The organism is Kribbella monticola (assembly GCF_003261635.1).
Taxonomy (GTDB): domain Bacteria; phylum Actinomycetota; class Actinomycetes; order Propionibacteriales; family Kribbellaceae; genus Kribbella; species Kribbella monticola.
In genome coordinates this window covers 397,645-453,565 of sequence record NZ_QFXK01000010.1, presented here as the reverse complement: position 1 = coordinate 453,565, position 55,921 = coordinate 397,645, and the positions used below count along the sequence as shown (strand labels likewise).

Here is a 55,921-nt window from a genome sequence, read left to right as displayed (position 1 = left end):
CTCCGCCCGGGTTCTTCGAGGTCGAGGCCGCCGGCCTGCGCTGGCTGGCCGTGCCGGGCGGCGTACCGGTGGTGGAGCCGCTCGAGGTCGCCCCCGGCCGGCTCGTCACCCCACGACTCGAGCCCGTACCGCCTACTGGTGCCGCCGCCGACGAACTCGGCCGGCGGCTGACGATCATCCACGACGCGGGCGCGCGGCACTTCGGCGTACCGCCCGACGGCTGGGAGACGGACGGCTTCATCGGCACGATCGAGTTGCCGCACGCGCTGGAGCCCGTGGAGTCGTGGGGCGCGTTCTATTCGGCGTACCGGATCCGGCCGTACGTGCGGACGGCGTACGACCGGGGCACGATCGACGGGCCACGGTTGGCGGCCTTCGAGAGGTTGTGCAGCAGGCTGGAGGCGGGCGCGTACGACGATCCGGCGGAGCGGCCGTCGCGGATTCACGGTGATCTGTGGTCGGGCAATGTGTTCTGGACAGCCGACGGCGTTCACCTGATCGACCCGGCGGCCCACGGCGGCCACCGTGAGACTGACCTGGCCATGCTCGGCCTTTTCGGCATGCCGCAGCTGGAGCGCGTACTACGGGCATACGACGAGGCGCACCCGTTGACGGAAGGTTGGCGCGATCGGGTCGGCCTGCATCGGCTTCACCCGCTGCTGACGCATGTGGTGATGTTCGGATCGGCCTACGTCGCGCCCGCGGTGGCGATGGCGCGGAAGTACGGCTGAGTAAGGCAAGGAGTTTGCTGAAAGATCTTGACTCCGGCAGTGAGCGGACGAACACTTCCGGTCATGGACCGACATCTTCGCCCCAGCCGTCGGGTCTCGCTCACCGGTCTCGTCACGACCGCCCTGCTAGCGACTCCCCTGATCGCCACCACGCCCGCCAGCGCCCAGCCCCAGAGCCACACTCAGACTGAGAGCCACAGCCAGGCGGTGCCCGCATTGATCCCACAGCCCACGTCGCAGCACACCCTGCCCAACCAGACCTTCACCCTGAAGCCCTGGAGCATCGTCGGCGTCGATTCGTCCGCCACGGAGAGCCGCGCTGCCAGGAAAGTTGCTGACCAGCTCACTGCACAGCTGCGACGCTCCACTGGCTACCGCCTTCCGGTGCTCCCGGTGCTGCCCGGCTTCGCCGACATCCGGCTGTCGACCAAGGGGCCGGCCTCGCTCGGCACTGAGGGCTACCAGCTGCGCGTCGAGCGCTCGACCATCACTGTCACCGCCGCTAGCCCAGAAGGCTTGTACCGCGGCGTCACCACGCTCCGGCAGCTCTTGCCCGCCAAGGCCGACGCGAGCACGCGGCAGGCCGGTCCCTGGCGCATTGCCGGTACGGCGATCGCCGACTCGCCGCGGTACGCCTACCGCGGCACAATGCTCGACGTCTCGCGGCACTTCTTCTCGGTCGCCGAGGTGAAGCGCTATATCGACCTGGCGTCGCTCTACAAGCTGAACAAGCTGCACTTGCACCTGTCGGACGACCAGGGCTGGCGGATCCAGATCGACAGCTGGCCGAGGCTCACGACGTACGGCGGCAGCCTGGAGGTCAACGGGACGCCCGGCGGCTCGTACACGAAGGCGCAGTACGCCGAGATCGTGCGGTACGCCGCTGACCACTACATGACCGTGATCCCCGAGATCGACACGCCTGGGCACACCAACGCGGCCCTGGCGTCGTACGCGGAACTCAACTGCGACGGGGTGGCGCCGCCGCTCTACACCGGCACCGACGTGGGCTTCAGCTCGCTGTGCGTCGGCAAGGACCTCACCTACAAGTTCCTCGACGACGTGTTCCGCGAGGTCTCCCAGCAGAACCCCGGCGACGTCGTCCACCTCGGCGGCGACGAGGCGCACTCGACACCGCACTCGGACTACCTGACCTTCGTACCGAAGGCAGCGGCTCTCGTCACCAAACAGCACAAGCGAGTGATGGGCTGGCAGGAGATCGCCGACACACCGCTGCCGGCCGGAAGCATCGCGCAGTACTGGGGTACTGACGACGAGCGGTCGCAGGAGCTCGCGCGGAAGGCCGCTGCTCAAGGCGCCAAGGTGGTGATGTCTCCGGCCAACCGGGCGTACCTGGACATGAAGTACGACGAGAGCACGCCGTACGGGCAGGACTGGGCCGGCCTGGTCGACGTGCGGACGGCGTACGACTGGAATCCGTCGACGCTCGTTCCGAACCTGCCGGCCAGCGCGGTGGCGGGTGTGGAGGCGCCGATCTGGACCGAGACGCTGGACGACCTCGACAAGCTCGAGTACATGGCGTTCCCGCGGCTGCCGGGCATCGCCGAGCTGGGCTGGTCGCAGGCGTCCGCGCTCGACTGGACGGCCTACAAGGCCCGCTTGGGCGGTCAGGGCTCACGGTGGGACGCGCTCAGCGTGAACTTCTACCGGGCCCCTGAGATCGACTGGCACTGAGTAGATGGGGAGTCCCGGGATCCGTCCGGGACTCCCTTGCTAGTTCCGCTGGAGGACGCGGTCGACGAGCCAGGCGGTCTCCTGGTCGAGGTCCTGCTCGGCGACAGTGAACACCGTCGGCTCGGCATCAGCGTTGTCGCGCAGCTCAAGGCGGAAGACGTAGCGATCGGGTTGCGGACGACCGGAGCCGAGTTGCTTCTGCTGCAGCCCGTGGGCGGCCTGTTCGAGCCGCTCGCGGTCCGGTTCGGCGGCGGCGTCGAGCTCGTTCTGTGCGACCAGCCCGGCGAATCCGCCGGTGCGTACCACTTTGAGGATCAAGTTCTGTCTCCGTCTCGGCTCGGATCCCCACTTTTGCCTGCCGCCGATCGGTTGTCCAGGCATCCGCGACACGCCGATGAAATCAAGGTGGGCCGACCCGCAATTACCCGGCGTACAGAGCGGGTTGTCCTTCCTTGTCGGCGAACGGAATCGCTTGCGGGAGCGGGGCGGATGGGAAAACAGCAGGTCGGCGTGGGTTTCGTTGTCTTCCGGCAGGGGCGGCCAGGGCCTGCCGCTGCCCGCCCGCGCTGCCACGAGCCGGACACGCAGCGTGGCGGGCGGCGACTTTCCGCGACACGTGTTCGCGGTCACCCCCCACACAGCGCCCGAGATCGGCTACAGTTATCGCGTTGCAGTTTTGGACTCCCACTGACTTTTGCTGTGCTGTACGGCCGGTTTCGTCGTCTGGGGCCTTTCGGCGACACGCGGTTCATGAGGTGTGGATCGCGTCTTGTTACAAGCCATCAAGGAGATAGACAACAATGGCTGTCGGTACTGTCAAGTGGTTCAACGCTGACAAGGGCTTCGGCTTCATCACCCCGGATGACGGTGGCGCGGACGTGTTCGCGCACTACTCGGCCATCCAGACCTCGGGCTTCCGCTCGCTGGACGAGAACCAGCGCGTCGAGTTCGAGATCACCCAGGGCCAGAAGGGCCTTCAGGCGGAGAACATCCGCCCGATCTGATCTCCGGATCAGCCTTCTAAGAACTGATTGAGGGAAGGGCCGCACACCGATCGGTGTGCGGCCCTTTCTGTTGCCCTGCGCATGCTTGTCCCGTGAACGCATAGCCGGTGGCCGATCCTGGGTACCGGCCCCGCGACAGCGAGGAGACCGATGACTGACGACCCCCACGCCCGCTACCTGCGCGAGGACGAAGACGCCGGCGAGCGGCTCGACCGCCAGTGGAACGAACTGCTGCAGGAACTGCGGCTGGCCCAGACCGGCACCCAGATCCTGTTCGCCTTCTTGCTCAGCATTCCGTTCAGCAACCGGTTCCAGGAAGCGGACGCGTTCACCCACGACGTCTTCGCCGGCACCCTGATCACCAGCGCGCTCGCGGTGGGCCTGTTCCTGGCGCCGGTGTCGTTCCACCGGATCCTGTTCCAGAAGAAGATGCGCGACAGGATGATCCCGATCGCGGGCCGGATGGCCGCCGGCGGTCTGTTCTTCCTCATCCTCGCGATCGCCAGCGGCGTCCTGCTGGCGATCGACGTCGTGCTGTCCAGGACGGCGGCCTTCATCGTCGTCGGGATCGTGCTCGCCTGGTTCGTCCTGTTCTGGTACGTCGTACCGCTCTGGGTCCGCCGCTCTACCCGCGCAAGCGGGGAATGACGTCCGCGGCCACCTCTTCCAGGACGGCCTCCGAACCGCCGTACACCCCTTCGGCCCGCGGCCAGTGCGTGATGACGTCGGTGAAGCCGAGCTCCGCTGCCCGGCCCACCGCATCCTCGAACGCGGCAGCGCTGCTGAGCGCGTACCCGCCGTCGTCCAGCGAGAGGTAGCGATCGAGCGACTTCCCGGCCAGTACGTCGTCGAGCCGCCGGCTGAGCTCGGCGACACCGGCGTACCAGTCGTCGACACCCTTCTTGCCGGTGGTGACCCAGCCGGCGCCGTACTTCGCGGCCAGGCGGAGCGAACGTGGTCCGTTAGCGGCCATCACGAACGGGACCCGTGGTTGCTGGATGCAGCCCGGCAACGTGCGGCCGTTGCGCGTCTCGAAGTACTCGCCCTTGTAGTCGACGCCGTCGGTGGTGAGCAGCTTGTCCAGCAGTTCGACGAACTCGGTCAGCCGGTCGACCTTCTGCCGCGGGCTCAGGTCGTCGCCACCGAGGATGGTCGTGTCGATGCCGCCGCCGGCACCGATCCCGCAGAGGAAGCGGCCGTCCGAGATGTCGTCCAGCGCGAGGATGTCGCGCGTGAGCGTCAGCGGGTGCCGGAAGTTCGGCGAGGTGACGAAGGTGCCGAGCTTGATCGTCGACGTGACCATCGCGCCCGCCGTGAGCGTCGGCATCGTCCCGTACCACGGTGAGTCCTGCAGGCCGCCCCAGGTGAGATGGTCGTAGGTCCACGCGTGATCGAAGCCCAGTTCCTCGGCCCGCCGCCACTTCGGTGCCGCCGTCGACCAGCGGTACTCCGGCAGGATCGTGATTCCGAATCGCATGTGTCGCACCCTAACCGGTGGCGGCCGGGCGCTGAGCTCTGGGAATAGATTGAGTGTTCAACTATATTGGAAGGAGTAAGACTTCTTCGAGAGGCAGGACCGCCATGACTGTCGAGATCAGCCGGACGCCGGTGCTTTACCTGAGTCACGGCGCGCCACCGCTGGCGGACGACCGCGTCTGGACCGCGGAACTCGCCACGGTCTCGGCAGCGATCACCAAGCCCACGGCGATCCTCATCGTGTCGGCGCACTGGGAGGCGGCCCCGCTCACCCTCGCGGCGACCGAGACCGTGCCGCTGCTCTACGACTTCTACGGCTTCCCGGAGCGGTACTACGAAGTGCAGTACGCCGCGCCTGGTGCTCCGGAGCTGGCCGACCAGGTGCGCAAGCTCCTGCAGGCGCCCGGCAGGCCTGTGTACGACGATCCGTCGCGCGGGCTCGACCACGGCGCCTATGTACCGCTGAAGGAGATGTACCCCGACGCCGACATTCCTGTGCTTCAGGTGTCGATGCCGACCCTCGATCCGGCCGAACTGTTCGCGATCGGGCGGAAACTGGCGCCGCTGCGAGACCAGGGCGTGCTGATCATCGGCAGCGGGTTCACGACACACAACCTGCGGGCGATCAACCTGAGCGGCCGGCCCGACGGTCCTGCGCCGACGTGGTCGGTCGAGTTCGACGACTGGACCCGGCGAGCGCTGGCCGCGCAGGACGTCGACGCGCTGATCGACTTCCTGCACAAGGGGCCGGCGGCCGAGATCGCACATCCTCGAACGGAACACTTCGCACCGCTGTTCGTATCGCTGGGCGCCGCTGAGGATTCACTCGGCACGGCAGAGACCGTGGTAGACGGCTTCTGGTACGGCCTCTCCAAACGGTCCTGGCAGCTGGGCTGAGCCATCGTCCGGCCGCCGTTCGTGATCTTGTACTGCGCATCGAGCGGCACAGCCTCACGCTGCAGCGCCAAGAGTTCATCCGGCAAGTCCGCGCCCTCCCGGCGCTCGCTGCGGGTTGTAGCGTCCGCCGGGCGCTGTCGTGTGCGGGTGGCGGTTGTTCAGCGTGGTGGGGTTGGGAAGGTGGCGAGGGTTGTGGTGCCGATGCTGCTGATCCAGACCTTGCCGTCGCGCTCACGGACGCCGGTCGGCATGTGGAACTCGGGGTGCTTGCCGCGCAGATCGTGGACCAGCCTGCCGTCGTCGTCGTACGCCTGGATCTCGATGATGTCGGCGGCCTTCGGCTTGACCGCCTCGGGGAGGGCCCACACGAGCTTACGTAGTACGGGCGGTTTGGGCAGCAGGAAGTCTAGGAGCGCGTTGCGAGGGGAGCCGATGGCGACCCAGATCAGACCGTCGGAACCGCGGGCGATGTTGTCGGGCAGGCCAGGGATCCGCGCGACGAGAGTCGGCTCGGCGTCAGGCTTGGTCAGGTCGAGCTTGTAGAGCCCGTAGCTCGCTGTCTCGGCGAAGAACAGTGTCTTGCCGTCGCCGCTCAACGCGACGCCGTTCGGAAACGGGCGACCGGTGACGAGTCTGGTCAGCTCGCCGTCGGGCCTGAGTCGATAGACACTGCCGGTGCTGGAGTGCTCGAGCAGATCGGCCATCCACTCGGCGACACCGAAGCGCGTGGACGAGTCGGTGAAGAAGATCGTGCCATCGGGCAGTACGTCGGCGTTGTTGCAGAACTTCATCGGCCGACCATCGACCTCGCCGAGCAACGTCGCGATCCGGTTGTCCTTGTCGAGCGTGAGCAGCCCACGATTGGCGTCACAGATCAACATCTTGCCGTCCGGCAACCACTCGATCCCCAGCGGCCGCCCACCCGTATCGGCAAGCGTCGTGATCGTCCGCCCGTCCGCACTGACCCTGAGAATCCGCCCGTCCAGCAGCCCGGTGATCACACTCCCGTCCTCGTCGATCAACACATCCTCAGGTCCCTCCCCCGGCAACGCGACAACCTCCACGTCCAGCCCCCGCGGCCGCCGCGCCGCATCCACAGCCGGCGGATCCCAACGAACAGGCGCAATCCTCGACTTCAAGCTCATGCCCAGACAGTAACCACCCCCCACCAATCCGCAACCGGAACGACCGCCCACCCGTCGCCCCTCCGGCGTCGGGCGCTCCCACCCACCCCAGAACGCGGCTCCTCCGTCGCCGCTCAGCTAAGCAGTCGCCGAGCACATCCGATTCGCGTACATGCTGAGCTGATCAGCCGGGTCGGCGGATAGCTCGCGCGTCTCGCCTACCTCGCCATGAGACTCCCGGTCAGGACCACACCCTCGGGCACCACGAAGTGCTCTCAGGTTCCGTCGTGATGGCGTAGCGCAAACAACCACCTCGGCAGGAGTCCGTCGAGGAACCCGTGCCACCACGACACCCGCCCGAAGGTGTCGCGCCTTGGCAAGAGCGCAGCTCAAGCGGCGACGGAGGAGCGACGTCAAAGGGTGGGTAGGAGCCCCCGACGCAGGAGGGGCGGCGGGGTGGAGGTCACTCTCCGGTGGCGCCATCGAGGTGTTCTCGGAGGAGGTCGGCGTGGCCGTTGTGGCGGGCGTATTCCTCGATCATGTGGGTGAGGACCCAGCGGAGGGTGAAGCGCTGGCCTTCGTCTTCGCCGACGAAGTCGGGGTCGAGGTCGGTGATGGCGGCGCGCGCCCGGTCGACCGCTTCGTCGTAGCGGCGGAGGTCGTCGGCGTACGCGGCTGGGTGGAGGTCGTTCCAGTCGGCGTCGGGGTTGTCGGGTGAGGTGTAGGCGTAGATGACCGGCTCGTCGGTGAAGGTGCCGACGAACCAGCCGACCTCGACCTCGGTGAGGTGCCGGATCAAGCCGTGCAAGGTCAGCGGCGAGGGAGCGAGGACGGCGGTACCGAGTTGCTCAGGCGTCAGACCTTCGCATTTCCAGCGGAGTGTGGCGCGCTGGAAGTCGAGAAACGCGACCAGCGTCTCCTTCTCCCCCGCTTCCGTGGGCGGGTCGGGCCGTCCGTTGAGATCCATGGGCCGCAACCTAGTGCCGACCTCCGACAATTCCCGGCGCCAAGCTCCGTGATCCGCTTAAGAGACGCGCGGAGTGCCACTTGGAGGGGTCGTCAGTAAGACATGGGCGGCGCCAAGCCGGGCGTCGGTTCCGGTGGGGCTGTGTAGGCGACCGGCTCGGTGGCGCCCAGCAGGCGGCGGGTCAGGGCGTCTCGGGTGGACAGCAGGTCTTCGGCGGCCGCTCGTAGTTCTGCGTCGCCGGGTCGCGAGTCGTTCTCGGCGCCCAGGAGCACTGCACGGCGTACGAGCTCCTTGGCGAACGAAGCTGTCGTCCCCTCGGTCATCGCGACCACTTCCTCCACAGCCGCGGGGCTCAGCTCCAAGCCCGGCCCGTAGAGGGACAACAGCCGAGCGCGACCAGGAGCGTCAGGGAGCGGTATCTCGACTGCCAGGTCGACCCGGCCGGGCCGTTGACTCAAGGCCGGCTCCAGCAGATCGGCGCGATTCGTGGTGAGCAGGAAGGCGACATCCGCCTCCTCGGTAAGCCCGTCCATCTCGTTCAGCACCTGGAACAACAGCGGGCCTCCCCCGTACGCGTGGTCCCGTGCCTCGGCCACCAGGTCGCAGTCCTCGAGCACCACCAGCGCCGGCTGCAGCATTCGCGCCAGCCCGCAGGCCTCGGAGATGAACCCGATACTCGTCCCCGCCAGCAGCACCACCGTGAACTCAGGCAGCCGCGACAACAGATACCGCACGGTGTGCGTCTTCCCCGTCCCCGGCGGCCCGTACAGCAGCACGCCGCGACGCAGATGCTGACCGGCGGCGAGCAGCGCCTCGCGGTGCTCCGCAATGCCGATCACCTCGCGCTCGACCCGTTCCAGTACTCCGTCCGGCAGTACTACGTCGTCGCGCGAGATGTCCGGCCGCGCGTGCAGCCGGAACGGCCCGACCCCCCGCTCGAATTGGTGCCCCTCAAAAGACACCACCTGCCCGCGGAACACGTTGTGCTCCAGGATCAGCGCCGGCAGCTCCGCGAGGAAGCGCTCTCCCGCTTCCTTGCTGGTGGCAACGACTTCGAGTTGCACCATGGGCCGCCCGTACTGCGGGTTGGCGGCTCGCAGCAGCGCGACGTACCGGTCGTCGCCCTGACTCGCCAGGTAGAACCCGAACGCGACGCAGTCCATCTCCTGGTCGACCGCGATCGAGATCCGCTGGTAGTCGACCGCGCCGACGCCGTACTGGCGGTGGGCCGAAACCTCCAGCAGCTCGGAGAACGTGTAATGGCCGCGATCGGATCCGGCCAGGCCGACCACCTCGAAGTCGTCGAACCAGGCCTCGACGGCGAGCTGGACGTTCGGCAGATCGAAGGACGGGAACGAGGCGGCCACCACCGGCAGCTCCTCGGGTTCCACGCCGAGATGCGCCAGCAACCGCTCTCTCAGGCTCTCCCGCGCGTTTCCGGACGGAGGATTCTGCATCCGCTCCAGGAACCCGTTGAAAAGCCTGGCGAACTCCGCGACCTCATCCGGCTCGTCCATCGACACCCCTCGCTCGACCCCCGAGTGACCTCCACCCGAAGTCAAGCCTCGCCGCCCGAAGGGTCAGTACCAACGGCTGCAAGGCGGGTCTCAGGCATGATGCAGTCAAGACCGCAGAAGTTGCAGCGTGCTGGGCTTACGCTGAACAACAGGGTCCGGGGGGGACTCGCCGATGGAGGGGATCTGATGCGGCGTGCGGTGGTGACTGGTGGGGCTGGGTTTCTTGGGTCGCATTTGTGTGAGCGGTTGCTGGGCGACGGCTACCAGGTCGTCGCTCTGGACAATTTCGTCACCGGCAGTCCGGCCAATGTGCAGCACCTGCTGGAGTCGCCGGACTTCCGGCTCGTGCGGTGTGATCTGGTCGACTACATCCACGTACCGGGGCCGGTCGACCTGGTCCTCCATTTCGCCTCACCGGCCAGTCCGGTCGACTACCTCCAGTTGCCGATCGAGACGTTGACCGTCGGCGCCATCGGCACCCTGCACGCTCTCGGACTCGCCCGGGAGAAGGGTTCGCGGTTCATCCTCGCGTCCAGTTCCGAGACGTACGGCGACCCGCGCGAGCACCCGCAGCGCGAGGACTACTGGGGTCACGTGAACCCGGTCGGACCGCGGGGCGTGTACGACGAGGCCAAGCGGTACGCCGAGGCGCTGACCATGGCGTACCGGCGTACGCATGGGGTGAACACCGGCATCGCGCGCATCTTCAACACGTACGGCGAACGCATGCGACCCGATGACGGTCGGGCGATCCCGGCCTTCGCCACCCAGGCGATCCAGGGTCGGCCGCTGACGATCGCCGGCGACGGCAGCCAGACCCGGTCCGTCCAGTACGTCAGCGACCTGGTCGAGGGAGTCAGCAGGTTCGCGGCCTCCGATCACCCCGGCCCGATGAATCTGGGCAACCCCGACGAGCTGACCGTCCGGCAGATCGCCACCCGGATCCGCGAACTGGTCGGATCGACGTCCGAGCTCGTCCACATCCCCCGCCCCGAGGACGACCCGATGGTCCGCCGGCCGGACATCAGCCTGGCGACCAAGGTCCTCGACGGCTGGGAACCGCGAGTCAGCTTCGACGAAGGCATCACCCGAACGATCAGCTGGTTCAGGCAAGTGCTAGCCGCGAACAGCGGTGAGGAAGAGGTTGGCCGATCGGAAGAGCGCGCCGTCCACCCGTAGCGGGAGATCGAAGAGAGCGCGTGCCCGCTGCGGCGCCAGCAACGCCGGAATCTGCAGGAAACGCCAGAACAAGTTGGCGCCGTCCCGCGACTGCGGCTGAAACCCGGCCTGGCTCAGCAGTCCGAGCAGTTCCTCCGCCCGGTAGTTCGTGTGCTCGTCGCGCTCCCAAGCCATGTCACCACGCAGCCCGTCCGACGAGTCCTCGAACCGCTGCCGATAGACCTCCCGCCCGAACCGCGCGGCATAGACAGCGCGATGGAGCCGGGGCATCCGCAGCTTGGCGTTGTCCGGATCGAGAAACGAGAACACGTGCCGCGCCGGCACCGTCAGGACCAACAGCCCACCCGGTCGCAGTACGCGGTGAACTTGCGCGAGGGTCGATCGCTCGTCCCGGGTGTGCTCGAGCACGTCCAGCATCGTGACCGAGTCGAAGCACGCGTCCGCGAAGGGCAGCTCTTCACCCACGCGCACGAGGGGCCGGTCGGCTGGGCACGAGGCGAGATAGCCCGGATGCGGGTCCGCACCGACCACCTGCAGCGCAGTACGGTCCGCAAGCGCGGAGAGGAATGTGCCGTCACCGATCCCGAGGTCGAGGTGACGCCCCGTCCGCGACCGCAGCTGCTCGAAAGCCCAGGAATAGCGTGCGGTGGGGTGGTTCCTGAAGACGTTGTCAACAGCAACGGGACGAACAGCCAACGACATAACGGCTTCCATTGCAGTTTCGTCGACCTCGGCAAGTGGTTTCGTTGCTGCCAGCAACTGCTGTTCCTGCTCCGGATGCTCGGCCACCACTCGGCCGAGCTCAGCAAGGTCGCCCCACAAGGCGATGACGCGTCCCCGCGGCTCTTCGGCGCGGAGGTACTCGACCTGGTGATCGTTACGCATCTCGCCGCGCGAAGCCTCCCGGGCAACGGCGATCGGCACCTTGCCCATCCGTTCGACCAGCCGCACCGTGTTGCCCGCATGGCTGATCACCACATCGGCTTCCGCGAGGCGTCGCACCGTCTCCTCGTAGCCGATGAAAGGCGCGTGTGAGCACGGCGGCACCACCGTCGAGGTACCGGTCTGCATGAAGACCTCATGATCGCTGCACAACGATGAACACGCCGCGATCAGCCGGTCGAACGGCCAAGGGCCCATCCCGACCGTGACGAAGACGCTGAGCCGGCTCAATAGAGTTCACCGACGTTCACAGCGCGACGGTGCCGCGCCAGCAACTCAGGATGCTGAACCACCACCTGACTCGCCAACGCCGCGCAAAACCGAGCCGCCAGACCGGGCTTGCCGATCACGTTGAACGTCTCCACCCACACAGCCGGTACTCCGGCCAGCCGCGCGGCCACGAAGTACGGCACGGCCACTCCGCTCCCAGCCGAAACGACGAGCTCGATGCGACAACTGCGCAAGGTCGACCGGGCGCGCAGCACCGATCGCACCAGCGTGCCGAGGTCGCGAGGCCGAAGCTCGGGCTCCCAGCGAACGTCGTACGCGGCAAGCAACTCGGCCGTGTCCGGCGCCTTCACCGCCACCCACGACACCTGGTGATTGCGCCACCACGGGCGCAACGCAAGCACATCGAGCAGCACTCCCCCGCTGCTCGACACCAACAACGTCCGCCGGCCCCCCTGCGTCATCCCGTCATGGTAATCGGGATCGGCAACGGTTACAGTTCCCGGAACGCGGCATCGGGGGGCCGGCCGCGGAGGGGATCCAGGGGGAACCGAGTCATGGCCAGAACCCAGCCGGTGGTGCTAGTCGGTGGATCGGGGTTCGTCGGCTCGGCAGTGCGTGACCACGCCCGTACGTCGGGTCGCCAGGTCGTCGTCGTCGATCGGCGGCCGCCTTCGCACACCAGCGAGTTCTACCAGCTCGAGCTGCTGACCGATCCGCCCGACCTTCCCGGTGGACGCGTGGTTCTCCTGGCCGGCAACAGCGATCCGCGCTCGGCGCATCCGTGGCGGCTCGTGCTCGACAACGCCTTGACCACGGCGAGATTGCTACCCGCCCTGGCGGACAGAGACGTCGCGTTGGTCTCGTCCGCCGAGGTCTACGGGACCGCGCCGCCTCCACTCGCGGAGCACACAGCCGGTGAGCTTCCGCTGGATGACGCCACCCTCGCTGACTGGTGCGAGGAAGCGATCCAGCTCGCCCGCAATCCCTGCCCACCTTGGATCGCCGCGGCGCTGTGTCGCGAACTCGCCGAAGCCGACCCGTCCGGTCGCTGGGTCTACGGCCTGGCGAAACGAGCCCAGGAACTCCTCGTCGCTTCGGTGGTTCCGGCCAACCGGCTGACAATCTTCCGCGCGGCCAACCTGTTCGGCCGAGGTCAGGACCGTGTCGTTGCCCGCATCACCCGACGCGCCCTCGTCGGCCTGCCGATCCGCGTCACCGACAGCGTCCGAACCTTCGTCGCCGCAAGCGACCTGGCCGAGGCCGTACTACGGGAAGACGCGGCCGGGCTGCTCAACGCAGGCACCGGCAAGCTGCGCCTCACCGACCTGGCCAAACTCGTGCTCGACGAGCTCGAACTCGATGTGCCGGTGCAAGTGATGCCTTCACCTGCGGAGGACAGCAACGGCGACCTTGACGTCAAGCCCTTCCTCCGCATGCTCGATGTCGTCGAGGACGAACACCTCGACGCCACGTTACGCACGTTCGTTCGAAACCTCGCCAACGAGACAGAGTCACATCTCCAACCCCTTCCAGTGGTCGTTCCACCGCTCCCGTTCGCCCCCGACGTCGTGGCCGCACGATCCGCCGCAGCGCTGCAAACCGGCGTACTGAAGAGTGGTGGTCCAGTGACCACCAGGCTGACCGAGTTGCTGTCCGATCGACTTGAGCTGACCGACCAGCACACCTTGCTGGCAACGGCATCGGGTACTGCGGCGCTGCGTCTCGCCGTACTGGCCGTAGCGGGACCTGCCTCGCCCCGACAAGTCGCCGTACTGCCCTCCTTCACTTTCGTAGCCACTGCTGAAGCAATAGCGCAACTCGGCTACAAGCTTCGCTTCTGCGACGTCGATCCGTTGACCTGGACGCTGGATCCGGTCTGCCTCGAAACCTCCTTGTCACCAGGCGATGTGAGCCTGGTCGTTGCCGTCGACACCCTTGGCGCACCGGCTGACTACCCAGCACTCCGCACGATCTGCAGCCGGTACGGCGTACAGCTGGTCGCCGACTCGGCCGCTGCCCTCGGCAGCACCTCCAACGGGCGGCCGGTCGGCACGCAGGCCGACGCCCACTCGTTCTCGATGAGCTTTGCGAAGGTGGTCTCGGCTGCCGGAGCCGGCGGCTTCGTCGTCGTCCCCACCGATCGCCTGCACAGGTTGGTCAGGCCGATCGACTGGACCCGCTCCTCGATGCTCGGTGAGGTACATGCCGCCGCCGCGGTGGATCTCGTCGAGCGCCTGGACGTTCTCGTCGAAAGGCGGCAGCGAGTGGCCGAAGCGTATGCCGAGCTATCGCCGCTAGCGGTTCCTCAAGAGGTGAGGCCCGGCGACCAGCACGCGTGGGTTCACTGGGTCGCACGATTCCCCGACCGAGACCGGCTTGCTGAAAAACTCGGCCGTCGAGGCATCGGCACCAAGCCGTACTACGCGCCTGTTCTGCACCGGGAAGACTGGCAAAGCCTCGCTGAACCAGCCGTTGAGCTGCCAGTGACCGAAACACTGGCCGACGAGGTACTCGCACTGCCGATGTCGTCCGAGCTCAACCCGGCCGACGCCGAGCGCGTCGTCTGCGCAGTACTGGGAATCATGCAGTCCGGCGACCGATGACCAGCAACTGTTTGCCGAGATCGGCGAGCTCTCGACAGTTGGCCAACGCGCGCTCTTGCGAGAGTTGGCGGTCGTAGTCGGCAGTCAGAGCAGCCACCAAGTCGTCGCGGCCGATGAGGCTGGCGCCGACCAGCAACCCCGCAGTACTGAGCACTTCCAGGCCTGCCTGTTTGAAGGCGTCGCCCAGCGTGCCGGCGTCGAGTAGGTGGAGATCGGCCTCCTGGTCGTCGATGCGCCAGACACCGAGCCGGGTGTACAGCCTTTGCAGCGCCTCGCTGGTTCGGTCGGCACGCATCAACTCGACCACCAGGCCGAACAGGGAGTCGACCAGCACGCACAGCACACCGCCCGGCTTGAGCCAGGTGGCGCACCGGGCAATGGCCGCCGCCGGATCGGCCGTGTACTGCAAGGAGCCCATGGCAACGACAGCGTCCGCCGCTCCGGTCTCCAGTTCGACGTGCTCGACCCGATCGCGAAGCACGGTGAAGTTTTCGCCTTGCAGGAGTGCGGCCCGGTCGGACATCCCGAGCGCTGGTTCGATCCCGACCACCCGATGCCCCTGGTCGACGAAACGGCGCGACCAACGGCCGACGCCACAGCCGACGTCGATCACCAGACCAGGCGTCGTACCGATGGCCTCGCGGCACGCTTCCCACGCGAGGTCGTCGTACGCCTTGCGATGCGGTGCCATGAAGTGATCCTCGTACGTCGGCGCGAGCGCGTCGTACAGGGAGGCGGACGATCTCATGAAGCCGCGAGGCTGCGCAGGCCCGCGTGCCAGAGCAGGTTGTCGACGTGGCTGCTCGGCCGCCAGGCGAGGTTCAGCGCATAGTTGCTGCCGCACCCTTTGCAGTCCTTGGTGAAGAACCGGTCGTGGTCGTCGCGATAGCGCCGGCTGTCGATGATCTCGGCGATCGACTTCTCCCGGACGTTGTCGTGGGCATCGTGGGCCCAGCAACCACCGACCTCACCGGTGGAATGGATCATCAGCTTGAGCTGCGACTCGGCACACGGCAGGTCCGACTGCAGTACGTCGTCGAAATGCCTTCGCAGGTAGCAGAGTTCGGAGAAGTGCGGCAGATACCGGCCATCGGCTCGAAGCAACTGTTCCACCTCGGCGAGCACGGCGTTGATCTGCTCGGTGCCGATCCTCGTCTCCAGCGTCACTTGGCCGGCACGGAACAGGAAGGTGCGGTCGGTCGCGAGGTTCAGGTAGAGCTGGACCTTCAACCGTTGCGCGAGCCGCATCATGTCCGGCAGCGACTCGATGTTGGAGCGCATCACGGTGAAATTCATCCGGACCCGGAGCTTCAGCCGCGCGCGCTCCTCGACGAGTTCGGTCAGCCGTCCGATCGTCTTGTCGAACGAGCCCTCGACGCCGCGGACCCGCTCGTGGATCTCGGCGTCCGGTCCGTCGACCGAGATGTTGAAACTACGGACGCCGGCGTCGAGCACCGCAGTACGGCGTCTTTCGTCGAGCAGCACCGCGTTGGTGTTGACGTGCAGGTTGCGGATGCCGCGGCTGTAGGCATAGGCCATCAGCTCTGGGGCGTCCCGGCGCAGCAGCGGTTCGCCGCCGGTGAAGTTGGCCTTGACGATGCCGAGCGCGGCGAGCTGGTCGATGACGTCGCGCCACTCCGCGCCGTCGAGCTCCTTGCGGGTGACAGTTCGCCAGCAGGCACAGCTGACACATTTCAAGTTGCAGTTGTCGGTCAGGAACAGCTCGGCCGCCAGTGGCTTGACGTGCAAGGACGGACGGAGATGCTCCTTGACGGCGAGCCTGCTGAAGAACACGGCAAGCCGGGCCCTGTCCGCCCAGGGCCGTACGGGCAGAATTCGCACCGCTACCGCCCACCCAGTCGACTTTTGCGCATGCTGAAGGCCCCTCCCCCTCGCCAGCTACATCGACCGTAGACCAGATCCGTTACGCGCGCCCGGATCGTGGCCGTACCGGAGGATCCTCCGCAACGGCGTATAGGCTTCAGGTCATGACATCGACCGACGCAACGCCCCGTCCGTATAGCGCCTTCCCGGTCCGGATCGGCCTCCAGGTCCAGCCCCAGCACGCCTCGTACGCCGACATCCGGCGCACCGTGGCGGCTGCCGAGGAGATCGGGGTCGACGTGGCGTTCAACTGGGACCACTTCTATCCGTTGTCCGGCGAGCCCGACGGCCTGCACTTCGAGTGCTGGACGATGCTGGCCGCCTGGGCCGAGGCGACCGAGCGGGTCGAGATCGGCGCGCTGGTGACCTGCAACTCGTACCGCAATCCCGATCTGCTCGCCGACATGGCGCGAACTGTCGACCACATCAGCGACGGCCGGCTGATCCTCGGGATCGGATCGGGCTGGTTCGAGCGCGACTACGACGAGTACGGCTACGAGTTCGGTACTGCGGGCGGGCGGCTGGACGCGCTCGGCGAGGCCCTGCCGCGGATCGAGCAGCGCTGGACCAAGCTCAACCCGGCTCCGACCCGCGACATCCCCGTGCTGATCGGTGGTGGCGGTGAGAAGAAGACGCTGAAGCTGGTCGCTCAGCACGCGAACATCTGGCACGGCTTCGGCGACGCCGAGACGATCGCGCACAAGCACGCCGTACTGGACGAGCACTGCAAGACGATCGGCCGCGATCCGGGCGAGATCGAGCGCTCCACCGGCGTCGGGACGAAGACTCCGGATCAGATCGGCAAGTCGCTCCTCGACGTCGGCACCCGGCTGTTCACCGTCAGCGTCTCCGGCCCCGACTACGACCTCGGCCTCCTCCGCGACTGGGTGGCCTGGCGCAACGACGTCAACAAGGCCTGACCAGGGCTCCTCCACCATCGGCGGTGCTGGAACGCACCACCTGCGGTGAGTGGATGTGCTGACCACTCCTCCGCCAGCCTTCGCTTCGGGGTGCTGGCGGAGAGTGGACGGGGTGGCTGGATAGGATTTCGGGCATGTCTACGCTTCCGACGAACGGTTCCGTGCTGCCGATCACCCGGTGGGGTGAAGAGCCGATGCACCATGTGAACAAGCCCGTCACCGAGTTCGGCGAGGAACTGCACCAGCTGGTCGCCGACATGGTCGCGACCATGAACGCCGCCGAGGGTGTCGGACTGGCCGCGAACCAGGTCGGCGTCGACCTGCAGCTGTTCGTCTTCGACTGCCCCGACAAGGACGGCAACCGCCACCAGGGCGTCGTCTGCAACCCGAAGCTCGAGCTGCCCGAGGGCAAGGACCGCAAGCTCGACGAGGGCGAGGAAGGCTGCCTGTCACTGCCCGGCGCCTTCACCAAGTGCGCCCGTCCCGACTGGGCCCGCGTCACCGGCGTCGACGAGAACAACAACCCGGTCTCCTACGAAGGCACCGGCCTGCTCGCCCGTTGCCTGCAGCACGAGACGGACCACACCCAGGGCACGGTCTTCGGCGACCGCCTCTCCCGCAAGTACCGCAAACGCCTCTTCGCCGAAGCCGAGGAACTGGCCCCCGACTACCCCGCCGACTGGCCGGTCTCCCCCATGCTCAACGCCGAAGAACACTCCGACGAGGGCCTCAACGCCTGACTCACCAGCGGGCGGCCTCAAGGCCGTCCGCGAGGATCGCGGCAACCGATTCCTCAGCGGTCTGGCCGGTGGTGTCGACCCAGAGACCTCGCGGCGGGATGTCCTTGAGCCCTTCTTGGAGTGCCTGTACGGCGTCGGCCAGGGTCATTCCAGGGCCTTGCCAACCGCGATAGGAGTTCGAGCCGCGGGCGAGTTCTCGCGCGACGATCGAGTCGACCGACGGAGTCAGTACTACGAGGTGGGGCTCGGCGACGCCTTCGAACGAGTCGAGCCAGCGGGCGACGTACTCGCCGAGGATGATGTCGGAGCAGACGAAATCGAATCCGGCCGCGAGGTAGTGGCGTGCCACGAGCGCGCTGGCGTCGTACCGGAGTTGGAGCTGGCGAAGCGCTTCGGGCGACGGGTCGGGCGTCATCACGGCGGCGCCCGCGACGACCGCGTGGTAGTAGACGTCTCCGTCGACGGTGGCGGCCGGTGGGCCGAGGCGGGCGGCGAGCAGCGGCGCAATGGTGGACTTTCCGGCGGCCTGCATTCCGGTGATCAAGACGACTTTCTGCACGCTGGTCATCCCATCACGCCCGTCCAGCGCATTTCCGCCGACAAGCTGCCGCAATGACCGGTACGCCGAGCGGATCTCCGCCAAGGCGGCCGGTCACGCTCGACGACGTCACTGGCGATCTGTCTGCGCGGCTATTTCGCGCCGGCTGGGCGGGTGGCGTAGAAGGCCACGGCTGCGGAGGAGGCGACGTTGAGGGAGTCGACGCCGCCGGCCATCGGGATGCGAACCGTCACGTCGGCCCGATCGAGCACATGCCGCTTGAGGCCGTGCCCCTCCGTACCGAAGATCAAGGCCAGTCGATCGTGATGAGCAGCCGCCAGCTCGTCCAGGCTGACCGAGTCGTCGGTCAACGCGAAGGCGGCGGCCACGAAACCCCGGTCCTGTAACGCCTGCAGATCCCCCGGCCACGACGACAACCGCGTCCACGGCACCTGGAACACGGTCCCCATCGACACCTTCACGGACCGCCGGTACAGCGGATCGGCGCACGTCGGCGTCACCAGCACCGTGTCGACCCCCATCGCCGCGGCGGCTCGAAAACCCGCGCCCACGTTGGTGTGATCGACGATGTCGTCCAGAATCGCCACCCGCGAAACGGCCGGCAACCCGTCGAGCAAGGTCTCCAACGACTCCGGCGCCCGACGCCGGTACGACGCCAGCGCGCCCCGGTGCACGTGGAATCCGGTGACCTGCTCGGCCAGCTCTTCCGATACGACGTACACGGGTGCGGCGGGCCACTTCTCCAGTACGTCGGACAGCGACTCCAGCCAGCGCGGCGCGAGCAGGAACGACCGCGGCTCGTACCCGGCTTCGGCCGCGCGCCGGATCACCTTGTCGCCCTCGGCGATGAACAGCCCGTGCTCCTCCTCGAGCAACCGGCGCAGGTTCACCTCCCGCAGCTGGACGTAGTCGGCGAGCCGTTCGTCAGCCGCGTCCTCGACCGGAACCAGCGTCATCGGCGAACCAGCTGCTCAGCGGTGCCGCCGGCCATCGCCGGTGGAACGAAGGGCGTCATCCGAGCTCGCGCTCCACCGCGTTCCCCGACGTTTCCTGCACCAGCTTCGCCACTTCCACGACGTTGCCGATGACAACGATCGCGGGGGCGCCGATGCCTTCCGTCTCCATCGTGGCGGCGATTCCGGCGAGGTCCGAGGTGACCAGGCGCTGACCAGGAAGGGTGCCGTCGGCAATGGCCGCAGCCGGAGTGGCAGCCGAGCGGCCGTGCTTGATCAGGGTTTCGGTGATCTTCGGCAGGTTCTCCACCGCCATCAGCAGCACCAACGTGCCCTGTAACTGGGCCAACGCCGGCCAGTTGATCAGCGAGTCCGGGTGCCCCGGCGGGATGTGCCCGGACACGACGGTGAACTCATGCGTCACACCACGATGCGTCACCGGGATGCCCGACACCGCCGGCACCGAGATCGAACTGGTGATCCCGGGCACGACAGTCCACGCCACCCCCGCCTCGGCGCACGCGATCGCCTCTTCGAAGCCGCGGCCGAAGACATACGGATCGCCGCCCTTGAGCCGGACGACGACCTTGCCCTGCAGGGCCCGGTCGACCAGGATCCGGTTGATCTCCTCCTGCTGGGCCGATCGGCCGCGCGGAAGCTTGGCCGCGTCGATCAGCTCGACCTCCGGGTGCAGCTCCTCCAGCAGCGGCTGCGGGGCCAACCGGTCGGCGACCACGACGTCCGCCTCGGCGAGCAGACGACGTCCGCGCACGGTGATCAGGTCCGGATCACCCGGGCCGCCGCCGACGAGGTACACCCCTGGCTTCTTGTCCAGCGAATCACGAGCCCCGAGCGCACCGGCGCGCAACTCCTCCAAGATCGCGTCCCGTACGGCGGCCGACCGCCGGTGATCGCCGCCACCCAGTACGCCGATGGTCACGTGATCGTGTTGCCCGGAGGCTGGTGTCCACGCCGTCGCGCGGGATCGGTCGTCCGACCGGACGCAGAAGATCCGGCGCTCCTCCGCCTCGGCCGACACCTGATCGTTGACCTCGGCATCGTCGGTCGCGACCACGACGTACCAGGCGCCGTCCAGATCGCCCGGCTGGTAGCCGCGCTCGACCCAGCGCAGGTCGCGGTTGGTGAGCAGGCCCTCGATGGTCGGGGTGATCGCCGGCGAGATCAGTTCGATCTGCGCACCGGTCTCGAGCAGCCGCGGCAACCTTCGCTGCGCAACTCCGCCGCCACCAACCACAACCACCCGCCGCCCGGCCAACACCAGCCCGGACAGATAAGGCGCCCCCTCGCTCACGCCACCCCTCCCCCAGCAGCAGCACCCTCGCCAGCCTCAGAACCACCCTCGGCAGACCCGGGAGCGTCTTCACCTGAGGCGATGCCGGCGGATTCGAAGGTGGCCATTTCGGTCAGGGCTCGGACGGCGCAGGTCACAATGGGGTAGGCCAGGACGGCGCCGGTGCCTTCGCCGAGCCGGAGGTCCAGGTCTACGAGGGGCTGCAGGCCGAGCGTTTTCAGGGCTACCGCGTGTCCGGGCTCAGCTGAGCGGTGGCCGGCCACGCAGTACTCCATTGCGGCCGGGTGCAACGCCTGGGCGACCAGTGCGGCCGCGCCGGCGATCACGCCGTCCAGGATCACCGGCACCCGGTGCGCTGCCCCACCAAGGATGTAGCCGGCGAGGGCGGCGTGCTCCAACCCACCGTACGCAGCCAAGGCCCCGAGCGGATCAGACGCCGGTACTTCGTGGAGCGCGAGCGCGGCCGAGACGATCTCGGTCTTGTGAGCAAGCGTGGCATCGTCGACGCCGGTGCCGCGGCCGGTCACGTCGGCAGCCGTCGCACCCGTGAAGGTCGCGATCAAGGCAGCCGACGCGGTGGTGTTGGCGATACCCATGTCGCCGGTCAGCAGGCAGCGGTAGCCGTCGCCGACGAGCTTGCCGGCGAGGTCGAAGCCGATCCCGATCGCGGCCCGCACCTCCTCGTCCGAGAGCGCTTTCTCCACGGAGAGATCGCGGGTCCCGGCCCGCACCTTCGCGTGCACGATGTCCAGCGCCTCGACATCCGACGCGACGCCGACATCGACCACGCGGACGTCGACGCGGTTGTTGGCGGCGAAGGCGTTCACCGCGGCGCCGCCGGCAGCGAAGTTCGCCAGCATGGCGGCCGTCACCTCCTGCGGCCACGGAGAGACGCCCTGCGCGTGCACACCGTGGTCAGCGGCGAACACCGTGACGACAGCGGGCGCAGGCACCTCCGGCGGGCAGGCACCGGTCATCCCGGCTACCCGGATCGACAACTCCTCCAGTACGCCGAGGGAACCGGCCGGTTTCGTCAGGCTGAGCTGACGCTCCGTGGCGGCTCGCATCGCCGCCTCGTCTGCTGGGCCGATCCTGGCCAGGTACTCCTCCACCGCAGGGTCCTCCCACTAGCCTTCACCGCCCCGGAGCCCTCGACTCCGGTGCGCGACCGCCTGGACGCGGCCAAGGACGATCTTCGCATCCCCACGAACCCGCCCCGGACCGATCCCGCGATCTGTGGACAGTAATGTCGGAATCACCACATCGGACCACAGATCCGGAGGATCACGGATGTCGCTCGATCGGCCAGTCAGCCCGGACCCGTACGAACTGCTCCCGAAGGTCGGGTCCTTCACCGTCACCAGTACCGATGTCGCCGACGGCCAGCCGCTCGACGACGACCACGCCTTTGCCGGTGGCAACAAGTCGCCGCAGCTCAGCTGGGAGGGCTTCCCGGCGGAGACGAAGGGGTTCGTCGTCACCTGCTTCGACCCGGACGCGCCGACGCCGTCCGGTTTCTGGCACTGGGTGCTGGTCGGCCTGCCGGCCACCGTCACCGAACTGCCGACCGGTGCCGGCACCACCGAGCGGCTGGAGAACGGCGCCTTCCACATCCGGACCGACTTCGGCACCAAGGCGTACGGCGGTGCTGCCCCGCCGCCCGGCGACCAGGTGCACCGCTACTACTTCGTCGTGCACGCGATCGACGTCGAAGCACTGGACATCGACGGCGACGCGAGCCCGGCCGTAGTCAGCTTCAACCTCGCCTTCCACACCCTCGCCCGCGCCATCATCACCCCCACCTACCAGATCGCCGAGTAGACGGTGAGCGGCGGGAGCACTCGAGCTCCCGCCGCAGCCGCACTCAACACCTGAGCCCGCTCCTCCACACCCGAGCGCAGCGAGGCTTCCAGTGCCCCGAGCGAAGCGAGGGTTCCCTTCAGTCCTTGATGCCGGACTGGGTGACGCCCTGGATCAGGTAGCGCTGGAGGAAGGCGAAGATCAGGACGAGGGGCAGGATCGACACCGCGACCGCCATGAACAGTTCGTGGATGTTGATCGTCTGGGCCGTGACGAAGGTGGACATGGCGACCTGGATGGTCCAGGAGGAGGAATCCTGGCCGATCACCAGCGGCCACAGGAACGAATTCCAGTTGCCGATGAACGTGATGGCGGCCAGCGCGGCGAAGAACGGCAGCGAGTTCGGCACCACGATCCGCCAGAACGTGCCGAAATGGCCCGCGCCGTCGACCCGCGCCGCCTCCTCGAGTTCCCGCGGGAAATTGAGGAAGTACTGCCGGAACAAGAACGCCGCGAACCCGCTGAACAACGTCGGAATGATCAGCCCTCGAAGCGTGCTCACCCACCCCAGCGACGACACCACGATGAAGCTCGGAATGAACGTCACCGCACCCGGGATCATCAGTGTCGCCACGATCGCGTAGAACACCTTGTCCGCATGCCGATAAGGGATCCGCGCAAGCCCGTAGCCGGCCATCGAGGCCAGCAGCAACTGCCCCGCCGTCCCGAGCACGCCGACGACTGCCGAGTTGTACAGCGCTCTGGCCATCGGCACCTGGGTGTCGTTGAACAGTTCCTTGATGTTGCCCCACTGCAGGTGCTTGGGGAACAGCGTCCAGGACGGTGAGGTGATGTCAGCCTCGGTGGACAACGCGTTACGCAGTACAAGGTAGAACGGCAGCAAGAACAGGATCACCGCGATGAACAACGCGACCCAGCGCAGGATCAGGGCCACTCGGCCGAGCGTGCTGCGGGAATAGCCGATCGGTTGTGGGGCGCCGGTCGTACGATCGATGGCGGTCATCAGTCGCCCGCCTTTCCGAAGCCGAAGATCTTGTTCTGCAGCAACGTGACCAACATGATGATCACGGCCAGGATGAGCGCGCCGGCCGAGCCGTGGCCGAGGTCCTGGATCGTGCCGAGCGAGATGCCGTACAGGTAGACCAGCGGCGGCCGCGCGAAGTTCACGTTGCCGATCAGGTTGTAGAACTCGTCGAACGCCTGGTAGGCGGCGATCAGGTTCAGGATCAGCACCGCGACCGAGGTCGCCCGCAACTGCGGCAGCGTGATGTAGCGGAAGGTCTGCCAACCAGGCTTGGCGCCATCGACGTACGCCGCCTCGTAGAGCGTCGGCGAGATGCGTTGCAGACCGGCGATGAACAGGATCATGTAGAAGCCGAGCTGCAGCCAGAGCCGCACTGTCACGATGGGGATCCAGTACCACGGTGGGCTGACCGTGGAGAGCCAGGCGATCCCGTCGATGCCGAACCAGCCGAGGATCGTGTTCATCAGACCGAACCGGACGCCGTTGAAGATCGACAACCGCCAGATCAGCGAGGCCACGACGTACGAGCAGGCGGTGGGCAGGAAGAACACCGAGCGGAAGAAGGCGCGGGCGATCTTGACCTGGTTGACCAGCAGCGCCAGGGCGAGCGACAACACGAACGTCAGCGGCACGATGAAGATCGCGAACAGCGTGAACGTGCCCAGGCTGGACAGGAAGTTGTGGTCGGTGAGCATGTCGACGTAGTTGTCCACGCCGACGAACTTCGACGGGGTGACGGTGTTGTACGCCTCGAAGAAGCTGAGGATCAGGCTCCAGATGATCGGCAGGTAGGAGAAGATCAGCAGCCCGACGACGAACGGCCCGACGAACAGCCAGAACCACAGCGTGTTGCCTGCGATCCCCTTCGGCCGCCGGGCGCCCTTCCGCGCCGACTCCCTGGGGACAGGGGCCGGCGCGGTGCGCGTGCTCATCCGAACAGCCGGCTCAGCTCGGCGTTGACCGTCTTCTCCGCCTTGCTGATCTCACCGGCCGGGTCGGCGCCCTTGCGGATGATGTTGGTGAGCATGTCGCCGAACGCGGTGCCCATCTTCGGGGTCCAGGCCGGGTTGTCGGTGTGACCGTAGTCGGCGTTGAGCTTCACGGTGTCGGCAGCGACGCCGCTCTGCAGCTTCGCTGCCTTGGCCGCCAGGCTCTTGCGGGGCGGGATGTGGAAGCCGTAGTTGAGCGACCAGTCCTCCTGGAAGTCCTGCTTGTCGATCCACAGCCACTTGACGAACTTCTTGGCCGCGTCGACGTTCGGGCTCTTCGCCGAGACGAACTGGGTCCAGCCACCGGAGTACACCGCGGGCTTGCCCTGAGCGTCGAGGGCCGGGAAGGCGATCACACCGAGGTCGTCGCCGAGCGCCTTCTGCATGCCCGGCACTGCCCACATGCCGATCCACTGCATCGCACAGAGGTTCTGGTTGATCGCGCCTGGGTCGGTCCAGTCGGTCGGGGAACCGAGCAGGACGCTCTTGCTCGTATACAGCTCGTGCAGCTTGGAGAACGCCTGCGCCGCCCGCTCGTTGGTGAAGCCGGGCTTGTGGTCGTCGGTCAGGTAGCTGCCGCCGGACGACCAGAGGGCCGGCCCGCCGAGGGCGAGACCGCCGTCGTTGCCGACGAAGATGCCCTTGACCTTGTTGGTGGTCAGCTCCTTCGCCGCGGCAATCAGGTCGTCGATCGTCTCCGGTGGCTTGATCCCGGCCTTGTCCAGCAGGCTCTTGCGGTAGTAGATGACCTGGGGGTCGACGATCATCCGGATGCCGTAGACCTTGCCGTCGACGGTGTTGGTGGCCAGATCGCCCGGCTGGAAGTCGTCCTTGACGTCGGCGATGATGTCGTCCAGCGGCACCACCTGGTTGCTCTTCACCATGCCGATGTTGAGCTGGCTCTCGAAGACGTCCGGACCCTTGTTCGACAGCAGGCCGGAGGACAGCTTGCTGCCGTAGTCACCCGGCGTCCACTGCACGCTGACGTTGGCGTCGGTGTACGCCTTGGCGTACTTCAGCGCGGCTTCCTTGGTGCCGGTCTCGCCGTACTGGTGGTACCACTGCGACAGGTTGACCTTGTTCCCGCCGCCGCCGGAGTCGGATGGCCGGCCGGTGTTGCCACCACAGGCAGCGGTGAAGGCGGCCAGGGCGGCCAGGCCGCCGGTGCGCTTGAGCAGGTCGCGCCGGGACATTCCGCGCGACGGCATGTGAGCAGGCATGGAATACACCTCCGAAAGCGGCGCCGCGGCCCTGCGGCGCAAGCGGTTCCGGATTTACTTAACGGCGTTAAGCATCTCCGGTTTCGGACACGTTACAACTAAGTCGAACATCGCAACAGCGCCGATGGTGTGACAGTTCGGGAACATCACCTGTCGACCATCAGGTACCCCGCGACATTACCGCTGGGTTAATCGTTGGAGAAGCGGCTTCACCCTGACGGAAAAGCCGCTCGTCCGCAAGACCGAAACGCCGATGGACCTGCCGATATCGCCACATTTGGACATCAATCGTCAGAATCGAACGCTCGCGCGCAGTTGGTGACAATTTTATGGGATTGCGATCCCAGTACCGCGTTACAGTGCCCTCATGGCAGAGCTGACGGCCAAAGGGCGGGCCACTCGGGCAAGGATTCTGGCGGAGGCGGCCGGCCTCGTGCTGAAGCACGGAGTGGCCGGCACGCAGATCGAGGATGTCCGCAAGGCGGCCGGCGTCAGCGGCTCCCAGATGACGCACTACTTCCGCGACAAACGGACGCTGATCAAGGACGTCATCGCCTGGCAGGCGGACAGGATGGTGCGACTGCATCAGGTTCCGGAGCTCGGCGAACTCGACTCGTTCGCTGCCTGGCAGCGGTGGGCGGACCTGATCGTCCAGCGGCAGGCCGCGCGAGACTTCCAGGGCGGCTGTGACTTCGGCTCGCTGGCCGGTCAACTGGTGGAGTCGGATGCCGAGACGCGCTCGGACCTCGCGGCCGGGTACGAGCGGTGGCTCGAGCTGTTCCGGAGCGGCCTGGAGATGATGCGAGCCCGCGGAGAGTTGCGCGAGGACGCCGACCCGGACGTCCTCGCGCAGTCACTCCTCGCTGCCCTCCAAGGCGGCCTGTTGCTCAGCCAGACCCTGCGCCGGGCCGATCCGCTCCGCAACTCCCTCGACGCGGCGCTCACCTACCTGGGCAGCTTTGCCGATCCCGGCCGTCGACCGGCCTGAGGTCAGAACGTCTCCCCCGCCTCGGCCTTCTTCACCAGCAGCGCCGACGGCTCGAACCGCTCCCCGTACACGGTGGCCAGCTCGCGGGCGCGCTCGGCGAAACCGGCGGGCCCACCGGCGTACGCGTTGATGTATTGCAGCGCGCCACCGTGCAAGGGCGGGAAGCCGATGCCGAAGATCGAGCCGATGTTGGCGTCGGCAACTGAGCGCAGCACGCCCTCGTCGAGACACTTCACGGTCTCCAGCGACATCGCGAACGCCAGCCGCTCCTGCAGGTCGATCAGCGGCGGATCGACCTCGTCCTTGACGAAGTGCTCCCACAGGCCCGGCCACAGGCGCTTCGGCCCGTCGGCCGGATAGTCGTAGAACCCCGCACCGGCCGCCTTCCCGCGCCGGTCGAACTCGGTCACCAGCCGGTCGGCCACCGCCATCCCGGGGTGGTCGTCGAAGGCGCCCGCGTTGTCCCCGGCCGCCCGCGCGGCATCGCGGATCTTCATCGGCAGCGTCAGCGTCACCTCGTCCAGCATCGCCAGCGGCGGTGCCGGGAAGCCCATCTGGGTCGCGGCTCGCTCGATCGTCACCGGGTTCACGCCTTCGGCAACCATCGCGGCGCCTTCCATCACCAGCGTGCCGAACACGCGCGACGTGAAGAAGCCGCGACTGTCGTTGACCACGATCGGCGTCTTCTTGAGCTGCCGGACCACGTCGTACGCCTGGGCCAGCGCCCGGTCGGAGGTCCGCTCCCCCACGATCAGCTCGACCAGTGGCATCCGGTCGACCGGTGAGAAGAAGTGCATCCCGACGAAATCGTCCGGCCGGTCGATCCCATCGGCGAGCGAGGTGATCGGCAGCGTCGAGGTGTTCGAGCAGAGCAACGCGTCCGGCTCGACCACGCCGGCGATCTCGGCGAACACCTTCTGCTTGAGCTCCTCGCTCTCGAACACCGCCTCGATCACCAGGTCACAACCGGCCAGGTCGTTCGGGTCCGCGGTCGGCGTGATCAGGCTGAGGAACTCCTCGACCTTTCCGGCCGTCGTCCGGCCCTTCTGCAATTGCTTGGCCAGCAGCTTCTCGGAGTACGCCTTGCCCTTCTCCGCGGCCTCCAGCGAGACGTCCTTGAGAACGACCTCGATACCGACCTTCGCGCATACGTACGCGATCCCCGCTCCCATCATCCCGGCACCCAGGACGCCGACCTTGCGAGCCTTGTACTGCGGTACGCCCGCCGGCCTCGACGCTCCGGCGTTGATCGCCTGCAGCTCGAAGAAGAACGCGTTGATCATGTTCTTCGCGATCTGGCCGGTCGCGACCTCCACGAAGTACCGGGACTCGATCCGCGAAGCGGTGGCGAAGTCGACCTGGCTGCCTTCGACGGCGGCGCTCATGATCGCGCGCGGCGCCGGGTAGGGCGCGCCCTTGAGTTGTTTGCGCAGGTTCGCCGGAAAGGCGGGGAGGAACGCGGCCAGCTTCGGCGAGGCCGGCGTACCGCCCGGGATCTTGTAGCCGTCCCGGTCCCACGGCTGCTTGGCGTCACCGTCGTACTCGTCGATCCATCGATAGGCGCTGCTGAGCAGTTCGTCCGCCGGGACGACCTCGTCGACGATGCCGACCGACTTGGCGTGCGCGGGTTTCATCCGCTGGCCCTGCAGCAGGACCTTCATCAGCGCATCCTGGAGCCCGAGCATCCGGACCGTGCGGGTGACGCCGCCACCGCCAGGGAGCAGGCCGAGTGTCACCTCGGGAACGCCGATCTCGATTCTGTTGTCATCAGCAACGATTCGGTGATGACAGGCGAGCGCGATCTCCAGCCCGCCACCAAGGGCAGCACCGTTGATCGCGGCAACGACCGGTACGCCGAGGGTCTCCAGCGCACGCAGTTGCCGCTTGACCTCCTCGATCGTGGCGAAGACCTCGGCCGCGTTCTCCGGCTTGATCTGCGACAGCATCTGCAGGTTGCCACCGGCGAAGAAGGTCTGCTTGGCGCTCGTGATCACGACACCCTTGAGGCTGTCCTTCTCGGCCTGCAAGCGCTCGACGGTCGCGCCCATCGCGGCGAGGTAGGAGTCGTTCATGGTGTTCGCCGACGCGTCGGGGTCATCCATCGTCAAGGTGATGACGCCGTCGTCGTTCTTCCAGTCGATCATGCCGCCAGCCTCTCGATGATGGTCGCGACACCCATGCCGCCGCCGACGCACAGGGTGGCCAGGCCGTAGCGGAGCTCGCGTCGCTCCAGTTCGTCCAGCAGGGTGCCGATCAGCATGGCGCCGGTCGCGCCGAGCGGATGGCCGAGCGCGATCGCGCCGCCGTTCACGTTCACCTTCTCGTGCGGGACGCCGAGATCGGTCATGAAGTGCATCACCGCCGCCGCGAACGCCTCGTTCATCTCGAACAGGTCGATGTCGCTCACCTCGAGCCCTGCCTTCGCCAGCGCCTTGCGCGCGGCGGGTGCGGGACCGGTCAGCATGATCGTCGGATCAGCGCCACTCACCGCGGTTGCGACCACCCGGCCGCGGGGCGCCTGCCCCAGCGCCTCGCCGGCCCGTTCGTTGCCGATGACAACCAATGCGGCACCGTCGACGATGCCGGACGAGTTGCCTGCGTGATGCACGTGGTCGATCCGCTCGACCTTCACGTACTTCTCCAGCGCGACCGAGTCGAAACCGCCGTGTTCGCCGATCGCCGCGAACGAAGCCGGCAAACCGGCGAGCGTCTCGACCGTGGTGCCCGGCCGGACCAGTTGGTCATGGTCCAGGATCGGCAGACCGTTGCGGTCGGCAACGGGGACGACCGAGCGGGCGAAGTACCCGTTGGCCCAGGCCTTTGCGGCCCGCGCGTGCGACTCGGCGGCGTACGCGTCGACATCGGTCCGGGAGAAGCCGTCGATGGTGGCGATCAGGTCGGCACTGACGCCCTGCGGGATGAAGTTCGTCCGGAGAGCGGTCTCCGGGTCCATCGCCCAGGCACCGCCGTCGGAGCCCATCGGGACGCGGGACATGGATTCGACGCCGCCGGCGAGGATGAAGTCCTCCCAGCCGGAGCGGACCCGCTGCGCGGCCTGGTTGACCGCCTCGAGGCCGGAGGCGCAGAAGCGGTTGAGCTGCACGCCGCCGGTGGTCTCGGGGTAGCCGGCCGCGAGCACCGCCGTGCGGGCGATGTCCATGCCCTGGTCGCCGATCGGGGTGACGACACCGAGGACGACGTCGTCGATCGCGGTCGGGTCCAGCTCGGGATGGCGGGCGCGCAACTCGGTCAGCAGGCCCGTGATCAGCTGGATCGGCTTCACCTCGTGCAGTGCGCCGGTGACCTTGCCGCGGCCTCGTGGTGTCCGGAACGCGTCGTACAGGAAGGCTTCACTGGCTGAGGTCATGCTGATCCCGTCGTCGGACCGGTAGGGGCATCCCGATTATGACAGTGATGGTGTCACAGTGAACAAGTGCTGCCCACTATGATCTGCGCCATGCCTGTGTCCCGGCCCTTGTCGCCCGTTCCTGCCGAGCCCACGCCGAGTGGTGAGCACGAAGCGACGCTGACCGTCGACGAACTGTCCGCCCGGGTCGGCATGACAGTGCGCACCCTGCGGTTCTACGCCGGCCGCGGCCTGATCCCCCCGCCCGTACGCCGTGGACGCGTCGGGTACTACGGCGCCGAGCACATCGCGCGTCTCGACCTGGTGCGGGAGTTGCAGGCGCACGGATTCACGCTCTCCGCGATCGAGGGCTACCTGGACCGAATCCCAGCGGACGCGACGCCCCAGGACATCGCTTTGCATCGCACCCTGCTGACCCCGTGGATGCGCGACCTGCCGGAGACACTGGACCGCGCGACCCTCGTACGCCGCACCGGTCGCGAGCTGACCGATGACGACATCGAGATGCTGGTCGCACTCGGGGTCGTGGAGCCGACACCGGACGAGGACGTGTTCCAGGTGGCGACCGCGCATCTCAGTCTCGGGGTGGAACTCCTCGACCTCGACCTGCCGGTGGAGGCCGTGCTCGACGCCGGACGGATCTTCGCCGACCACGGCCGCGCGATCGCCGAGGAACTCACCGAGGTGTTCCGGACCAAGGTCTGGCCGCACTACCGCGATTCCGGCGGGCCGCCCGAGCACATCCAGCAACTGGTCGAGCGCTTCAAGCCGGTCACGATCCAGGGTCTCGTGCTCGCCTACGAGCGCGCGGTCGGCGAGACCCAGCGCGACACGATCCGCCGCTCGCGGACCAAACCGCCCCGGCGCTGAGGAAATCCTGACACCGACCTGGACAACCGGTCGTCGAGGTCTCGCGTCGCAGCGGTATGAGGAAACTGCTGACCGTCGCCACCGCATGCGCCCTGACCGGCGCACTGTTGGTGCCGTCGGCAACTACTGCCCAAGCATCAGCACTCCATCCGGTCGGAACCGCGACCTACAACCTGGGCGACACCGCCTTCGAGCTTCCGCCGGACCAGGACGGTACGACGGCGCGCGCCGAACTGACCGCAGTCGTGCACTACCCGAAGGATCTGGCGCACCACCGCTATCCCGTAGTACTGATGTCGCACGGGTCGTGGATCACGTGCGCGGACCGTCAGGCGTGGGACGAACAGGACTATTCGAAGCTGGCCGCTTGGCCGTGTGCGAAGGGAACGCCGCCGCTGCCGAGTCAACGCGGCTACGACTACCTCGGCGAGAAGCTCGCGGCGCAAGGGATGATCGTCGTCTCGATCAGCGCGAAGGGCGTCGAACCGTCGTACCTGGGCCAGGACCAGGACGCGGCGCGGGCCGCCTTGATCGGCAAGCACTTGTCGATGTGGCAGAAGCTGAGCGCGACCGGCGGCGGACCGCTGGCCGGCAAGGTACTCGACCACGGTCGGCCGGTCGACTTCCGTGGCCACGCGGATCTCACCAACGTCGGGCTGATGGGGCACTCACGCGGCGGCCGCGGCACGTTGCTCGAAGCCGCCGATGTGAACCAGAAGAACTGGCCGGCCGGGGTGAAGATCAAGGCCGTCGTTCCGCTCGCGGCGGCCGAGCCGTACGCCCCCGACGACAACCCGGACAACCCCGAGTACACGCCGTACCGGATCACCAACATCCCCGTCGCCGTCTTCGTGGGGAGCTGCGACCGCGCGGTCGACGGACACCTTCGCTACCTCGAAGCACACAACAAGGCGCCGGTCTACGAGTACTACGTGCACGGGGCGAACCACGACTTCTACAACACCCAGTGGTCCCCGTCGAGCGGCCAGGTCGGCGCGTACGACGATGCCGCGACACCGAACCCGCCGAAGCCGGGCTACTGCACCTCTGACGACGACCCGCAGCGGGCCGACAAGCAACTGACCGAAACCCAGCAGCGGTTGGTGGCATCTACCTATCTGTCAGCGTTCTTCCGGCGGTACCTGCTCGGCGACCGGACGGCCGACCCGATCCTCACCGGCTCGGTCCAGCCACTGCGTTCCTTCGCCCAGCTCGACATCCGCAAGGACCTGCCGTAGGACCCGCCTGGTCCGGTCATGCCCGACCGGACCAGGCGGACTACTCGGCGCTGGACACGCGCAGATACGTCAGGCCGCGGAGGTCGAGGTACGTGTCGGTGGGTGTGTTGACGACGCGAAGCAGTACGCCGTCGCAGCCGCTGCAGCGCGCAACCATGCCCGGGGCATCCACATAGAGTCGTGCCTCGGCGAAGGCCCCCGTCCGGCCGCAGCCGTTGCAACGGCCGATCGCGGCGGTCAGGTCGACCGCGAACACCTCTCGGAGCGCACCGGCCGCGGCATTGCCGTCCAGGTAGGTCGGAACATCGGCGGTCATCGCGGTCCTCCTGTGGGTCCGAAGCGTTCGGTTTTCACGCGGGCCGGATCGTGGCCGGCGCCAACGAGCAGATCGGCGACCGCCTCCACGAACGGGGTCGGACCGCAGACGTACGTCGTCGGCTCGTCCTTCGGGCCGAACGTGATGGCGTCGAGCAGGCCGGCATCGACCCGGCCGACACGTGGCTCGCCGGGTGGCGCCTCCCGGGTGTAGGCGAAGGTGACCTCGACATCTTCCGACGCCGCGATCTCCTTCAGGTCGCTCAGGTAGATGACCGACGTCGGCCGGCGGACGGAGTACAGGAGTTTGGCCGGTGTCGTGCTGCCGGCCGCCGCGTGGGCGCGCAGGATCGCCATCAGCGGGACGACGCCCGATCCCCCGGCGATCAGCTGGATCGGACCGGTCTGCTCGGGCCGCCAGACGAACCAGCCGCCGACCGGACCACGCACCTCGAGCGGATCGCCGACCTTCAGCACCTCGACCAGATACGGCGAGACCTCGCCGTCGGGCACCTCTTCGACGGTCAGCTCGATCGTCTCGCCGGTCCAGGCGGACGCGAGCGAATACGACCGGGAAGCGCGATACCCGTCCGGTGCCGTCAGTCGTACGTCGAGATGCTGGCCGGCCAGGTGGCCGGGCCAGTCGGGGACGTCGACGACCAGGGTCCGGGCGGTCGCGGTCTCCTCACGGATCTCGGTGACCGTGCCGACCTGCCAGGTCAGTCGCCGGCGTAACGCTGTTCTTTCCATGGGTCTCCATACTCGTGATACCCGACGCTCTCCCAGAAGCCGAGATCGTCCGTGTCGGACAGGACCAGGCCGCGCACCCATTTGGCGCTCTTCCACAGGTACAGGTGCGGGACCAGCAGCCGGGCCGGGCCGCCGTGCTCGGGATCCAGCGGCTCCCCGTCGTACTCGTAGGCGATCCAGGCCTGGCCGTCGAGCAGGTCGTCCAGTGGGAGGTTGGTGGTGTAGCCGCCGTAGCTGTGGGCCATGGCGAAGTCGGCGCTCGTTTCGACATCGGCGAGCAGGGTGTCGAGGGAGACGCCCTTCCAGTCGGTGCCGAGCTTCGACCAGCGGGTGACGCAGTGCAGGTCCTTGGTGATCTCCTCGGCCGGCAGCGAGGTGAAGGTGGCCCAGTCCCAGCGGTGCACCTCGCCGGTCTCGGTGGTCACGGTGAACTCCCAGTGCTCCGGGAGGATGTGCGGAGTCGGGCCTGCCGACAACACCGGGAACTCATGGGTCAGGTACTGCCCGGGCGGCAGCTCCGTCCCACTCCTGCGACGTCCGGTGAACCCCGGCGACACGATGTCCATCAGGGACCTCCCTCGGCTCGAACTGCTGAGGGAAGTCAACCACGACTGCCGTCAGCTGGCGACGCCCGCGAACGCCAGTTGGAGGATCGTGTCGACCTGCGCCTCGGAGACCGGCTGGGTATGCAGCAACAGGCGGTAGTACAGCGGCGCGTAGAGCAGCTCCACGACGTCGTGCGGGTCGAGGTCGGGGCGCAGCTCACCTGACTTCTGCGCCTTCTGCAGGCGCTCGACGCACAGGTCCACGCGGGGCTGGATGACGGTGGCGACGACAGCGGCCGCGATGTCCGGATCGCTCTGGGCGGCGGCGATCAGGCCGCGGCTGTACGCGGAGAACATCGGGTCGTTGAAGGCCCGGACGACCAGGACCATCTGGGCGCGGAGGTCGGCGACGAGATCGCCGGTGTCCGGGAAGTCGAGCGTGTCGACGGCTCGTTCCATCAGCGCTTCGAGCAGGATCGCCGCTTTGGACGGCCACCAGCGGTAGATCGTCTGCTTGCCCACTCCGGCCCGCTTGGCGATGCCTTCCATCGTCAAGCCGGCGAACGACTGCTGCTGGCACAGCTCGAGGGCTGCCTCGAGGATCGCCTGCCGGGCTCGTTCGCTGCGTCGGTCGGGATTCGGACTGGTCATGTCCAGACCTTACAACAAGACGAGACGTTGTGTCTTGACAGTCGTTCGTCGCGAGACTTACCGTCTCGTGGTGAGACGATACGTCTCGTCCCTCCAGTCTCCGGGCCGGTCCCGGCCCGGGGCCAATCGAAAGGAATCGTCGTGCCCGAATCCACGGTTCGCAGGTATGCAGGTCTGTTCGGGATCATCGCGAGTGCGCTGATCGTCGTCCACGTGCCGCTCTACTTCCTCTACTCCGGTGCCCCGCCCGACTGGAACATCAAGACCCGCACCCTGATCGGCATCATCGGCTGTGTGTTCTACATCCTGTACTTCACCGGTCTGCGGCAACTGATCCACCAGGTCGACGTCGCGTCGGACTGGATCTCCGGCGTGATCCAGGCGGCCGGGCTGCTCTGGGTGGCGATGGTTTTCGTCCCGCAGTCGATGGAGGTCGGCGCCGCCATCTCCGTGGACCACGACATCGACACCACCAAGGAGGGCCCGTTCGCGGCCGCGCAGTACCTGATGCAGGGCCTGATCTCGCGCCTGCTGATGGGGCTCTTCCTGATCGCCCTCGGCATCGTCGTACTACGGCTGCGCCTGCTCCCCAAGTGGGTCGGCCGCTCCGCGTTCGTCCTCGCCGCGATCAACCTGGCCTTCGTCCCGGCGATCTTTTCCAATGACAACCCGTCGAACTTCTACGCCGTCCAAGGCTGGGGCACGACGGCCAGCATGGGCATGAGCATCTTCCGCAGCGCCCGCCGCACCACGCCCCTCCCCACCTCCCCCACCCGAGTCCCCACCCCGACCCGCTGACCCCACCCCCAGCCCTCCGGGCCCCGCCCCACCCGGAGCACTGGGGGTTCAGATGCCCATGGTTCGGCCGATGACTTCTTTTAGGATTTCGGTGGTGCCGCCGTAGATGGTTTGGATGCGGGTGTCGAGGTAGGCCTTGGCGATCGGGTACTCGGTCATGAAGCCGTAGCCGCCGTGGAGTTGGAGGCAGCGGTCGACGACCTTCTGCTGGAGTTCGGTGGTCCACCACTTCGCCATCGCGGCGTCGGCGACGGTGAGGGAGCCGGCGTTGAGTTCCTCGATACAGCGGTCGACGAAGACCCGGGCGATCTGGGTTTCGGTGGCCAGTTCGGCCAGCACGAAACGGCTGTTCTGGAAGGAGCCGATCGGCCGCCCGAACGCCTTGCGGTCCTTCACGTACTGCAGCGTGCTCTCGAGCACCGACTCGCACGCCGCCACCGCGACAACCGCGATCGCGAGCCGTTCCTGCGGCAGCTTCTCCATCAGGTAGACGAAGCCCTTGCCCTCTTCGCCCAGCAGGTTCGCCGCCGACACCCGGACGTCGTCGAAGAACAGTTCGGCGGTGTCCTGCGCCTTCAGCCCGATCTTGTCCAGGTTCCGCCCACGCTCGAACCCGGGCATTCCCCGCTCGACCACTAACAGCGAGATGCCCTGGTAGCCCGCGGACGGGTCGGTCTTGGCGACGACGATCACCAGGTCGGCGAGGATGCCGTTGGAGATGAACGTCTTCTGCCCGTTCAGCACGAAGTCGTCGCCGTCGCGGATCGCGGTCGTCTCGATCCCCTGCAGATCGCTGCCGGCACCGGGCTCGGTCATCGCGATCGCCGTGATCAACTCACCACTGCAGAAGCCGGGCAGCCAGCGCGCCTTCTGCTCGTCGTTCGCATAGTCCAGCAGGTACGCCGAGACGATGTCGACGTGGATGGCAAAGCCCGGCCCGCTCGCCTGCGCCTTGGTCAACTCCTCGCTCACGACCGCGTTGAAACGGAAGTCCCGCGCCCCGCCACCGCCGTACTCCGCCGGCATCATGAATCCGAGCAGCCCCGCCTCCCCGGCCGCGATCCACAGCTCGCGTGGCACGATGCCGGCCTCCTCCCAGCTCTCGTGATGCGGCAGGATCTCCTTGTCGCAAAAGGCGCGCGCGGTCTCCCGGAACGCATCGTGATCGGCATCGAAGAGGTGACGTTCCACGGGCGATTCTCCTGTCTGTACAGCGATGTCAACACTTTGTCCCGGTACTACGGGCCGCCCGGTTCAGGTCTGTACGGCGGCTCCGCTCGCGAGCAGCTCGTCGACTCCGGTGACTCCCCACTCGGTCAACGCCTCGCGAGTGTGCTCGCCTGGGCGCGCCGGAGCACTGCCGAGCGACGTCGGCGTACGGGAGAACCGTGGTGCCGGAGCCGGCTGCCGTACGCCGTCCTTCTCGACAAAGGTGCCTCGGGCAACGAGATGCGGGTGGTCGCCGGCCAGCGGCAGGACCGGCGAGACACAGGCGTCCGTGCCGTCGAACACCTCGGTCCACTCGGCCTGGGTCCGGCCGGCAAAGGCCTCGGCGAGCGTCTTGCGGAGCTCGGGCCAGTTCGCCACGTCGTACCGGTCCGGCGCGGTGATCCCGAGTCGCTGGACCAGTTCGTCGTAGAACTGCGGCTCGATCGCGCCGACCGCCATGTATTCGCCGTCCGCCGTCTCGTACACGTCATAGAACGGCGCGCCGGTGTCGAGCAGGTTCGTGCCGCGCTCCTGCTTCCAGTTACCGCCCGCCAAGGCGCCCAGCAGCACAGTGGTGAGGTGGGCGGCGCCGTCCACGATCGCGGCGTCGATCACCTGACCGCGTCCACTCCCCCGGGCTTCGACGAGGGCGGCGAGCACACCGACGACGAGATACAGGGATCCGCCTGCGAAGTCGCCGAGCAGGTTCGCCGGCACCTGCGGTGGTCCCCCGGCTCGTCCGATCGCGTGCAGCGCGCCCGAGAGTCCGAGGTAGTCGATGTCGTGCCCGGCCGACTGCGCGAGCGGGCCGTCCTGTCCCCACCCGGTCATCCGCGCGTACACAAGCTTCGGGTTGACCGCCTGGCACTCTCCCGGTCCAAGCCCCAGCCGCTCGGCGACGCCCGGCCGGAAGGCCTCGACCAGTACGTCGGCACCCGCGACCAACTGCAGTACGGCGTCGACCGCACCGGGCCTCTTCAGGTCGAGCGCGACACTCCGGCGGCCACGATTCAGCAATTCGAGCTCCGGCGGGCCGAATGCGAGCCCACCGCCCGGCCGATCGATCCGCAACACCTCGGCGCCCAGTTCGGCCAGCAGCATGCACGCGAACGGCGCCGGCCCGATGCCGGCCAGTTCGACGACCTTCACTCCACGCAGCGGACCCATTTCCATATTGTGACAGTACAACTGTCACAGTGGTCAAGTCACTGTCGGCTGCGTGGAGCTCGGTCGTCGTCGTGGCGATCAGGGTTTGAAGGTCACCGCCCCTGCGATCCAGGTGCCGGTGGCTGTTCCGCCGGCCGTGACCGTGCCGGTCGCGGTAGTGAGGCGATAGGCGCGGGACAGGTAGCTGGAGCTGACATTGATCGAGCCGATGGTGGTCCACCCGGCGGCCCAGGCCGGCGCGGCTTTGCCACCACTGAGGCTGACGACCCCCATCACGACCTCGCGTGGGGCAGTGGTGATCGCCGTCGGCCCGGAGGAGAAGGCCGCGGTTCCACCGGTCGCGCTCACGCTCTGGTCCAGAGTCTTGACGCCGACCAGGTCGTCCGCAGCCACCAGGTACGACGTACTGAGCGGGAAGCTGACGGTGATGTGAGCTCCGATCGCCAAGGCGTGGGTCGCGACCGCGGACAGCACCGTGATTCGGGCCAAGGTGGCATCCGTACGGGTCGTGGCGAGCGTGTAGGTGTTGCCCGCATCGTCCTTGGCAGTCGCTGATCCGAGCGAATCGGCGGTCCGCGCGGTGACGACGATCAGGTCGCCGGCGTTCGCGGCGCGGGTCAAGGTCAGCACAGCGCTGCTCTTCAGGGTGTTCGCGGACGCGGTCGCCAACTGTCCGACGTACGCCGGAGCCGGAGCGACCGTGACGGTCTGACTAGCGACGGTGCTCAGCCCACTGGTGTTCGTGACCGTTGCGCGGACCGTGTAGGTGCCCCCGTTCGGGTAGGTGTGGGTCGCGGTAGCCGAGGCCTGCGGCCCGACGACAGTGCCGTCACCGAAGTCGAACGAATAGGACAGGGTCTGTCCCTGCGGGTCGGTGGAACCGCTCGCGCTGGCGGTGACCGGCAACGGGGCTGTTCCTGTGGTCGGCGTTACCGTCAGTTTGGCGGTCGGTGCTACCGGTGCTGTCGTGGTGATCGTGGTGGTCGTGGTGTCGCTCAAGCCGTCACTGTTGACGACCTTGAGACTGAGCACGTAGCTGCCGGCCGTGGTGTAGGTGTGCGTGGCAGAACTGGAGGCTTGCGGTCCTGCCTTGGGCGTCCCGTCGCCGAAATCGAACTCGTAGCTGAGCGTCTTGGCTTGAGGATCGGTGGATGTGCTGCCGTCAGCGGTCACGGTCAGCGGGGTCAGGCCGGTGTTCGGCGAGGCGACAAGGCGAGCGGTCGGCGGCTGAGCCGGCTGATTGGTCGTCACGGTCGCGGTGGCCGTGGACGACAGACCGCTGGTATCGGTCGCCGTCACCTTGACCACATAACTTCCGGCGGTCGTGAAGGTGTGACCAGCCGTCGCACCCGACTGCGGCCCCACGGTAGTGCCGTCACCGAAATCGAACGAATAGGACAGGGTCTGTCCCTGCGGGTCGGTAGAACCGCTCGCGTCCGCGGCGACCTGGAGCGGGGCCGTGCCTATCGTCGGTGTGACTGTCAGTTTGGCGGTCGGGGCTACCGGTGCAGTCGTCGTGATCGTGGTGCTCGTGGTGTCGCTCAGGCCGTCACTGTTGACGACCTTGAGACTGAGCACGTAGCTGCCGGCCGTGGTGTAGACGTGACTGGTGGAACTGGAAGCCTGCGGTCCGGCCTTCGCCGTCCCGTCACCGAAATCGAACTCGTAGCTGAGCACCTTGGCCTGCGGATCGGTGGATGTACTGCCGTCAGCAGTCACGGTCAGCGGCGTGAGACCGGTGTTCGGCGAGGCGACAAGACGCGCGGTCGGCGGCTGAGCCGGCTGACTCGCCGTCACGTTCGCGGTGGCCGTCGACGACAGACCACTCGTATCGGTCGCCGTCACCTTGACCACATAACTTCCGGCGGTCGTGAAGGTGTGATCAGCTGTCGTGCCGGACTGCGGCCCGACGACAGTGCCGTCACCGAAGTCGAACGAGTACGACAGGGTCTGTCCCTGCGGATCGGTAGAACCGCTCGCATCAGCGGTGACCTGGAGCGGAGCCATTCCTGTCGTCGGGGTGACTGTCAGCGTTGCGGTCGGGGCTACCGGTGCCGTGGTGGTGATCGTGGTGGTTGTGGTGTCGCTCAGGCCGTCGCTGTTGACGACCTTGAGACTGAGCACGTAGCTGTCGGCCGTGGTGTAGGTGTGCGTGGTGGAACTGGAAGCCTGCGGTCCGGCCTTCGCCGTCCCGTCACCGAAATCGAACTCGTAGCTGAGCACCTTGGCCTGCGGATCGGTGGATGTACTGCCGTCAGCAGTCACGGTCAGCGGCGTCAGACCGGTGTTCGGCGAGGCGACAAGACGCGCAGTCGGCGGCTGAGCCGGCTGACTCGCCGTCACGTTCGCCGTCGCCGTCGACGACAGACCACTCGTATCGGTCGCCGTCACCTTGACCACAAAACTTCCCGCGGTCGTGAAGGTGTGACCAGCCGTAACACCCGCCTGCGGACCCACCACAGTCCCGTCGCCGAAATCGAAGGAGTACGACAAAGCCTCACCCCGCGGATCGGTGGAACCGCCCGCGTTCGCTGTGACCTGCAACGGGGTCGTTCCCGCCGTCGGCGTCACGGTCAACACCGCTGTCGGCGGAGCAGGCGGCGGGGCAACGTCCGGCTGGTACTCGTAGGCGCCGAGGTCGTCGTACAGGCGCGGCCCAGAAGCTTGCGAGTTGTTCGCGGAAGGGTCGCGAACCCGGTTGTTGCCAAGGATGTCGCGCGGCTGTGCTCCGGAGACGCCGGAGTTACCCCGATCGATCGCGAGGGACCCCGACCGCAACTGGAAATCGGAGCTCGGAATGTCGAAGAACAGCGGATCCGCCTGGACGCCGGCAGCCTCCTGCCCGGTCGCGGTCTGCATCGCCGCCAGCGAGGTGTACGGGGTCTTGAAAACGTACATCGTGCCGGCTTTGGTCAGCCAGACAAGGTTGTGATCCACGGTCGTGGTCGGCGGTGCGGAGTCCCAGATCCCGATGTTGCCGGCCCTGCGCGCGCAGGCGATGCCGTTGTACGCCGGGTAGACGGCGTTGTCGACCGCGATGTTGTTCTGGATTACGTAGTTGCCGGAGGTGCCCTCGACGTTGATTCCGGAGGTGCAGTTGCGGTAGACGGTGTTCGAGATGAGCCGGCCGCCGGTGACGTTGAGGTCGTCGATGCCGTGGTCGCCGTTGTTGTAGGTGACATTCAGCGCGGCCAGGTTGTCGTTGCCGCCGGTGAAGAACTGGAGCCCCGAGTCCTCGTTGTCGTGCGTGACGTTGCGCAGCACGGTGTTTCCGGGACTGGTGACGTTGATGCCGTTGGCGTTGCGTTGCCAGCCTTCGGCGTTGTAGCTGGCCTCGTTGTCGGCGACCAGGACGTCCGTGCTCGTGTTGGTGATGTAGATACCGGTGCCGTTGTTGTGGTCGGAAGTGTTGCTCGAGACCACCGACGAGTTGGTGGCGCGGATGCTGATGCCGGGCGCGGTCTGACTCTGCAGTGGCCGGCCGGAGCCCGCCACATGGTTGCCGCTGACAACTATATGGTCGCTCTTGGTCACGTAGATGCCGTCGGTGACCGTTCCGGTGAAGGTCAGATTGGACAGGGTGAAGTAGCTCTTCGCGGAGATGTAGGCGCCGTTCGTCACGCCACTGATCACAGGATTCCGGCCCGGCCAGGCAGTGACGGTGATCGGCGCGGCCGCCGTACCGGACACCGCGGGCTTGATCGTCTCGGCGTACGTGCCGTCGCCGATATAGGCGGTGTAGCCGGCCTGCAGCCGGCCGACACCCTTGGTGATCGTGCAGTACGGCGTCGCTGCCGTGCCGGGCCCGGTGTCCGAGCAGCCCGCGACTGTCTTGTCTACGTAGTACTGCGTCTTCTGCGGGGTCACCGGCGGGACACCGATGACGTACTCGTCCAGCACACTGCCCTGGGCGCATGTGGTGTCCTCTTTGCTGGCCGAAAGGTCGCAGACCGACTGGACCCGCAGGCCCGTGTCGGAGACGTCCACCCGCAGGTGAGCGAGGTGCATGGCGCGGAACGCGGTTCGCGGGTCCGTGCTGGTCCAGGGAAGCTCGAGCGAGCTCGGGCTGCCGACGGTGATGTGGGTGACGCCCTGGATCGGCTGGAAGCGCTCGTAGTCGTGCGAATGCCCGTTGATGTTGAGCACGTACTTGCTGTACGCCGTACCGAAGCCGTCCAGGATGTTGGCGAGCTGCGCCTCCCCGGGGTGGTAGCCGGTCGAGTAGGCCGGCCGGTGTCCGTTCGTCACGATGTACTTGATCGACGGATCGTTCTGGGCCTGGCTCATCAAGACGTTCGCCTTCGACTGCCAGTCCGCCCAGGCGCCGGTCCACGGCTCGGGGTAGTTGATGAACCGCACCGGCCCGGCGTCGAACCAGCCCCAGTCGTCACCACAGCAGGAGATGGCCGGCGACCCGGGCGAGGCCTGGGCGTTCGGCATCAGCAGGCGGCCCTTGTAGTTGCGCAGGTCGTCGGAGCCCGGGACGTCGTACTCATGGTTGCCCCAGGCAGGCATGTACGCCGCCGAGGTGCCCCACGAGTTCATCACGTCGTTGAAGTGCTGATCGATCACGGCGATGTTCGCGCCGGTCGCGTTCGCGTAGGTCAGGTCGCCGACCATCAGGACGAACGAAGGTTCGTCGTTGGCGATCGCGGCCAGTGTCGAGCTGAGCTTGGAGAAGCTGGTCGAGTCGCCGACGTCCCCGATCGCGTCGAACCGGAAGTTGCCGGCCGGTGGGGTATGGAAGGTCCAGTCCGGGCCACCACCGATCGAGTAGTGGTACGTCGCGCCCTTCGCCAGCCCGTCGAGCTGCAACTGCCAGAACGGCCCGGCCGACGACCACGGCGTCCAGGCGGGTGCTGTCCCCTGGGCGACGTTGCCGTAGCTGCTGGTCGGGCCCCACCGCACATCGGTAGCGTCACCGCGCCAGTCAATGGCCACCGAGGTCGCTGAGGTGAACGTGTAGTGCACCTCGTCGACGGCCTGGGCCGCGAAGCTCCTGGTCGGCAGCGCCGACATCGCGACCACCAGTACGACGGCGACGAACCATGCCCCGAAGCTCCGTGCCCACCGTGCCCTTCGTGCTGCGACCGCGAACAGCGGACGTCCCCCGACCAGCTCAGACATGACCCACCCCGATTGTTGAAAGCGCTGCTTTCACCGTAGGGAGCCGATCGATTGGTGGCCTCCTGCAAGAGACGTAGGCGGCCTACGCCGAATTGCCGCCGCATCGTCACCCTGCGACGACGCGCTCACTGACGGCAGTCAAGCCTCTATTCCGACCGTCGGCTGAGGTAATCGGCTCTACTCTCGGCAGCTGGCGCCAGCGCATGCCAGGCGAGCCAGATCACCAGCGCAGGAAGCAGTACGGATCCGATGACCAGGCCCAGCAAAATCGCAGACGCGAGCGGCGACTCGCCCCTCAGATGTTCGCTGTGGAAGATCGCGTGCGGCACCGAGAAGATCAAGTACGACGCCAGCGCGAGGACCACCAGGCGCCTGTCCATCCAAACGGCCGCGGCGAACAGGAAGACCGCAGTGCTCAAGGTGACGCCGCCGAAGTCTCGGAAGAGGTGCTCGCTGTACGGCGGAGTCCAGTCGATGGTGGGAACGTCTTCGTAGAAGCTCTGCGGAAACAACGCGGTCCACACTCCGAGGACCAGCTGGAGCGCGGCGAGCACCGACAGCGCAGTACGGATGGTTGTTCTCATGGCTGTACTCCGTAGCGGCCGGCGAGGTAGTCGTCGAAGGTTCGGTGCGTCGACTGAGTCGCTTCGGGCAGGGCGGCTCCGGTGGCGAAGGCGCGGAAGGTCTTGCCTGGCACGCGAATCGGGAGCACCGGGCGACGGGAATGCTTCGCCAGTCGCCATGCGCGGGCCAGCTCGGGGACGGTGATCTGCTCGGGACCGCCGAGGTCCGCGACCCGGCCGGACGGCGGACCGGCAGCGAGTTCGGTGAGACGATCCGCGACTTCTTCGACGGAAACAGGCTGCAACGGGATCGCGGGTGCCAGCAGAGCAGGCAGAAAGCGCTGAGCGGTCAGCAGCTCGTCGATCAGATCGTGGAACTGCGTTGCGCGCAGGATCGTGAACGGTACCGACGACTCGGCGATCAGGTTTTCGATGGTGACCTTGTCGCGGTAGTACGCCAGCGGGATCCGGTCGACGCCGACGATCGAGCTGAAGATCAGGTGACCGACACCGGCCGCCTTGGCGTGTTCGAGCAGGTTCCGGGTCTGCTGTACGTCGGCGTGCCGGCGGCTGGTCGCCAGGTGCAGCACAGTGGTGACGCCTTCGAGGGCGGCGGCGATGCCGTCGCCGGTCGTCAGGTCGCCGCGGAGGTGATCAGGGCCCGGTCGGCGACTGAGGACCCTGAGTTGGTGACCGGTCGCGCGGAGAGCTTCGACGGTAGGGCGGCCCAGAGAACCGGTGCCGCCGGTGACGAGGATCGTCTTCATCAGCGTGGTGTCCTTTCGTGTCACCAGCCTGGACTGGACAGCCCTCCGATTCGTGACAACTGCGCTCCGGCGAACCCGAGTTTGTCCGGGTTCATGGCGAGATCCAGGTCGGTCAGCAGGCCGTCCTCGAACTCGAAGAAGCACACCGCGCGGATCACGTCGGTGTCGACGGCAACGATCACCGGCGCGCCGTTCGCCTCGCCGAAGATCGGCACCATCCCGGCGCCGAAGCGTTGCAGTACGCCGATCAGGTAGCGGGCGACGCGGTCACGGCCGGAGACCGGGTTGCGCGCGGCATGGACCTTGCCGCCACCGTCCGCGCGAGAGACGACGTCCGCGGCGAGCAGGTCCGCGAGCCCGTCGACGTCACCGAGCCGGGCCGCGTCGAGGAAGCGCTCGACGAGTGCCCGCCACTGGCCGGGATCGACCGGTCGCGACCGCTGGGCCGTCGCCACCCGCTTGCGCGCTCGCGAATGGAGCTGGCGGGCGTTCGCTTCGGTGGTGCCGATCAGGTCGCCGACGTCGCGGTGGCTGTAGGCGAAGGCTTCACGCAGTACGTAGGCGGCGCGCTCGGCGGGAGTCAGCGTTTCGAGGATCTTGAGGAGCGCGAACGACACCGACTCGCGCTGCTCGGCGAGGTCGAGCGGGCCGAGATCGCGCAGTTCCGGTCCGGTCAGGACCGGTTCGGGCAGCCATTCCCCGACGTAGGTCTCGCGCCGGGCCCGGGCGGTCGTGAGCTGGGTCAGGCAGAGGTTCGTGACTGTCTTGGCGAGGAACGCGGCCGGCTCTCGTACCTGCGACGGGTCGACGGACTGCCAGCGCAACCAGGCTTCCTGCAGGACGTCGTCGGCCTCGCTGACGGAACCGAGCATCCGGTACGCGATCCCGAACATCCGCCCGCGCTGCTGCTGAAAGACCGCCAGCCGACCGGACTCACTCTCCACCCCGTCATCTTCACAGTCGCCGTCGCGCGTGACTCCGATGGGGCCGGTACAGCGCGTGACTCCGATGGGGCCGGTACTACGCCCGGAGGGCTTCGGCGGCGATGTCGAGGAAGTCCAGCAACCGCTCGTCGCGCCGGTGATCGGCGACCGCCAGGCAGGTCTCGGCCAGCACGCCGTCGACGACGGGCAGGTAGACCAGGTCGGGTCGGGGATACGCCGCGACCACGCTCTCCGGGACGAGCGCGATGCCGTGCCCGGACGCGATCAGCTCGAACTTCTCCTCGACCGAGGAGGTCCGGCGCGACGGGGTGTCAATGATCGATTCGCCGGCCAGATCGGCCATCGCCAGTTCGTCTCGGTCCACCAGCCGATGCGACAGCGGCAGGCAGGCGATTCTTCGTTCGCTGCCGATCGGGACGGTTCGCAGCCCACGGTCGTCGAACGGGCGCCGCAGATACCCGACGTCCGCCCGGCCGTCACGCAGTGGCCGATCCTGCTCCCACCAATTGAGGCGGACCAGGTCGATCTCGACGTCCGGGTACTTCGCGGTGAACGCGAGAACCGCTTCGGACACGTGCAGCCCGGAAGCGAAGGCGACGACGAGTCGCTCGACGCCGCGGTCGACCTCGTGCACGCGACGGATGGCGGAGTCGACACTGGCCAGCACGCCGCGAGCCTCCTCCCGCAACTGCTCCCCCGCCGCTGTGAGCTGCACGCTGCGCGTCGTCCGGACGAACAAGGCGCAGCCGAGTTCGCTTTCCAGGGCACGGATCTGGCGACTCAGCACCGGCTGCGCGATGTAGAGCTCCTCGGCAGCGCGACCGAAATGCCGATGCTCGGCCACCGCCACGAAGTACCGGAGCTTGCGCAGGTCGAGTTCCATACCTCGATCGTATCAATGGTGACAGAGAGGTATTGGACCTCGGGATTTTCAGCACGCAGAGTGAATTCATGATCGTCATCACGACGCCCACGGGCGATATCGGCAGCCAGGTTCTCACCAATCTCCTGTCTACCGACGAACAACTTCGCGTCACCGTGCGCGACCCCGCCAAACTGCCCGACAGCGCCCGCGAGCGCGTCGACATCGTGACCGGCTCGCACGCCGACGAAGAGGTCGTCGGCAAGGCGTTCGCCGACGCGGACGCCGTCTTCTGGCTCGTCCCGCCGAACGACCGGGCGCCCAGCCAGGAGGCGATGTATTCCGGATTCACGCAGGCCGCGGCACGTGCGTTCCCGGCGTACGGCGTGAGCCATGTCGTCGGCGTCTCGGCTCTCGGCCGTGGCACCTCCGTCGCCACGCAGGCCGGGCTCGTCACCGCGTCGCTCGCGATGGACGACCTGATCGCGAGCACCGGTGTCGCGTACCGGGCGCTCGCCAACCCTTCGTTCATGGACAACCTGCTGCGTCAGGTCGGCTCGATTCGCGACGACGGGGTGTTCACCGACACAGCTCTTCCGGATCGGCCTGCTCCGTCGACCGCTACTCGTGACATCGCCGCCGTCGCGGCCCGCCTGCTCCTCGATCGATCCTGGAGCGGGGTGGAGAGCGTTCCCGTGCTCGGTCCCGAGGACCTGTCGGCGAACGACATGGCCCGCATCATGAGCGAGGTCCTCGGCCGGCCGGTGCGCTACGAGCGCGGATCGCTCGACGCCTTCGCGGCCAGGCTGACCGGCTTCGGCCTCGGCGACGCGTTCGTCCGGGGCATGGTCGACATGATGCGCGCGAAGGACGAGGGACTGGACGACGGCGTACGTCGTACGGCGGAAACCGCGAGCCCGACGACCTTCCGGCAGTGGTGCGAGGAGGTCCTCAAGCCCGCCGTTCTCGGCTGAGGAGACCTGCTGCGCTCCAGGGCGACGGCGTGGCAAGGACAAGTCAGCGTTGGATCTTGACGAAGTTCATTACTGACGCTTTCATGCCTGAAAACGACTACTTCGATCATTTTGGTTGGATGCGCTGCTGCCGGCGCATCCAACCGATCGAAGCCCCGCCCGGGTCACAGAACAGGTGAGCACGATGACGATGGACAGAAGAGACTTTCTCCGCTCAGCGGGTCTCACCGCGGCCGCGGCCACTGCCTTCGCGGCGCTACCGGCCAGCGTGCAGCGAGCACTCGCCGCGCCCGCGCCGACGGGTGGCCTCGAAATGATCGAGCACGTCGTGATCCTGATGCAGGAGAACCGTTCCTTCGACCACTACTTCGGCTCGCTGCGCGGGGTGCGCGGGTTCAACGATCCGACCGCGAGAACGCTCTCCACGGGCCGCTCGGTGTTCCACCAGCCGGACGGCACCGGGTACGTCCTGCCTTATCCGGTGGCGAGCCAGTACATGACGGGCACTCCGCACGACTGGGCCACCGGCCACGCTGCCTGGAACTCGGGCCGCTACGACCAATGGGTCCCGCAGAAGACGAAGTACACGATGGCGACCCATCTGCGCAGCGAGCTGCCGTTCTACTACGCACTCGCCGACGCCTTCACGATCTGCGATGCGTACCACTGCTCCGAGCTCGGGCCGACCAATCCCAACCGGTTCTATCTGTTCACGGGCATGCTCGGTTACGAGCCGGGCACCACGAAACGGGCCATCGGCAACGATTCGTGGCAGAACCTCTCCCACCCCGGCTACACCTGGACCACCTACGCCGAGCGACTCGAAGCGGCGAACAAGAGCTGGCGGGTCTACCAGGAATGGGACAACTACGGCGACAACTCGCTGGACTTCTTCAAGACGTTCCTCGACGTGGGCAAGAAGGCACTCGCGAAGACCGTCGACCCGACCGGCAAGCCGTACACCAAGCTGGAGTTCTTCTACGACAACGGCGTACGGAAGGCGACTGCCGCCGACCGGGCGACTCTGCTTTCGCAGTTGGCTGCCGGAGTCGCCACGCTCACGACCGCGGAGCGGCGGCTCTACGATCGCGGGCTCGACCGGGTGGCGGCTGACCAACTCGTCACTGCGTTCGGTGACGACGTTGCCGCCGGCAAGCTCCCTGCGGTGTCGTGGATCGTGGCACCGGAGCCGAAGTGCGAGCACCCGTCCTGGGGTCCGGCCGAGGGCGCCAATTTCACCAAGGCGATCCTGGACAAGCTCGCGTCCAGCCCGGACACGTGGAACAAGACCCTGGTGCTGATCACGTACGACGAGAACGACGGGTACTTCGACCATGTGCCGCCGCCGGTGCCACCGGTGAGCACCGATAACGGGCAATCGACCGTCGCCGTCACCGACGAACTCGTCAACGGCGAGGCCATCGGGCTGGGCGCACGCGTTCCCATGATCGTGGTGTCGCCCTGGAGTCGCGGTGGAAACGTGTGCTCGCAGGTCTTCGACCACACCTCAGTGCTGCGCTTCCTGGAGAAGTGGAGCGGCATCGCCGAACCGAACATCTCTCCCTGGCGGCGTTCCGTCTGCGGCGACCTGACGACGGCGCTCGACCTGACGACGTCGAACGTCACCTATCCGTCTCTTCCCACGACGCCACCCACTCCCGGCTGGGACACGACTTATCCCGCTCCCCCGAGCACCCAGGCGCTGCCGGCACAGGAATCCGGCGTACGGACTTCACGACCGCTGCCCTACTCGCTCACCGCTTCCGGCCGTGTTGCCGGCGACAGGGTGTGGATCGATTTCGCCAACACCGGGACGGCCGGCGCCCACTTCTACGTCTACGCGAACGCCTTCCGCACCGACGGCCCGTGGCGCTACACGGTCGGAGCCGGGAACACGCTCTCTGACTACTGGATCACGGGTACGCCGCAGGGCGCCTACGACCTGACAGTTGCCGGACCGAATGGATTCGTACGGCGGTTGGCTGGCAATCGCATCACCGCCACAACCGCGGGCAACGCCAACCCCGAGGTCACCCTTCGCTATGCGCCGGCTGACAACCTCGTCTGGCTCAAGATGACGAACAGCGGGACCAAGGCGTGCGTCGTCACCGTCCGGACGAACAACCGCGGCGGCGGGCCTTGGACCTATCCAGTCGCCGCAGGCGCGACGGTCGAGGACTGGTTCAGTACGGCGAACGGAGCCGGCGGTTGGTACGACCTCACGGCGACAGCCGACACCACCGACGGCTTCCTCCGCCGCTTCGCAGGCCATCTGGAGACTGGTACACCGAGCACCAGCGACCCGGTTATGGGCTCGGGACGTCTCAACTGCACGGTGCGATCCTTCGACAGCCAGGAAACAATCAGCGAAAACGCTCCGGCGACCAAGGCGATCGACACCAACCTCGCCACCTACTGGCACACCAAGTGGACCTCGCCGGCCGACCCTTTCCCGCATGAGATCCAGCTGGACCTGGGTGCGGTGCGGGTTGTCACCGGTCTCACGTATTTGCCACGACAAGACGGCAGCCCCAACGGCCGCATCGGCAGCTACGAGCTCTACCTCAGCACGGATGGCACCACTTGGGGCAACCCGCAGACGACTGGAACTTTCGCCGACGATGCTGCCGCGAAGACGATCCGTTGCTGGCCGACGTCAGCGCGCTACCTCCGCCTACGAACTCTCAGCGAGGCCGGCAACAGAGGCCCTTGGACGAGCGCGGCTGAGCTGACGCCGCTTGGGTGGTGAGAGGTTCCCGGGTTTGTAGATGAGTGAGTGGTCGGCGAGGCTGCGACGAGAAGCGCCGCACTCGTCCGCCACGCTCACCGAGTTGCCATGAAGGTGCGGCGAGCCTGGCCTCGTGAGCCGAGCACCGATAAAGAAAGTGCGACGCGAGTCCCCGTACGCCGGTGCGACGTGCGACCTGCGACGCGGGACGCGTCGCAGGTACCGCCGTAGGCCGGCACGACGCGCCACGCGCGACGGGTGTCGCCGAACTCCGGTGCGACGCGCGACGTGCGACGCGTCGCGGGTATCGCCGTCGCCGGGACGACGCGCCACGCGCGACGTGCAACGTGGGACGCGCGACGCGGGTATCGCCGTACGCTGGGACGACGCGCCACGTGCGACGCCGACGCCGACGCCGGTGCGATGTGCGACGCGGATCTCCGTACGCCGGGTGTCGCCGTACGCCGCTGCGATGCGACCCACCGCAGTTGTTCAACTGCAGCGCCGAAGCGGCGCCCGGCGGCCGCAGCGGGTTGAGCGGCCGGGCATGCGGTAGACGAGTGGATCAGTCGAGCATCAACGCAGGAGGTGCGGAGCGGGTGGCAGTGCGCCGGTCAACCAAGGATCGCCACCGCAGTTGTTGAGCCGCGACGAAGGAGCGGCGACCCGGGGGTGGGTGGGTCGAGCGCCGACGCAGGAGGTGCGAAGCGGGTCGCAGTACCTCGGTCAACCAAGGATCGCCACCGCAGTTGTTGAGCCGCGACGAAGGAGCGGCGACCCAGGGGCGGGTGGGACGAGCACCGACGCAGGAGGTGCGAAGCGACAACCAAGGATCGCCACCGCAGTTGTTGAGCCGCGACGAAGGAGCGGCGACCCAGGGGCGGGTGGGACGAGCACCGACGCAGGAGGTGCGAAGCGGGTCGCAGTACGCCGGTCAACCAAGGCCCGCCACCGCAGTTGCTGAGCCGCGACGAAGGAGCGGCGACCCGGGGCGGGTGGGACGAGCACCGACGCAGGAGGTGCGAAGCGGGTCGCAGTACCTGGTCAGGTTGGTGCGCCGGGTGGGATGAAAGGTAGGGCGGCAGGGGCGCCAGCCGAGATGAGGTCGAGGAGGGCGTTGGTGTTGAGGTGTTCGTCGATTGCGTCGGCCAGGCGGTTGAGGCGGGCCTCGCGAAGTGCCGCGAAAGACACCGTGCCGTCGGGCGCCGCCTTGCCGACGAGAGCCGCGACCTCGCCGAGGAACGCGTGCCGCGCGGGGTCGTCGTCCATCAGGCCGTGCCAGATCGTCCCCCACACCACGCCCGCCCGGCACCCGCCAGGAAACTCATCCGCGTCCCCGACGACCCGGACGGAACCGTGGTGGATCTCGTACGCCGTAGGAGCCGGCCGCGCCAGCGTCTTCGCCACCGCGAACTCGGTTGCCACCGGCAACAACCCGAGACCGGTATGACTCCCACCGCCCTCAACCGAGTAAGGATCCTCGATCGCCCCACCAAGCAACTGATATCCACCACAGATCCCCAGCACAGGTCGCCCAGCAGAAACCCGCGCCACCACCGCATCCGCCAGCCCCGTCGAACGCAACCACGCGAGATCAGAAGTCGTCGCCCGCGACCCAGGCAGCACCACGAGATCCGCATCGCGGACCTCGGCCGGGCTCGCCGTGAAGAACACGCTCGTCGTCGGCTCCACAGCCAGCGCATCGAGGTCGGTGAAGTTGCTGATGCGCGGAAACCGCACCACCGCGACGGACAGTACGTCGGAGTCGTGCGCCGTCCGTCGCGCCGGGATGTCGAGCGCGTCCTCGGAGTCCAGCCACAGCTCCGGCAGCCATGGCAGTACGCCGTACGTCGGTCGTCCGGTCACCGATTCGAGCATGTCGATCCCCGGCTGCAGCAGCGACACGTCGCCACGGAACTTGTTGACGATGAACCCGCTCACCAGCGCCTGATCGGCCGCCGACAGCAACGCCACCGTGCCGAACATCGAAGCGAACAACCCGCCCCGGTCGATGTCACCGACCACGACCACCGGCGCCCGAGTGTGCTGCGCGAGACCCATGTTCACGTAATCGGATTGCCGCAGATTGATCTCGGTCGGACTCCCAGCACCCTCGCTGATCACCACGTCGTACCGCGACGCCAGATCGTCGTACGCCGCGAAGGCTGCCTTCGCCAACTCCGCGCGCTCCGTGAGGAACCCGCGCGCCGTCAACTCACCCCACGGCTCCCCCATCAGTACTACGTGACTTCGCTGGTCACTGCCCGGTTTCAGCAGCACCGGGTTCATCGCGGCCTCCGGCTCGGCGCCGGCCGCGATCGCCTGGATCCATTGGGCGCGCCCGATCTCGGCACCGTCGGCGCAGACCATGGAGTTGTTCGACATGTTCTGTGCTTTGTACGGCGCGACGCGGACTCCCTGCCGCGTGAGCCACCGGCAGAGCCCGGTCACCACGGTCGTCTTACCCGCGTCGGACGTAGTACCGGCAACCAGGAGAGAGCCCACGACCTGATCCTAGGAGGTCGCCGCACCGCCTCGGTGCCGCAGGTCTCCGCAGACCAGGTCGCAGGCCTCGTGCTCTCAGGCCCAGCCGGGCAGCTCGGCTCGAGCCCAACCGATCAGCTCGCTCGAGCCCAACCGATCAGCTCAGCTCGAACTCAGCTCAGCAGGCGTCAGGTCGTCGGTGGTCTCTCGTCGGCACCGGGTTGCTGACCGCGGCCGACACCTTGCTCCTCCGGCGGCAAGACCGGGGTGATCCGGCGGCCCTGGGCGTCGGTACTGGGAAGTCGCGGCGTCGTGCCCTGGAAGCGGGTGGCGCCGGCACGTTCTCGCGCAGAGAGCGGTTTCGCGACGTTCTCGAGCGACTGCCCCTCGGCGTCGACCCCGAAGAACCAGGCGATCAGACCACCGATCAGCATCACGGCGGCGCCGATGATGTAGCCGACCGTCAGCGGTCCGCGAGGCGGGTTGTCGCCCTCGCCGATCAGCGACGCGAACAGGAACGGTGCCACAACTCCACCAGTGAGCTGCGAGATCGCGAAGAAGAACGAGATCGCCTGCCCACGCAGCTCGATCGGGAAGATCTCGCTCACCGTCAGGTACGCCGACGAGGCGCCGGCCGAGGCGAAGAAGAACACCACGCACCACAAGCCGGTCAGCGACGCGGCGTTCAGCGATCCCGCCTTGAACAGCAGCGCGGTGATGAACAAGACGACCGCGGAGATCGAATAGGTGCCGAGGATCATCTTGCGGCGGCCGATGGTGTCGAAGAAGTGCCCGAGCAGCAGCGGGCCGGCCAGGTTGCCGATCGCGAACGGGAAGAAGTACAGGGCGACGCTGGAGTCGTTCAACCCGAAGTACGACTTCAGCACCAGCGCGTAGGTGAAGAAGATCGCGTTGTAGAGGAACGCCTGGGTGACCATCATCGAGAAGCCGAGGAACGACCTGCTCCGGTAGTCGCGCAACATCACCCGGGCGATCTCGCGGTACGTGATCGGCGGGTAGTCGACCACGTTGATGGCCTCGTCGTCGGTGACCTCGCGCAGCTCGCCGCCCTGGTTGCGGACGGTCTCCTCGATCCCGTCGACGGTCCGCTCGGCTTCCTCGACCTTGCCGTGGGTCATCAGCCAGCGCGGGCTCTCCGGGATGTGCCGGCGCAGGTAAATGATCATCAGACCCATCACCGGGCCGACCAGGAAGCACAGCCGCCAGCCCCACTCGACCGGGATGATGTCCTTGTTCAGGAACACCAGGCCGACCGCCGAACCGATCAGCGCGCCCGCCCAGTAGGTGCCGTTGACGCCGATGTCGACCCGGCCGCGGTACCGCGACGGGATCAGCTCGTCGATCGCCGAGTTGATCGCGGCGTACTCACCACCGATGCCCATACCGGCCACGAACCGGCACAGCGCCAGCGACCAGAAGTCCCAGGTCAGGCCGGCCGCGCCGGAGGCGATCAGGTAGACCATCAAGGTGATGATGAACAGGCTTCGGCGGCCCCACTTGTCGGTCAGCCGGCCGAAGACGAGTGCGCCGACCACCTCACCGGCCAGGTAGATCGAGGCGAGCAGCCCGACCTGCGACGTACTGAGCGACAGCGTCGCGCTCTCTTTCAGGACGTTGCCGACCAGGGAGACCAGCTGGATCTCCAGACCGTCGAGGATCCAGGAGACGCCGAGTCCGACGACGATCATCCAGTGGAACCTCGTCCACGGCAATCGGTCCATCCGGGCCGGTACCAGACTCGGTATCGCCTTGCCTTCGTTCAACGCATGCTCTGCACTCATCCGCCGCTCCTCAGCCTCGGCCGGGTCATCCGGGTTCCCGTACCCCGGGTCACCGACCCAAAACGGCCCGTCATTCCGCGAGCGATGGCTAGAGTTGCGGGCATGGAGAACGAGATCAGCATCGTGGACGCCCCGGACCAGAGCAGGTACGAGGCCAGGGATGCCGACGGCAATCTGATGGGGTTCGTCGACTACAAGCTCGCGGGTCCGGTGATCGCGTTCCGGCACGCCGAGACCCTGCCGGAGTACCGCGGGCGCGGAGTGGCCGGGCAGATCGCGGCCAAGTCACTCGACGATGCCCGCGAGGCAGGGCTGCGGGTCAAGCCCGCGTGCCCGTTCTACCAGGAGTTTCTGGCTTCCCACCCGGAGTACGCCGATCTGGTGGACGCCCGGTGAGCGCGCCGGTGCTGGGCAAGCTCGACTGGCGACCGGCCGCCGAGGTGCCCGAGTTGCTCGCCGAGCCGGTTCGGGCCGCGCTCGGCGACCTCCCGGCGTACGCGGTCGCGATCGACCCGGAGCTGGCAGACACCGCTGCCTTCTGCGCGGAGTACGACGTACCGATGGCCGCGTCGGCCAACTGTGTCATCGTGCACGGCAAGCGGGCGGGCGAGTCGACGTACGCCGCGGTGATGGTGCTCGCCACTCACCGGGCCGATGTGAACGGCGTGATCCGCAAGCACCTCGGCGTGCGGAAGATCTCGTTCGCGGCGCAGGACGACGCCGTCGGCTCGACCGGGATGGAGTACGGCGGCATCACCGCGATCGGATTGCCTGCCGCCTGGCCGATCCTCGTCGACGAAGCGGTCGCGCAGGCCGGCCCCGTCGTGATCGGCAGCGGCATCCGCGGATCGAAGCTGCTGCTCGAGGGCGCCGAACTGGCCAAACTGCCGAGCGCCACCGTGCTGGAGCTAGCCGCTCCTGCTTGAGTTGTGGATACCATCAGGGCTGACTCGGCGAGACGGAGCGAGCAGCGGATGCGGGGTTGTACCGGGATGGTGTCATGACGGTCGCGGGCGGCGAGGGTGGGCCGACCGCACTGCGGATCATGCTCGGCGGACATCTGCGCCGGATGCGCGAGGCGGCGAAGATCAGTCGCGCCGACGCGGGCTGGCAGATCCGCGCCTCGGAGTCCAAGGTCAGCAGGATGGAACTCGGCCGGGTCGGCTTCAAGGAACGTGACGTCAGCGACCTGCTCGAGCTGTACGGGCTGACGGACGAGCAGGAGCGGGTCCGGTTGATGGAGCTCGCCCGTGCCGCGAACAACCCCGGCTGGTGGTCGCGGTACGGCGACGTGATGTCGAACTGGTTCGCCAACTTCGTCGGCCTCGAGGTCGCGGCGAAGTTGATCCGCACGTACGAAGTGCTCTTCGTACCAGGGCTGTTGCAGACCGAGGCGTATGCGCGGGCGGTCGTCCAGCTGGGGAAGGCGTACCTACCGCCGGAGGAGATCGAGCAGCGCGTCGCACTCCGGGTGACCCGGCAGCAGATCCTCACCAGACCGGACCCGGTCCGCCTGTGGGTCGTCATCGACGAAGCCGTACTGCGGCGGCCGATCGGCGGCAGCGAGGCGATGTGCGAGCAGATCGAGCATCTGCTCACGGTTTCCCAGCAGCCGAACGTGACGCTGCAGGTGATGCCGTTCAGCAACGTCGGGTACCCAGGTGCTGGTGGCGCGTTCACGATCATGCGGTTCCCCGAGGGTGACCTGCCGGACGTCGTTTACATCGAGCATGCGGCGAGCGCGCTGTTCCTGGACAAGCTCGAAGACCTGGACGAGTACGCCGCGATCATGGAGGCGCTGACCATTGCGGCCGCGCCGGTGAACGATACGCCCGGGATTCTTGCCGAGGCACTGGCCCGGATGAAGCAGTTGTCCTGAACCGTGCTGTTCAGCGCCCGACATGCTGAACCCCACCGCGGGACACGGTGGGGTTCAGGGGTCGACTGACCGGAGGGGGCGGCCCGCTCAGGCGACGGTGAGGGT

General features: G+C 67.3%; 51 protein-coding genes (2 of these 51 running past the window's edge). 19 read left to right on the top strand and 32 right to left on the bottom strand.

Going from position 1 to position 55,921, the window contains the following annotated elements; all coding sequences use genetic code 11:
* Positions 1-731: the 3' portion of a fructosamine kinase family protein gene (locus tag DIZ26_RS08090; RefSeq protein WP_112239054.1), read on the top strand. 43 nt of this gene lie to the left of the window's left edge; 731 of the gene's 774 nt are visible here — the last part of the coding sequence; its start codon lies beyond the left edge, outside the window; the stop codon is at positions 729-731.
* Positions 732-794: 63 nt separating this feature from the next.
* Positions 795-2,426: a beta-N-acetylhexosaminidase gene (locus tag DIZ26_RS08085; protein ID WP_112239053.1), complete on the top strand. Its 1,632-nt coding sequence runs from the start codon at positions 795-797 to the stop codon at positions 2,424-2,426.
* 39 nt (positions 2,427-2,465) lie between these two features.
* On the opposite strand, the gene DIZ26_RS08080 is transcribed toward DIZ26_RS08085, so the two are convergent.
* Entirely contained in the window at positions 2,466-2,744 is a 279-nt protein-coding gene (locus DIZ26_RS08080) for a protealysin inhibitor emfourin (protein ID WP_112239052.1), read from the bottom strand.
* A gap of 482 nt (positions 2,745-3,226) precedes the next feature.
* Here DIZ26_RS08080 and DIZ26_RS08075 point away from each other — a divergent pair, with 482 nt between their 5' ends.
* Both DIZ26_RS08075 and DIZ26_RS08070 read left to right on the top strand, forming a co-directional pair.
* Positions 3,227-3,430, top strand: a complete 204-nt coding sequence (locus DIZ26_RS08075; RefSeq protein WP_012921273.1) for a cold-shock protein — start codon at positions 3,227-3,229, stop codon at positions 3,428-3,430.
* Between the two features lie 150 nt (positions 3,431-3,580).
* Complete coding sequence (locus DIZ26_RS08070) at positions 3,581-4,078, top strand: DUF6328 family protein (protein WP_112239051.1); 498 nt, start codon at positions 3,581-3,583, stop codon at positions 4,076-4,078.
* On the opposite strand, the gene DIZ26_RS08065 is transcribed toward DIZ26_RS08070, so the two are convergent.
* A complete protein-coding gene (locus DIZ26_RS08065) occupies positions 4,056-4,907 on the bottom strand; it encodes an LLM class flavin-dependent oxidoreductase (RefSeq protein ID WP_112239050.1) in 852 nt (283 codons plus the stop codon). The two genes, DIZ26_RS08070 and DIZ26_RS08065, sit on opposite strands and share 23 nt — an antisense overlap.
* Before the next feature lie 104 nt (positions 4,908-5,011).
* Here DIZ26_RS08065 and DIZ26_RS08060 point away from each other — a divergent pair, with 104 nt between their 5' ends.
* Positions 5,012-5,803, top strand: coding sequence for a dioxygenase family protein (locus tag DIZ26_RS08060; RefSeq protein WP_112239049.1), 792 nt, complete (start codon positions 5,012-5,014; stop codon positions 5,801-5,803).
* A 158-nt stretch (positions 5,804-5,961) separates the two neighbouring features.
* Here the strand turns inward: DIZ26_RS08060 and DIZ26_RS08055 are convergent, their stop codons facing one another.
* The 3 genes from DIZ26_RS08055 to DIZ26_RS08045 all read right to left on the bottom strand — a co-directional run bounded on the left by DIZ26_RS08055 (position 5,962) and on the right by DIZ26_RS08045 (position 9,411).
* A complete protein-coding gene (locus DIZ26_RS08055; protein ID WP_232828185.1) occupies positions 5,962-6,948 on the bottom strand; it encodes an SMP-30/gluconolactonase/LRE family protein in 987 nt (328 codons plus the stop codon).
* 442 nt (positions 6,949-7,390) lie between these two features.
* Positions 7,391-7,894, bottom strand: a complete 504-nt coding sequence (locus tag DIZ26_RS08050) for a DinB family protein (protein ID WP_112239048.1) — start codon at positions 7,892-7,894, stop codon at positions 7,391-7,393.
* Between the two features lie 92 nt (positions 7,895-7,986).
* Positions 7,987-9,411, bottom strand: coding sequence for an AAA family ATPase (locus DIZ26_RS08045; RefSeq protein ID WP_112239134.1), 1,425 nt, complete (start codon positions 9,409-9,411; stop codon positions 7,987-7,989).
* Positions 9,412-9,597: 186 nt separating this feature from the next.
* Between DIZ26_RS08045 and DIZ26_RS08040 the strand changes: the two genes are divergently transcribed.
* A complete protein-coding gene (locus DIZ26_RS08040) occupies positions 9,598-10,590 on the top strand; it encodes a UDP-glucuronic acid decarboxylase family protein (RefSeq protein ID WP_112239047.1) in 993 nt (330 codons plus the stop codon).
* Here DIZ26_RS08040 and DIZ26_RS08035 read toward each other — a convergent pair.
* On the bottom strand, positions 10,528-11,763 hold the full coding sequence (locus DIZ26_RS08035; RefSeq protein WP_112239046.1) for a methyltransferase domain-containing protein: 1,236 nt from the start codon (positions 11,761-11,763) through the stop codon (positions 10,528-10,530). The genes DIZ26_RS08040 and DIZ26_RS08035 overlap by 63 nt on opposite strands.
* Entirely contained in the window at positions 11,760-12,224 is a 465-nt protein-coding gene (locus DIZ26_RS08030; protein WP_112239045.1) for a UDP-N-acetylglucosamine--LPS N-acetylglucosamine transferase, read from the bottom strand. Before DIZ26_RS08030 ends, DIZ26_RS08035 begins: the two co-directional genes overlap by 4 nt.
* Positions 12,225-12,317: 93 nt before the next feature.
* Here DIZ26_RS08030 and DIZ26_RS08025 point away from each other — a divergent pair, with 93 nt between their 5' ends.
* Positions 12,318-14,366 (top strand): DegT/DnrJ/EryC1/StrS family aminotransferase, encoded by a 2,049-nt coding sequence (locus DIZ26_RS08025; RefSeq protein ID WP_198675969.1) that lies wholly within the window; start codon positions 12,318-12,320, stop codon positions 14,364-14,366.
* Here the strand turns inward: DIZ26_RS08025 and DIZ26_RS08020 are convergent.
* Both DIZ26_RS08020 and DIZ26_RS08015 read right to left on the bottom strand, forming a co-directional pair.
* Entirely contained in the window at positions 14,344-15,114 is a 771-nt protein-coding gene (locus DIZ26_RS08020; RefSeq protein ID WP_112239043.1) for a class I SAM-dependent methyltransferase, read from the bottom strand. The two genes, DIZ26_RS08025 and DIZ26_RS08020, sit on opposite strands and share 23 nt — an antisense overlap.
* Positions 15,111-16,208 carry a radical SAM protein gene (locus DIZ26_RS08015; RefSeq protein WP_157979642.1) on the bottom strand — a complete coding sequence of 366 codons (1,098 nt, stop codon included), beginning with the start codon at positions 16,206-16,208 and terminating at the stop codon, positions 15,111-15,113. The genes DIZ26_RS08020 and DIZ26_RS08015 overlap by 4 nt, the downstream gene beginning before the upstream one ends.
* A 146-nt stretch (positions 16,209-16,354) precedes the next feature.
* Between DIZ26_RS08015 and DIZ26_RS08010 the strand changes: the two genes are divergently transcribed.
* Complete coding sequence (locus tag DIZ26_RS08010) at positions 16,355-17,170, top strand: LLM class F420-dependent oxidoreductase (RefSeq protein WP_112239041.1); 816 nt, start codon at positions 16,355-16,357, stop codon at positions 17,168-17,170.
* Positions 17,171-17,304: 134 nt separating this feature from the next.
* Complete coding sequence (def, locus tag DIZ26_RS08005) at positions 17,305-17,910, top strand: peptide deformylase (protein ID WP_112239040.1); 606 nt, start codon at positions 17,305-17,307, stop codon at positions 17,908-17,910.
* 1 nt (position 17,911) lies between these two features.
* On the opposite strand, the gene DIZ26_RS08000 is transcribed toward def, so the two are convergent.
* The 4 genes from DIZ26_RS08000 to cobT form a co-directional block, all read right to left on the bottom strand.
* Positions 17,912-18,478, bottom strand: a complete 567-nt coding sequence (locus DIZ26_RS08000) for an AAA family ATPase (protein ID WP_112239039.1) — start codon at positions 18,476-18,478, stop codon at positions 17,912-17,914.
* A gap of 122 nt (positions 18,479-18,600) precedes the next feature.
* Positions 18,601-19,425 (bottom strand): TrmH family RNA methyltransferase, encoded by an 825-nt coding sequence (locus DIZ26_RS07995; protein WP_112239038.1) that lies wholly within the window; start codon positions 19,423-19,425, stop codon positions 18,601-18,603.
* A gap of 55 nt (positions 19,426-19,480) precedes the next feature.
* Entirely contained in the window at positions 19,481-20,734 is a 1,254-nt protein-coding gene (cobA, locus tag DIZ26_RS07990; protein ID WP_112239037.1) for a uroporphyrinogen-III C-methyltransferase, read from the bottom strand.
* Complete coding sequence (gene cobT / locus DIZ26_RS07985) at positions 20,731-21,846, bottom strand: nicotinate-nucleotide--dimethylbenzimidazole phosphoribosyltransferase (RefSeq protein ID WP_112239036.1); 1,116 nt, start codon at positions 21,844-21,846, stop codon at positions 20,731-20,733. Before cobT ends, cobA begins: the two co-directional genes overlap by 4 nt.
* A gap of 178 nt (positions 21,847-22,024) precedes the next feature.
* On the opposite strand from cobT, the gene DIZ26_RS07980 reads away from it, so the two are divergent.
* Positions 22,025-22,555, top strand: a complete 531-nt coding sequence (locus tag DIZ26_RS07980) for a YbhB/YbcL family Raf kinase inhibitor-like protein (RefSeq protein ID WP_112239035.1) — start codon at positions 22,025-22,027, stop codon at positions 22,553-22,555.
* A 118-nt stretch (positions 22,556-22,673) separates the two neighbouring features.
* Here DIZ26_RS07980 and DIZ26_RS07975 read toward each other — a convergent pair whose 3' ends face one another.
* From DIZ26_RS07975 to DIZ26_RS07965, 3 genes are read right to left on the bottom strand one after another with little or no spacing between them, the layout of a single operon-like run.
* Complete coding sequence (locus DIZ26_RS07975) at positions 22,674-23,558, bottom strand: carbohydrate ABC transporter permease (RefSeq protein WP_112239034.1); 885 nt, start codon at positions 23,556-23,558, stop codon at positions 22,674-22,676.
* Entirely contained in the window at positions 23,558-24,511 is a 954-nt protein-coding gene (locus tag DIZ26_RS07970) for a carbohydrate ABC transporter permease (RefSeq protein ID WP_112239033.1), read from the bottom strand. The genes DIZ26_RS07975 and DIZ26_RS07970 overlap by 1 nt, the downstream gene beginning before the upstream one ends.
* On the bottom strand, positions 24,508-25,788 hold the full coding sequence (locus DIZ26_RS07965; protein WP_112239032.1) for an ABC transporter substrate-binding protein: 1,281 nt from the start codon (positions 25,786-25,788) through the stop codon (positions 24,508-24,510). The genes DIZ26_RS07970 and DIZ26_RS07965 overlap by 4 nt, the downstream gene beginning before the upstream one ends.
* A gap of 367 nt (positions 25,789-26,155) precedes the next feature.
* On the opposite strand from DIZ26_RS07965, the gene DIZ26_RS07960 reads away from it, so the two are divergent.
* Complete coding sequence (locus DIZ26_RS07960) at positions 26,156-26,776, top strand: TetR/AcrR family transcriptional regulator (protein WP_112239031.1); 621 nt, start codon at positions 26,156-26,158, stop codon at positions 26,774-26,776.
* Positions 26,777-26,778: 2 nt separating this feature from the next.
* Here the strand turns inward: DIZ26_RS07960 and DIZ26_RS07955 are convergent, their stop codons facing one another.
* The gene (locus DIZ26_RS07955) at positions 26,779-28,920 is read right to left on the bottom strand and encodes a 3-hydroxyacyl-CoA dehydrogenase NAD-binding domain-containing protein (RefSeq protein ID WP_112239030.1); all 2,142 of its coding nucleotides are present in this window, start codon (positions 28,918-28,920) and stop codon (positions 26,779-26,781) included.
* Positions 28,917-30,143: an acetyl-CoA C-acetyltransferase gene (locus DIZ26_RS07950; RefSeq protein WP_112239029.1), complete on the bottom strand. Its 1,227-nt coding sequence runs from the start codon at positions 30,141-30,143 to the stop codon at positions 28,917-28,919. The genes DIZ26_RS07955 and DIZ26_RS07950 overlap by 4 nt, the downstream gene beginning before the upstream one ends.
* A 90-nt stretch (positions 30,144-30,233) precedes the next feature.
* On the opposite strand from DIZ26_RS07950, the gene DIZ26_RS07945 reads away from it, so the two are divergent.
* Entirely contained in the window at positions 30,234-31,013 is a 780-nt protein-coding gene (locus tag DIZ26_RS07945; RefSeq protein ID WP_112239028.1) for a MerR family transcriptional regulator, read from the top strand.
* Positions 31,014-31,069: 56 nt separating this feature from the next.
* Positions 31,070-32,251, top strand: a complete 1,182-nt coding sequence (locus DIZ26_RS07940; RefSeq protein WP_112239027.1) for an alpha/beta hydrolase — start codon at positions 31,070-31,072, stop codon at positions 32,249-32,251.
* Positions 32,252-32,291: 40 nt separating this feature from the next.
* Here the strand turns inward: DIZ26_RS07940 and DIZ26_RS07935 are convergent, their stop codons facing one another.
* The 4 genes from DIZ26_RS07935 to DIZ26_RS07920 are packed head-to-tail and all read right to left on the bottom strand — an operon-like array spanning position 32,292 to position 34,512.
* Positions 32,292-32,567 carry a DUF6510 family protein gene (locus DIZ26_RS07935; RefSeq protein WP_112239026.1) on the bottom strand — a complete coding sequence of 92 codons (276 nt, stop codon included), beginning with the start codon at positions 32,565-32,567 and terminating at the stop codon, positions 32,292-32,294.
* A complete protein-coding gene (locus DIZ26_RS07930; RefSeq protein WP_112239025.1) occupies positions 32,564-33,316 on the bottom strand; it encodes a ferredoxin reductase in 753 nt (250 codons plus the stop codon). Before DIZ26_RS07930 ends, DIZ26_RS07935 begins: the two co-directional genes overlap by 4 nt.
* Entirely contained in the window at positions 33,286-33,882 is a 597-nt protein-coding gene (locus DIZ26_RS07925) for a sulfite oxidase-like oxidoreductase (RefSeq protein WP_112239024.1), read from the bottom strand. The genes DIZ26_RS07930 and DIZ26_RS07925 overlap by 31 nt, the downstream gene beginning before the upstream one ends.
* A 51-nt stretch (positions 33,883-33,933) precedes the next feature.
* The gene (locus DIZ26_RS07920) at positions 33,934-34,512 is read right to left on the bottom strand and encodes a TetR/AcrR family transcriptional regulator (protein WP_112239023.1); all 579 of its coding nucleotides are present in this window, start codon (positions 34,510-34,512) and stop codon (positions 33,934-33,936) included.
* 141 nt (positions 34,513-34,653) lie between these two features.
* On the opposite strand from DIZ26_RS07920, the gene DIZ26_RS07915 reads away from it, so the two are divergent.
* Positions 34,654-35,310 (top strand): hypothetical protein, encoded by a 657-nt coding sequence (locus DIZ26_RS07915; protein ID WP_112239022.1) that lies wholly within the window; start codon positions 34,654-34,656, stop codon positions 35,308-35,310.
* A gap of 48 nt (positions 35,311-35,358) precedes the next feature.
* Here DIZ26_RS07915 and DIZ26_RS07910 read toward each other — a convergent pair whose 3' ends face one another.
* From DIZ26_RS07910 to DIZ26_RS38580, 7 genes are all read right to left on the bottom strand, one after another.
* A complete protein-coding gene (locus DIZ26_RS07910; RefSeq protein ID WP_112239021.1) occupies positions 35,359-36,501 on the bottom strand; it encodes an acyl-CoA dehydrogenase family protein in 1,143 nt (380 codons plus the stop codon).
* Between the two features lie 63 nt (positions 36,502-36,564).
* The gene (locus DIZ26_RS07905) at positions 36,565-37,686 is read right to left on the bottom strand and encodes a CaiB/BaiF CoA transferase family protein (protein WP_112239020.1); all 1,122 of its coding nucleotides are present in this window, start codon (positions 37,684-37,686) and stop codon (positions 36,565-36,567) included.
* A 78-nt stretch (positions 37,687-37,764) separates the two neighbouring features.
* The gene (locus tag DIZ26_RS07900) at positions 37,765-42,813 is read right to left on the bottom strand and encodes a PKD domain-containing protein (protein ID WP_112239019.1); all 5,049 of its coding nucleotides are present in this window, start codon (positions 42,811-42,813) and stop codon (positions 37,765-37,767) included.
* Between the two features lie 146 nt (positions 42,814-42,959).
* Complete coding sequence (locus DIZ26_RS07895) at positions 42,960-43,397, bottom strand: hypothetical protein (protein ID WP_112239018.1); 438 nt, start codon at positions 43,395-43,397, stop codon at positions 42,960-42,962.
* On the bottom strand, positions 43,394-44,167 hold the full coding sequence (locus DIZ26_RS07890; RefSeq protein WP_232828184.1) for an SDR family oxidoreductase: 774 nt from the start codon (positions 44,165-44,167) through the stop codon (positions 43,394-43,396). The genes DIZ26_RS07895 and DIZ26_RS07890 overlap by 4 nt, the downstream gene beginning before the upstream one ends.
* Positions 44,164-45,087: an RNA polymerase sigma factor SigJ gene (gene sigJ, locus DIZ26_RS07885; protein ID WP_232828183.1), complete on the bottom strand. Its 924-nt coding sequence runs from the start codon at positions 45,085-45,087 to the stop codon at positions 44,164-44,166. The genes DIZ26_RS07890 and sigJ overlap by 4 nt, the downstream gene beginning before the upstream one ends.
* A 76-nt stretch (positions 45,088-45,163) precedes the next feature.
* Positions 45,164-45,970, bottom strand: coding sequence for a LysR family transcriptional regulator (locus tag DIZ26_RS38580; RefSeq protein ID WP_112239016.1), 807 nt, complete (start codon positions 45,968-45,970; stop codon positions 45,164-45,166).
* A 68-nt stretch (positions 45,971-46,038) separates the two neighbouring features.
* On the opposite strand from DIZ26_RS38580, the gene DIZ26_RS07875 reads away from it, so the two are divergent.
* Entirely contained in the window at positions 46,039-46,923 is an 885-nt protein-coding gene (locus tag DIZ26_RS07875; RefSeq protein ID WP_112239015.1) for an NAD(P)H-binding protein, read from the top strand.
* A gap of 184 nt (positions 46,924-47,107) precedes the next feature.
* Complete coding sequence (locus DIZ26_RS07870) at positions 47,108-49,672, top strand: phosphocholine-specific phospholipase C (RefSeq protein ID WP_198675968.1); 2,565 nt, start codon at positions 47,108-47,110, stop codon at positions 49,670-49,672.
* A gap of 1,023 nt (positions 49,673-50,695) precedes the next feature.
* On the opposite strand, the gene DIZ26_RS07865 is transcribed toward DIZ26_RS07870, so the two are convergent.
* Positions 50,696-52,156 (bottom strand): cobyric acid synthase, encoded by a 1,461-nt coding sequence (locus tag DIZ26_RS07865; RefSeq protein ID WP_112239014.1) that lies wholly within the window; start codon positions 52,154-52,156, stop codon positions 50,696-50,698.
* Between the two features lie 167 nt (positions 52,157-52,323).
* The gene (locus DIZ26_RS07860) at positions 52,324-53,937 is read right to left on the bottom strand and encodes an MFS transporter (protein WP_198675967.1); all 1,614 of its coding nucleotides are present in this window, start codon (positions 53,935-53,937) and stop codon (positions 52,324-52,326) included.
* Between the two features lie 102 nt (positions 53,938-54,039).
* Here DIZ26_RS07860 and DIZ26_RS07855 point away from each other — a divergent pair, with 102 nt between their 5' ends.
* The 3 genes from DIZ26_RS07855 to DIZ26_RS07845 all read left to right on the top strand — a co-directional run bounded on the left by DIZ26_RS07855 (position 54,040) and on the right by DIZ26_RS07845 (position 55,816).
* Positions 54,040-54,333 carry a GNAT family N-acetyltransferase gene (locus tag DIZ26_RS07855; RefSeq protein WP_112239013.1) on the top strand — a complete coding sequence of 98 codons (294 nt, stop codon included), beginning with the start codon at positions 54,040-54,042 and terminating at the stop codon, positions 54,331-54,333.
* A complete protein-coding gene (locus DIZ26_RS07850) occupies positions 54,330-54,863 on the top strand; it encodes a YbaK/EbsC family protein (protein WP_112239012.1) in 534 nt (177 codons plus the stop codon). The genes DIZ26_RS07855 and DIZ26_RS07850 overlap by 4 nt, the downstream gene beginning before the upstream one ends.
* Positions 54,864-54,937: 74 nt before the next feature.
* Complete coding sequence (locus DIZ26_RS07845; protein WP_112239011.1) at positions 54,938-55,816, top strand: helix-turn-helix domain-containing protein; 879 nt, start codon at positions 54,938-54,940, stop codon at positions 55,814-55,816.
* Between the two features lie 87 nt (positions 55,817-55,903).
* Here DIZ26_RS07845 and DIZ26_RS07840 read toward each other — a convergent pair whose 3' ends face one another.
* A protein-coding gene (locus DIZ26_RS07840) for an organic hydroperoxide resistance protein (protein WP_112239010.1) crosses the window boundary here: on the bottom strand, positions 55,904-55,921 show its 3' end. The gene runs 414 nt beyond the window's last position; 18 of the gene's 432 nt are visible here — the last part of the coding sequence; its start codon lies off the right edge, out of view; its stop codon occupies positions 55,904-55,906.

What these genes read in the sequence shown, in the direction of transcription:
- DIZ26_RS07955 (WP_112239030.1), bottom strand. Translation starts at nt 28,920, where the DNA reads ATGATCGACTGGAAGAACGACGACGGCGTCATCACCTTGACGATGGAT.
- DIZ26_RS07905 (WP_112239020.1), bottom strand. Translation starts at nt 37,686, where the DNA reads ATGGGTCCGCTGCGTGGAGTGAAGGTCGTCGAACTGGCCGGCATCGGG.
- DIZ26_RS38580 (WP_112239016.1), bottom strand. Translation starts at nt 45,970, where the DNA reads ATGGAACTCGACCTGCGCAAGCTCCGGTACTTCGTGGCGGTGGCCGAG.
- DIZ26_RS07970 (WP_112239033.1), bottom strand. Translation starts at nt 24,511, where the DNA reads ATGAGCACGCGCACCGCGCCGGCCCCTGTCCCCAGGGAGTCGGCGCGG.
- DIZ26_RS07860 (WP_198675967.1), bottom strand. Translation starts at nt 53,937, where the DNA reads ATGAGTGCAGAGCATGCGTTGAACGAAGGCAAGGCGATACCGAGTCTG.
- DIZ26_RS08055 (WP_232828185.1), bottom strand. Translation starts at nt 6,948, where the DNA reads ATGAGCTTGAAGTCGAGGATTGCGCCTGTTCGTTGGGATCCGCCGGCT.
- DIZ26_RS08025 (WP_198675969.1), top strand. Translation starts at nt 12,318, where the DNA reads ATGGCCAGAACCCAGCCGGTGGTGCTAGTCGGTGGATCGGGGTTCGTC.
- DIZ26_RS08050 (WP_112239048.1), bottom strand. Translation starts at nt 7,894, where the DNA reads ATGGATCTCAACGGACGGCCCGACCCGCCCACGGAAGCGGGGGAGAAG.
- DIZ26_RS08040 (WP_112239047.1), top strand. Translation starts at nt 9,598, where the DNA reads ATGCGGCGTGCGGTGGTGACTGGTGGGGCTGGGTTTCTTGGGTCGCAT.
- DIZ26_RS07975 (WP_112239034.1), bottom strand. Translation starts at nt 23,558, where the DNA reads ATGACCGCCATCGATCGTACGACCGGCGCCCCACAACCGATCGGCTAT.
- DIZ26_RS08045 (WP_112239134.1), bottom strand. Translation starts at nt 9,411, where the DNA reads ATGGACGAGCCGGATGAGGTCGCGGAGTTCGCCAGGCTTTTCAACGGG.
- DIZ26_RS07995 (WP_112239038.1), bottom strand. Translation starts at nt 19,425, where the DNA reads ATGACGCTGGTTCCGGTCGAGGACGCGGCTGACGAACGGCTCGCCGAC.
- DIZ26_RS07870 (WP_198675968.1), top strand. Translation starts at nt 47,108, where the DNA reads ATGACGATGGACAGAAGAGACTTTCTCCGCTCAGCGGGTCTCACCGCG.
- DIZ26_RS07930 (WP_112239025.1), bottom strand. Translation starts at nt 33,316, where the DNA reads ATGGAAAGAACAGCGTTACGCCGGCGACTGACCTGGCAGGTCGGCACG.
- DIZ26_RS08065 (WP_112239050.1), bottom strand. Translation starts at nt 4,907, where the DNA reads ATGCGATTCGGAATCACGATCCTGCCGGAGTACCGCTGGTCGACGGCG.
- DIZ26_RS08010 (WP_112239041.1), top strand. Translation starts at nt 16,355, where the DNA reads ATGACATCGACCGACGCAACGCCCCGTCCGTATAGCGCCTTCCCGGTC.
- DIZ26_RS07845 (WP_112239011.1), top strand. Translation starts at nt 54,938, where the DNA reads ATGACGGTCGCGGGCGGCGAGGGTGGGCCGACCGCACTGCGGATCATG.
- DIZ26_RS08030 (WP_112239045.1), bottom strand. Translation starts at nt 12,224, where the DNA reads ATGACGCAGGGGGGCCGGCGGACGTTGTTGGTGTCGAGCAGCGGGGGA.
- def (WP_112239040.1), top strand. Translation starts at nt 17,305, where the DNA reads ATGTCTACGCTTCCGACGAACGGTTCCGTGCTGCCGATCACCCGGTGG.
- DIZ26_RS07895 (WP_112239018.1), bottom strand. Translation starts at nt 43,397, where the DNA reads ATGAGAACAACCATCCGTACTGCGCTGTCGGTGCTCGCCGCGCTCCAG.
- DIZ26_RS07940 (WP_112239027.1), top strand. Translation starts at nt 31,070, where the DNA reads ATGAGGAAACTGCTGACCGTCGCCACCGCATGCGCCCTGACCGGCGCA.
- DIZ26_RS07875 (WP_112239015.1), top strand. Translation starts at nt 46,039, where the DNA reads ATGATCGTCATCACGACGCCCACGGGCGATATCGGCAGCCAGGTTCTC.
- DIZ26_RS07950 (WP_112239029.1), bottom strand. Translation starts at nt 30,143, where the DNA reads ATGACCTCAGCCAGTGAAGCCTTCCTGTACGACGCGTTCCGGACACCA.
- DIZ26_RS07925 (WP_112239024.1), bottom strand. Translation starts at nt 33,882, where the DNA reads ATGGACATCGTGTCGCCGGGGTTCACCGGACGTCGCAGGAGTGGGACG.
- DIZ26_RS07855 (WP_112239013.1), top strand. Translation starts at nt 54,040, where the DNA reads ATGGAGAACGAGATCAGCATCGTGGACGCCCCGGACCAGAGCAGGTAC.
- DIZ26_RS07945 (WP_112239028.1), top strand. Translation starts at nt 30,234, where the DNA reads ATGCCTGTGTCCCGGCCCTTGTCGCCCGTTCCTGCCGAGCCCACGCCG.
- DIZ26_RS08060 (WP_112239049.1), top strand. Translation starts at nt 5,012, where the DNA reads ATGACTGTCGAGATCAGCCGGACGCCGGTGCTTTACCTGAGTCACGGC.
- DIZ26_RS07920 (WP_112239023.1), bottom strand. Translation starts at nt 34,512, where the DNA reads ATGACCAGTCCGAATCCCGACCGACGCAGCGAACGAGCCCGGCAGGCG.
- DIZ26_RS07980 (WP_112239035.1), top strand. Translation starts at nt 22,025, where the DNA reads ATGTCGCTCGATCGGCCAGTCAGCCCGGACCCGTACGAACTGCTCCCG.
- DIZ26_RS08070 (WP_112239051.1), top strand. Translation starts at nt 3,581, where the DNA reads ATGACTGACGACCCCCACGCCCGCTACCTGCGCGAGGACGAAGACGCC.
- DIZ26_RS08000 (WP_112239039.1), bottom strand. Translation starts at nt 18,478, where the DNA reads ATGACCAGCGTGCAGAAAGTCGTCTTGATCACCGGAATGCAGGCCGCC.
- DIZ26_RS07935 (WP_112239026.1), bottom strand. Translation starts at nt 32,567, where the DNA reads ATGACCGCCGATGTTCCGACCTACCTGGACGGCAATGCCGCGGCCGGT.
- DIZ26_RS08085 (WP_112239053.1), top strand. Translation starts at nt 795, where the DNA reads ATGGACCGACATCTTCGCCCCAGCCGTCGGGTCTCGCTCACCGGTCTC.
- DIZ26_RS07965 (WP_112239032.1), bottom strand. Translation starts at nt 25,788, where the DNA reads ATGCCTGCTCACATGCCGTCGCGCGGAATGTCCCGGCGCGACCTGCTC.
- DIZ26_RS07960 (WP_112239031.1), top strand. Translation starts at nt 26,156, where the DNA reads ATGGCAGAGCTGACGGCCAAAGGGCGGGCCACTCGGGCAAGGATTCTG.
- DIZ26_RS08075 (WP_012921273.1), top strand. Translation starts at nt 3,227, where the DNA reads ATGGCTGTCGGTACTGTCAAGTGGTTCAACGCTGACAAGGGCTTCGGC.
- DIZ26_RS08020 (WP_112239043.1), bottom strand. Translation starts at nt 15,114, where the DNA reads ATGAGATCGTCCGCCTCCCTGTACGACGCGCTCGCGCCGACGTACGAG.
- DIZ26_RS07900 (WP_112239019.1), bottom strand. Translation starts at nt 42,813, where the DNA reads ATGTCTGAGCTGGTCGGGGGACGTCCGCTGTTCGCGGTCGCAGCACGA.